Origin of the sequence: Halomonas lysinitropha, from assembly GCF_902500215.1 — a bacterium.
In the GTDB taxonomy this organism is placed as follows: Bacteria; Pseudomonadota; Gammaproteobacteria; order Pseudomonadales; family Halomonadaceae; genus Halomonas; species Halomonas lysinitropha.
The window spans coordinates 113,452-171,122 of sequence record NZ_CABVOU010000014.1 but is presented as its reverse complement, the minus strand read 5'-3'; the positions used below and the strand labels follow the sequence as shown (position 1 = coordinate 171,122).

General features: G+C 62.5%; 50 protein-coding genes and 1 tRNA gene (2 of these 51 only partly in view). 37 read left to right on the top strand and 14 right to left on the bottom strand.

Annotated elements, in window-relative coordinates; translation table 11 throughout:
* Together HALO32_RS00845 and ltrA are read left to right on the top strand one after the other, a co-directional pair.
* On the top strand, positions 1-115 hold the end of the coding sequence (locus HALO32_RS00845; protein WP_151441884.1) for a phasin family protein. The gene continues 299 nt to the left of window position 1, outside the view; the window shows 115 of its 414 coding nt (coding positions 300-414); the start codon falls outside the window, past its left edge; it ends in the stop codon at positions 113-115.
* Positions 116-656: 541 nt separating this feature from the next.
* Positions 657-2,045: a group II intron reverse transcriptase/maturase gene (ltrA, locus tag HALO32_RS00840; RefSeq protein ID WP_151441883.1), complete on the top strand. Its 1,389-nt coding sequence runs from the start codon at positions 657-659 to the stop codon at positions 2,043-2,045.
* Between the two features lie 456 nt (positions 2,046-2,501).
* Here the strand turns inward: ltrA and HALO32_RS00835 are convergent, their stop codons facing one another.
* Positions 2,502-3,365, bottom strand: a complete 864-nt coding sequence (locus tag HALO32_RS00835; protein WP_151441882.1) for a YicC/YloC family endoribonuclease — start codon at positions 3,363-3,365, stop codon at positions 2,502-2,504.
* A gap of 140 nt (positions 3,366-3,505) precedes the next feature.
* Here HALO32_RS00835 and rph point away from each other — a divergent pair, with 140 nt between their 5' ends.
* Positions 3,506-4,243, top strand: coding sequence for a ribonuclease PH (gene rph / locus HALO32_RS00830; RefSeq protein WP_151441881.1), 738 nt, complete (start codon positions 3,506-3,508; stop codon positions 4,241-4,243).
* 90 nt (positions 4,244-4,333) lie between these two features.
* Here the strand turns inward: rph and HALO32_RS00825 are convergent, their stop codons facing one another.
* Positions 4,334-5,101, bottom strand: coding sequence for an exodeoxyribonuclease III (locus tag HALO32_RS00825; RefSeq protein WP_151441880.1), 768 nt, complete (start codon positions 5,099-5,101; stop codon positions 4,334-4,336).
* A 160-nt stretch (positions 5,102-5,261) separates the two neighbouring features.
* Between HALO32_RS00825 and pyrE the strand changes: the two genes are divergently transcribed.
* The 3 genes from pyrE to rep all read left to right on the top strand — a co-directional run bounded on the left by pyrE (position 5,262) and on the right by rep (position 8,613).
* Positions 5,262-5,933 carry an orotate phosphoribosyltransferase gene (gene pyrE, locus HALO32_RS00820; protein WP_151441879.1) on the top strand — a complete coding sequence of 224 codons (672 nt, stop codon included), beginning with the start codon at positions 5,262-5,264 and terminating at the stop codon, positions 5,931-5,933.
* Positions 5,934-6,028: 95 nt separating this feature from the next.
* On the top strand, positions 6,029-6,547 hold the full coding sequence (gene trmL / locus HALO32_RS00815; protein ID WP_151441878.1) for a tRNA (uridine(34)/cytosine(34)/5-carboxymethylaminomethyluridine(34)-2'-O)-methyltransferase TrmL: 519 nt from the start codon (positions 6,029-6,031) through the stop codon (positions 6,545-6,547).
* Positions 6,547-8,613, top strand: coding sequence for a DNA helicase Rep (gene rep / locus HALO32_RS00810; protein WP_151441877.1), 2,067 nt, complete (start codon positions 6,547-6,549; stop codon positions 8,611-8,613). Before trmL ends, rep begins: the two co-directional genes overlap by 1 nt.
* 67 nt (positions 8,614-8,680) lie before the next feature.
* Here the strand turns inward: rep and HALO32_RS00805 are convergent, their stop codons facing one another.
* A complete protein-coding gene (locus HALO32_RS00805; RefSeq protein WP_225809612.1) occupies positions 8,681-9,523 on the bottom strand; it encodes a c-type cytochrome in 843 nt (280 codons plus the stop codon).
* A 221-nt stretch (positions 9,524-9,744) separates the two neighbouring features.
* Between HALO32_RS00805 and HALO32_RS00800 the strand changes: the two genes are divergently transcribed.
* From HALO32_RS00800 to putA, 17 genes are all read left to right on the top strand, one after another.
* A tRNA-Arg gene (locus HALO32_RS00800) sits at positions 9,745-9,821 on the top strand.
* A 440-nt stretch (positions 9,822-10,261) separates the two neighbouring features.
* Complete coding sequence (gene kdgD / locus HALO32_RS00795; protein WP_151441876.1) at positions 10,262-11,179, top strand: 5-dehydro-4-deoxyglucarate dehydratase; 918 nt, start codon at positions 10,262-10,264, stop codon at positions 11,177-11,179.
* A gap of 29 nt (positions 11,180-11,208) precedes the next feature.
* Positions 11,209-12,264: a type 2 periplasmic-binding domain-containing protein gene (locus HALO32_RS00790; protein ID WP_151441875.1), complete on the top strand. Its 1,056-nt coding sequence runs from the start codon at positions 11,209-11,211 to the stop codon at positions 12,262-12,264.
* 106 nt (positions 12,265-12,370) lie between these two features.
* On the top strand, positions 12,371-12,814 hold the full coding sequence (locus HALO32_RS00785; RefSeq protein WP_151441874.1) for a tripartite tricarboxylate transporter: 444 nt from the start codon (positions 12,371-12,373) through the stop codon (positions 12,812-12,814).
* On the top strand, positions 12,712-14,340 hold the full coding sequence (locus HALO32_RS00780; protein ID WP_225809610.1) for a tripartite tricarboxylate transporter permease: 1,629 nt from the start codon (positions 12,712-12,714) through the stop codon (positions 14,338-14,340). Before HALO32_RS00785 ends, HALO32_RS00780 begins: the two co-directional genes overlap by 103 nt.
* 115 nt (positions 14,341-14,455) lie before the next feature.
* Entirely contained in the window at positions 14,456-15,781 is a 1,326-nt protein-coding gene (locus HALO32_RS00775; RefSeq protein WP_151441873.1) for an enolase C-terminal domain-like protein, read from the top strand.
* Between the two features lie 34 nt (positions 15,782-15,815).
* Positions 15,816-16,589 (top strand): FadR/GntR family transcriptional regulator, encoded by a 774-nt coding sequence (locus HALO32_RS00770; RefSeq protein WP_325063446.1) that lies wholly within the window; start codon positions 15,816-15,818, stop codon positions 16,587-16,589.
* A gap of 24 nt (positions 16,590-16,613) precedes the next feature.
* On the top strand, positions 16,614-18,188 hold the full coding sequence (locus HALO32_RS00765; protein ID WP_151441872.1) for an aldehyde dehydrogenase (NADP(+)): 1,575 nt from the start codon (positions 16,614-16,616) through the stop codon (positions 18,186-18,188).
* Positions 18,189-18,382: 194 nt separating this feature from the next.
* Positions 18,383-19,120, top strand: a complete 738-nt coding sequence (locus tag HALO32_RS00760) for a GntR family transcriptional regulator (protein WP_151441871.1) — start codon at positions 18,383-18,385, stop codon at positions 19,118-19,120.
* Positions 19,117-20,328 (top strand): D-mannonate dehydratase ManD, encoded by a 1,212-nt coding sequence (gene manD / locus HALO32_RS00755; protein WP_151441870.1) that lies wholly within the window; start codon positions 19,117-19,119, stop codon positions 20,326-20,328. Before HALO32_RS00760 ends, manD begins: the two co-directional genes overlap by 4 nt.
* A 15-nt stretch (positions 20,329-20,343) precedes the next feature.
* Complete coding sequence (locus HALO32_RS00750; protein WP_151441869.1) at positions 20,344-21,366, top strand: Zn-dependent oxidoreductase; 1,023 nt, start codon at positions 20,344-20,346, stop codon at positions 21,364-21,366.
* A gap of 60 nt (positions 21,367-21,426) precedes the next feature.
* On the top strand, positions 21,427-22,395 hold the full coding sequence (locus tag HALO32_RS00745; RefSeq protein ID WP_151441868.1) for a TRAP transporter substrate-binding protein: 969 nt from the start codon (positions 21,427-21,429) through the stop codon (positions 22,393-22,395).
* Positions 22,396-22,475: 80 nt separating this feature from the next.
* On the top strand, positions 22,476-23,060 hold the full coding sequence (locus HALO32_RS00740) for a TRAP transporter small permease (RefSeq protein WP_151441867.1): 585 nt from the start codon (positions 22,476-22,478) through the stop codon (positions 23,058-23,060).
* Positions 23,061-24,341: a TRAP transporter large permease gene (locus tag HALO32_RS00735; RefSeq protein WP_151441866.1), complete on the top strand. Its 1,281-nt coding sequence runs from the start codon at positions 23,061-23,063 to the stop codon at positions 24,339-24,341. It abuts the gene before it with no gap.
* 39 nt (positions 24,342-24,380) lie between these two features.
* The gene (locus HALO32_RS00730) at positions 24,381-25,856 is read left to right on the top strand and encodes a mannitol dehydrogenase family protein (RefSeq protein WP_151441865.1); all 1,476 of its coding nucleotides are present in this window, start codon (positions 24,381-24,383) and stop codon (positions 25,854-25,856) included.
* Between the two features lie 23 nt (positions 25,857-25,879).
* A complete protein-coding gene (gene uxuA / locus HALO32_RS00725) occupies positions 25,880-27,055 on the top strand; it encodes a mannonate dehydratase (RefSeq protein WP_151441864.1) in 1,176 nt (391 codons plus the stop codon).
* Positions 27,056-27,625: 570 nt separating this feature from the next.
* Positions 27,626-31,291: a bifunctional proline dehydrogenase/L-glutamate gamma-semialdehyde dehydrogenase PutA gene (gene putA / locus HALO32_RS00720; protein WP_151441863.1), complete on the top strand. Its 3,666-nt coding sequence runs from the start codon at positions 27,626-27,628 to the stop codon at positions 31,289-31,291.
* A gap of 194 nt (positions 31,292-31,485) precedes the next feature.
* Here putA and frdD read toward each other — a convergent pair whose 3' ends face one another.
* Genes frdD through frdA form a run of 4 tightly spaced genes read right to left on the bottom strand, consistent with a single transcriptional unit; the run spans position 31,486 to position 34,768 of the window.
* Positions 31,486-31,863, bottom strand: a complete 378-nt coding sequence (gene frdD, locus HALO32_RS00715; protein ID WP_151441862.1) for a fumarate reductase subunit FrdD — start codon at positions 31,861-31,863, stop codon at positions 31,486-31,488.
* Positions 31,863-32,258 carry a fumarate reductase subunit C gene (locus tag HALO32_RS00710; RefSeq protein WP_151441861.1) on the bottom strand — a complete coding sequence of 132 codons (396 nt, stop codon included), beginning with the start codon at positions 32,256-32,258 and terminating at the stop codon, positions 31,863-31,865. Before HALO32_RS00710 ends, frdD begins: the two co-directional genes overlap by 1 nt.
* Before the next feature lie 9 nt (positions 32,259-32,267).
* Positions 32,268-32,987 carry a succinate dehydrogenase/fumarate reductase iron-sulfur subunit gene (locus HALO32_RS00705; RefSeq protein WP_151441860.1) on the bottom strand — a complete coding sequence of 240 codons (720 nt, stop codon included), beginning with the start codon at positions 32,985-32,987 and terminating at the stop codon, positions 32,268-32,270.
* Positions 32,984-34,768 (bottom strand): fumarate reductase (quinol) flavoprotein subunit, encoded by a 1,785-nt coding sequence (frdA, locus tag HALO32_RS00700; RefSeq protein WP_151441859.1) that lies wholly within the window; start codon positions 34,766-34,768, stop codon positions 32,984-32,986. The genes HALO32_RS00705 and frdA overlap by 4 nt, the downstream gene beginning before the upstream one ends.
* A gap of 187 nt (positions 34,769-34,955) precedes the next feature.
* Here frdA and HALO32_RS00695 point away from each other — a divergent pair, with 187 nt between their 5' ends.
* Complete coding sequence (locus HALO32_RS00695; protein ID WP_151441858.1) at positions 34,956-36,407, top strand: anion permease; 1,452 nt, start codon at positions 34,956-34,958, stop codon at positions 36,405-36,407.
* 255 nt (positions 36,408-36,662) lie between these two features.
* Here the strand turns inward: HALO32_RS00695 and HALO32_RS00690 are convergent, their stop codons facing one another.
* The 4 genes from HALO32_RS00690 to HALO32_RS00675 form a co-directional block, all read right to left on the bottom strand.
* Complete coding sequence (locus HALO32_RS00690) at positions 36,663-37,103, bottom strand: DUF411 domain-containing protein (RefSeq protein WP_151441857.1); 441 nt, start codon at positions 37,101-37,103, stop codon at positions 36,663-36,665.
* Entirely contained in the window at positions 37,100-37,252 is a 153-nt protein-coding gene (locus tag HALO32_RS00685; RefSeq protein WP_151441856.1) for a phosphate/phosphite/phosphonate ABC transporter substrate-binding protein, read from the bottom strand. The genes HALO32_RS00690 and HALO32_RS00685 overlap by 4 nt, the downstream gene beginning before the upstream one ends.
* A 76-nt stretch (positions 37,253-37,328) precedes the next feature.
* A complete protein-coding gene (locus tag HALO32_RS00680) occupies positions 37,329-37,634 on the bottom strand; it encodes a hypothetical protein (protein WP_151441855.1) in 306 nt (101 codons plus the stop codon).
* 136 nt (positions 37,635-37,770) lie between these two features.
* Positions 37,771-38,370, bottom strand: coding sequence for a Spy/CpxP family protein refolding chaperone (locus tag HALO32_RS00675; RefSeq protein WP_151441854.1), 600 nt, complete (start codon positions 38,368-38,370; stop codon positions 37,771-37,773).
* Between the two features lie 211 nt (positions 38,371-38,581).
* On the opposite strand from HALO32_RS00675, the gene HALO32_RS00670 reads away from it, so the two are divergent.
* From HALO32_RS00670 to HALO32_RS00635, 8 genes are all read left to right on the top strand, one after another.
* The gene (locus HALO32_RS00670; protein ID WP_151441937.1) at positions 38,582-39,076 is read left to right on the top strand and encodes a cupredoxin domain-containing protein; all 495 of its coding nucleotides are present in this window, start codon (positions 38,582-38,584) and stop codon (positions 39,074-39,076) included.
* Positions 39,077-39,085: 9 nt separating this feature from the next.
* Entirely contained in the window at positions 39,086-39,751 is a 666-nt protein-coding gene (locus tag HALO32_RS00665) for a response regulator transcription factor (RefSeq protein WP_151441853.1), read from the top strand.
* Entirely contained in the window at positions 39,732-41,066 is a 1,335-nt protein-coding gene (locus tag HALO32_RS00660) for a sensor histidine kinase (RefSeq protein ID WP_151441852.1), read from the top strand. The genes HALO32_RS00665 and HALO32_RS00660 overlap by 20 nt, the downstream gene beginning before the upstream one ends.
* 71 nt (positions 41,067-41,137) lie before the next feature.
* Positions 41,138-42,943: a copper resistance system multicopper oxidase gene (locus HALO32_RS00655; protein WP_151441851.1), complete on the top strand. Its 1,806-nt coding sequence runs from the start codon at positions 41,138-41,140 to the stop codon at positions 42,941-42,943.
* A gap of 9 nt (positions 42,944-42,952) precedes the next feature.
* Positions 42,953-43,723, top strand: a complete 771-nt coding sequence (locus HALO32_RS00650) for a copper resistance protein B (RefSeq protein WP_151441850.1) — start codon at positions 42,953-42,955, stop codon at positions 43,721-43,723.
* Positions 43,724-43,943: 220 nt separating this feature from the next.
* Positions 43,944-44,753, top strand: a complete 810-nt coding sequence (gene lgt, locus HALO32_RS00645) for a prolipoprotein diacylglyceryl transferase (protein ID WP_151441849.1) — start codon at positions 43,944-43,946, stop codon at positions 44,751-44,753.
* A gap of 122 nt (positions 44,754-44,875) precedes the next feature.
* Positions 44,876-45,157 carry a cation transporter gene (locus tag HALO32_RS00640; RefSeq protein WP_225809607.1) on the top strand — a complete coding sequence of 94 codons (282 nt, stop codon included), beginning with the start codon at positions 44,876-44,878 and terminating at the stop codon, positions 45,155-45,157.
* Between the two features lie 63 nt (positions 45,158-45,220).
* On the top strand, positions 45,221-46,549 hold the full coding sequence (locus HALO32_RS00635; protein ID WP_151441847.1) for an APC family permease: 1,329 nt from the start codon (positions 45,221-45,223) through the stop codon (positions 46,547-46,549).
* Between the two features lie 394 nt (positions 46,550-46,943).
* Here HALO32_RS00635 and HALO32_RS00630 read toward each other — a convergent pair whose 3' ends face one another.
* The 3 genes from HALO32_RS00630 to HALO32_RS00620 form a co-directional block, all read right to left on the bottom strand.
* Complete coding sequence (locus HALO32_RS00630; RefSeq protein WP_151441846.1) at positions 46,944-47,204, bottom strand: DUF2933 domain-containing protein; 261 nt, start codon at positions 47,202-47,204, stop codon at positions 46,944-46,946.
* Positions 47,201-49,753: a heavy metal translocating P-type ATPase gene (locus tag HALO32_RS00625; protein ID WP_225809606.1), complete on the bottom strand. Its 2,553-nt coding sequence runs from the start codon at positions 49,751-49,753 to the stop codon at positions 47,201-47,203. The genes HALO32_RS00630 and HALO32_RS00625 overlap by 4 nt, the downstream gene beginning before the upstream one ends.
* A 128-nt stretch (positions 49,754-49,881) precedes the next feature.
* Positions 49,882-50,340, bottom strand: coding sequence for an ATPase (locus tag HALO32_RS00620; RefSeq protein WP_151441844.1), 459 nt, complete (start codon positions 50,338-50,340; stop codon positions 49,882-49,884).
* A 313-nt stretch (positions 50,341-50,653) separates the two neighbouring features.
* Here HALO32_RS00620 and HALO32_RS00615 point away from each other — a divergent pair, with 313 nt between their 5' ends.
* From HALO32_RS00615 to dgcA, 5 genes are all read left to right on the top strand, one after another.
* Positions 50,654-52,972, top strand: a complete 2,319-nt coding sequence (locus HALO32_RS00615) for a heavy metal translocating P-type ATPase (protein WP_151441843.1) — start codon at positions 50,654-50,656, stop codon at positions 52,970-52,972.
* A gap of 250 nt (positions 52,973-53,222) precedes the next feature.
* Positions 53,223-54,362, top strand: coding sequence for a choline metabolism transcriptional regulator GbdR (gene gbdR, locus HALO32_RS00610; protein WP_151441842.1), 1,140 nt, complete (start codon positions 53,223-53,225; stop codon positions 54,360-54,362).
* 194 nt (positions 54,363-54,556) lie between these two features.
* Positions 54,557-55,534, top strand: a complete 978-nt coding sequence (locus HALO32_RS00605) for a dipeptidase (protein ID WP_151441841.1) — start codon at positions 54,557-54,559, stop codon at positions 55,532-55,534.
* 211 nt (positions 55,535-55,745) lie between these two features.
* Positions 55,746-56,291, top strand: a complete 546-nt coding sequence (locus tag HALO32_RS00600; protein WP_151441840.1) for a DUF5943 domain-containing protein — start codon at positions 55,746-55,748, stop codon at positions 56,289-56,291.
* A 12-nt stretch (positions 56,292-56,303) separates the two neighbouring features.
* Positions 56,304-57,671: the 5' portion of a dimethylglycine demethylation protein DgcA gene (gene dgcA / locus HALO32_RS00595; RefSeq protein ID WP_151441839.1), read on the top strand. 705 nt of this gene lie beyond the right edge of the window; the window shows 1,368 of its 2,073 coding nt (coding positions 1-1,368); it begins with the start codon at positions 56,304-56,306; the stop codon falls past the right edge of the window.

The following is a 57,671-nucleotide window of genomic DNA, read 5'->3' as shown; positions in this document are numbered from 1 at the left end:
CCAGAAGCTGACCGAAGAGAACGTCCAGAAGGCCCAGGAAGGCATCAAGGAAACCACCGAGACCGCCACCAAGGCCGTCAAGGAAGCGGCTCCCAAGGCTGCCAAGACCGCCTAATTAGGGCTACCCGCCGGCCTACGCCGGCAGGACGCGATACCCGAGGCCACCGATCCATGATCGGTGGCCTTTCGCATGGTGCGCCAGGCATGGCGCGCAGCGCCTGACTGGCGCTGTTCCCGAGGGTGGTGCCTCGGGATGACTTGGGGGTGAAAGTCCCCTGCACGCCCGGCAAGGGGAAGTGCTAGCCAACGGCAAGGGTGTCTCCCGCGAGGGGGAATCCGAAGGAAGCCCGAGGCAAAACGCTGGCCTGACGAACAGGAAGCGGATACGAGGCGGCATGGCGGGGTGAGATGGCCATGTTCATCGAAGCCCAATACTTGCACGGAACGCCATGACGTAGATCCGACAGGCATAAGCGGGAAGGTCGCGCGTCTTACCCTGGGAGGTCTGGTGGTCCGCCACGGTGCTACCGGCGTCGAGAGGCGACGGGATGGGCCACCAGACGTCAGCAGAGGCCATAGTAAGTGCCGGTTCACCCCGGCACCAAGGGCCGAACATGAAGAACCGCGAGTAGGCGATGACGTCTCGAGGATCGATCATGAAGACAGACCCTGACGCTAATACCGTCACTCACCCAGAGGGGCAGGGGCGGAACCCCGAGTCCCGGCCGGTGAGCGTCGAGACGGTCCCGGCGTCGTCATCGTGGACGAAAGCGGAGCCCGCCTCGCTCATGGAGGCGGTTACCGCCTCGCAGAACATGCAGCAGGCTTACCGTAAGGTGGTCGCCAACCAGGGCGCACCGGGTGCCGACGGCATGACGGTGCAACAGTTGGCGGATCACCTGAAACAGCACTGGCCGACGCTGCGCGAGCGGCTGCTGGCCGGTGAGTACCACCCCAGCCCAATCCGAGCCGTCGAGATCCCCAAGCCCAAGGGCGGGACCCGACAGCTCGGCATCCCCACGGTCACCGACCGGCTGATCCAGCAGGCGCTGCTGCAGGTGCTGACGCCGCGCTTCGATCTGGGATTCTCCGAATCAAGCTACGGCTACCGCCCGCAACGCAGTGCCCAGCAGGCCGTCTCGGCCATGAAGGCCCACGTCACTGCCGGCCACCGCTGGGTGGTCGACCTCGACCTGGAAGCCTTCTTCGACCGAGTGAACCACGACCTGCTGATGGCACGGGTCGCGCGCCGCGTCCGCGACACGCGGGTTCTGCGCCTGATCCGTCGCTATCTGGAAGCCGGTATGTTCCAGCATGGCCTGACCACGCCACGCAAGCAGGGTACGCCCCAGGGCGGGCCGTTAAGCCCGCTGCTGGCGAACATCCTGCTGGACGACGTGGACAAGGAACTGGAGCGCCGGGGCCACCGCTTCTGCCGCTATGCCGACGATGTGCAGGTGTACGTCAAGAGTCGGCGGGCGGGTGACCGCGTCATGGCCAGCCTGAGTGATTTTCTCGAGAATTCGCTCCGGCTGACGGTCAATCGCGACAAGAGTGCGGTGGATCGGCCTTGGAACCGAGGATACCTGGGCTACACGCTGACTCGGCACAAGCTGGCACGGCTGACCATCACCAAGGCCAGTATGCAGCGCATAATGCAGCGACTCCGCGAGATCCTGAAACGCGGCAGAGGGCGTAACATCCGACGCGTCATCGAAGAGCTGACCCCCGTCCTGCGGGGCTGGGCCAGCTACTTCTCCCTCGTCGATGTGAGACGCCCGCTGGAAGCGCTGGATCGATGGATACGCCGCCGACTGCGCTGCCTGATCTGGCGGCAGTGGAAACGGCCAAGGACCCGACGCCGGAAGCTTCTGGCGCTAGGTCTGAACGAGCATCGTGCCTGGAAATCAGCGGGGAATGGACGAGGCCCTTGGTGGAACGCAGGTGCTCTGCATATACGCCATGCCTTGCCCAACCGCTGGTTCGCCCAGCAGGGGATGATCTCGGTACTCGATACGGCAAGAGGGCTTAGTCGTTCTTCGTGAACCGCCGTGGTACGGAACCGTATGCCCGGTGGTGTGAGAGGACGGGGGAGGCAACTCCCCCTCCTACTCGATCAGGGATGGCAATGGCTGGATGGGGTCTGTCAGCCGTGAATCATTGGGGAGGAGCCGAGGCTCACGCTTTGGCCTCCAGACGGCGTACTTCATCGCTACACCGCATTGCAGAGATCTCGCCTGGTACTCGATCAGTAGCTGACCCAAGTTAAGGACGCGGGTTCGGCTCGCTAAGTAAACTTGCGTTTTCCATGTTACGCCAAGGATGGTGGGCCCTGTTTCTCGCTTCGCCCCGGTCTGCGCCGGGGCGATCTCTTTCCGCGTCGACACCGTCGTGCTGGTTCAGGGGCTTAAGCTAGTTTTCGTAGACATCCATAGGACAACCTATGCCACATATTTCATAGAAAACAATAAGATATGGATGATGATGGAAGTCCGTAGACATCACTCGATGTTCTGGATCTGCTCGCGCATCTGCTCGATCAGCACCTTGAGCTCCACGGCGCAGCGGGTGGTGGCGGCCACCACCGACTTGGACGACAGGGTATTGGCCTCGCGGTTGAGCTCCTGCATCAGGAAATCCAGGCGCCGCCCCACCGGGCCTGGTTGGCCGAGCTGGCGCGCCACCTCGGCGACGTGAGTGGTCAGGCGGTCGAGCTCCTCGTCGACGTCGGCCTTCTGGGCGAGCAGCACCAGCTCGGCCTCCAGCCGCTGGGGCTCCAGCTCGGCACGTATCGCTTCCATCCGCTCCAGCAGCTGAACCCGCTGGCGTTCGAGGATATGCGGCATCAGCCGGTGCACCTCGGCCACCTGGGCGTTCACTGCGATCAGCCGCTCGCGGATCAGTGCAGCGAGCTTCTCGCCCTCCCGGGCACGGCCGGCGACAAGGTCGTCCAGGGCAGCCTGAAACAGCGCCAGCGCCTCCTGCTTGACGGCCGCCATGTCGGGACCTCGACGGTCCAGCACGCCGGGGTGGTCGAGCAGGCTCAGGGCATCGGGCATGGTGGCCTCCGGCACGCTTTCGCGGACCTCCCCCAGGGCCGTGGCCAGCGCGGCAAGGCGTCGACGGTCGACGCTCAGTGCCGCCTCGTTGCCGGTGGGCTCGAAGCGCAGCGTGCATTCGACCTTGCCCCGGGCCAGGCGATTGCGCAGGGCCTCGCGGAACATCGGCTCCAGGTCGCGCAGCGCCTCCGGCAGGCGGAAGTGGGGTTCGAGGTAGCGCTGATTCACCGAGCGCAGCTCGATCTGCAGGCTGCCGGCCGCGGTGTCGCTATCCTGGCGTGAAAAGGCGGTCATGCTGTGGGCCATGGTGCCTCCCGTTGCGCCGTGATCTCTCTGGGCCGGCAGTGTAACCGATTCCCCGCCCAGACCGTGTAGATCAGAGCGTGTAGAATGGCCCCCTTCCATCACGTGACGTCCCGTCACCATCCCGATTCAAGAGAGGTGCCATGTCTTCGGAGATCCGGCGTCCCAGCGGACGCGCCCCCGACCAGTCCCGCGAGATTCGTCTCACCCGCGACTATACCCGCCATGCCGAGGGCTCGGTGCTGGTGGAGTTCGGCGATACCAAGGTGCTGTGCAACGCCAGCGTCGAGGTTGGCGTGCCCCGCTGGCTGCGCGGCAAGAAGCAGGGCTGGGTGACCGCCGAGTACGGCATGCTGCCCCGGGCCACCCACACCCGCGGCAGCCGCGAGGCCACCCGCGGCAAGCAGGGCGGCCGCACCCTGGAGATCCAGCGGCTGATCGGTCGCTCGCTGCGAGCGGCGGTGAACCTCAAGAAGCTTGGCGAGTTCACCATCACCGTGGACTGCGACGTCATCCAGGCCGATGGCGGCACCCGCACCGCCTCCATCACTGGCGGCTGCGTGGCGCTGATCGATGCCATCCGCCACCTGCAGCGCGAGAAGCTGATCAAGGGCGATCCCTTCTACCAGCTGGTGAGTTCGGTCTCGGTGGGGCTGTTCAAGGGGTTGCCGGTCGTCGACCTGGACTACCCCGAGGACTCCAGCGCCGATACCGACATGAACGTGGTGATGGCCGAGGGGGGTGGACTGATCGAGGTGCAGGGCACCGCCGAAGCCGGCACCTTCAGCCGAGCCCAGCTTGACGCCATGCTCGACCTGGCCGAGAAGGCCGGCTACGAGCTGTTCGAGCACCAGCGCGAGGCGTTGGGCATCCCTCGCTGATCCTGCGTATCCTCCTTAACGCACCGCGCCGGCCCAAGTGGCCGGCACGGTGCGTTCCGGCGGACCGGAACGGCGACGAAGGGAGCGGACTCAGAGCGTCAGGTCATACTCGACGATCAGCGGGGCAAACTCCGAGAAGGTGGCATCGTAGTCGATCCAGGCATCCACCACATGGCGGCGGAACTCGGGGCCCACGACCTGATAGTCGATGCGCCAGCCTTCCTGGCGGGAACGCGGCACCTCCTGGTCGAGTTTGGGCCACCAGGTGTACTCGCCGGCGTCGCGGTTGATCTCGCGGAAGGTGTCGATGAAGCCGGTGGGGCCGAACACCTGGTCCATCCAGGCGCGCTCCTCGGGCTTGAAGCCGGGCGTGGTCTGGTTGTCGGCCCAGTTCTCCAGGTCGAGGGTCTTGTGGGCAATGTGCCAGGTGCCACAGATGATGTACTCGCGGCGCTTGCGGGCCATCTTCGACAGGTACTCCTGATACTGAGCCATGAAGGCCTGCTTGGCGGCAACGTCGCTGCCGTCGGGCATCAGGAAGCTGGCGACGCTGAAGCGGTCATAGTCGGCCTGCAGGAAACGTGCCTCGTGATCGCACTGGGGAAATCCCAGGCCGTACATGATCGCCTTGGGGATCTTGCGGCAGTAGAGGCCGACCCCAGAGAAGCCGTCCTGCTCGGCATCGAGGAAGTAGCCCTCGTAGCCTTCCGGATAGAGGATGCTGTCGTCCAGCTCGAAGCTCTTGGCCTTGAGGTTCTGCACGCAGACGACATCGGCGTCCTGGCCGGCGAGCCAGTCGAGGAAGCCTCGACCGACGGCTTCGCGGATGCCGTTGACATTGATGGTGGCGATTTTCATACATGGTCCCTTTTGCGTCGCGCGTGTATGATACCCGACGTTTCGACGTTTGGGTAAATGGCCCCGGTCGATAGACGTGATATTGGCCCTTGATCGAGAAATACTGGGTCCTTGACCGTGAAGAGGAGGCTCTGTGGCGGACCAGCCGGGCGCACAGCGCATGCAAGACTACCAGCGGGAGTTCATCGAGTTCGCCATCGAACAGGGCGTGTTGAGCTTCGGCGAATTCACCCTGAAGTCCGGCCGGGTCAGCCCTTACTTCTTCAACGCCGGCCTGTTCCGTAGCGGTGGCGCCCTGGCGCGACTGGGGCGTTTCTATGCCCGGGCCATCCAGGCCAGTGGCCTCGAGATCGACGTACTGTTCGGTCCGGCCTACAAGGGCATCCCGCTGGCGGCCACCACCGCCGTGGCGCTGGCCGACCACCACGATCGTGACCTGCCCTATGCCTTCAACCGCAAGGAGGCCAAGGACCACGGCGAGGGGGGCAACATCGTCGGTGCCGCACTCGAGGGGCGGGTCCTGATCATCGACGACGTGATCACCGCCGGCACCGCCATTCGCGAGGTGATGGGTCTGATCGAGGGCGCGGGTGCCCGGGCGGCCGGTGTGCTGATCGCCCTGGATCGCCAGGAGTGCGGGCAGGCCGAGGGTAGAACCAAGCGTCAAAGTGCCATCCAGGAGGTCGAGGCCGCCTATGACATGCCGGTGGTCAGCATCGTGACCCTGGACCTGGTGCTCGAGTACCTCGAAGCGCACGCCGGTGAGGCGATGCAGCCTCATGCCGAGGCGATCCGCACCTACCGCGCCCACTATGGGGTGGCAGGCGACTGAGCGTCACGTGGCGCGCTGCCGGTGCTTGCCGATCGTCCCTCGGGCCCCGCACGGGGCCCGAGTGCGTTACGGGCCTTTCATATCAGGAGTCGTTGATGCTCGACGTGGTGCTCTATCAGCCCGAAATTCCCCCCAACACCGGCAACCTGATCCGCCTCTGCGCGAACACCGGCTTTCGCCTGCACCTGATCGAACCGCTGGGCTTCGTGCTGGACGACAAGCGCCTGCGCCGCGCAGGGCTCGACTACCACGAGTGGGCGCGAGTCCGGGTCCATGCCGACTGGGCGGCCTTCCAGGCGGCCGTGGCCCCCGAGCGGGTCTTCGCCGTCTCGACCCGCGGGCGCACCGGCTATCATGAACCCGCCTACCGCGAGGGTGATGCCCTGGTGTTCGGCCCCGAGACTCGCGGCCTGCCCCAGGCGATGCTCGATGCCCTGCCCGAATCGCGACGCCTGCGCATTCCCATGTTGGCGGAGAGCCGCAGCCTGAACCTCTCCAACGCCTGCGCGGCGGTGGTCTTCGAGGCCTGGCGCCAGCTGGGCTTCGTAGGCGCCGGCCTCCCGGGGGCCGACCTTCCGTCGCGCGACGCCCCCGAGTCTGCGAGGAACCGCTGATGTCACCGACTATCGCCAGCCGGCTCGCCGGGCTCAACCCCCGCCAGCAGGAGGCGGTGCGCTACATCGACGGCCCCTGCCTGGTGCTGGCCGGTGCGGGTTCCGGCAAGACCAGCGTGATCACCACCAAGATCGCCTACCTGGTGCAGGAGTGCGGCATGAGTGCTCGGCGCATTGCCGCGGTGACCTTCACCAACAAGGCGGCCCGGGAGATGAAGGAGCGCGTGGGGAGCATGCTCAAGGGCAAGGAAGGACACGGGTTGACCGTCTCCACCTTTCACACCCTGGGGCTCAATATCATCCGTAGCGAGCTCAAGGTGCTGGGCTACCGGCCGGGCTTCTCACTGTTCGATCCGGAGGATGCCAAGGCGCTGCTCCGCGACCTGATGAACAAGGACGCCCAGGTCGATGCGGACCAGATCAACGCCGTGCAGCACCAGATCTCTCAGTGGAAGAATGACCTGGTGCTGCCCGGTCAGGCCCTCTCGCATGCCGCGGACGACGACGAGCAGTACGCCGCTCGGGTCTACGAAGCCTATGTGCGCCACCTCAAGGCCTACAACGCCGTGGACTTCGACGACCTGATTCTGCTGCCGGTGGTACTGCTGCGCGACGATTCCGAGGCGCTGGCCCGCTGGCGGCGCAAGATCCACTACATGCTGGTGGACGAGTACCAGGACACCAACATCAGTCAATATCTGCTGGTCCGGCTGCTGATGGGGGAGCGGTCGACTTTCACCGTGGTGGGCGACGACGACCAGTCGATCTATGCCTGGCGCGGGGCGCGCCCCGAGAACCTGGTGACCCTGGGCGAGGACTTTCCGCGCCTCAAGGTGATCAAGCTGGAGCAGAACTACCGCTCCACCGGTACCATCCTGCGCACCGCCAATGCACTGATCAGTCACAATCCCCACGTCTACGACAAGACCCTGTGGTCGGAGATGGGCGAGGGCGCGGCGATTCGCGTGGTGGTCAATCGCCACGAGGAGGCCGAGGCCGAGCGCGTGGCCAGCGAAATCCTGACTCGGCGCATCAAGGAGAGGGCCGAATGGCGCGATTTTGCGGTGCTCTATCGCGGCAATTTCCAGGCCCGGCTGCTGGAGCTCAAGCTGCAGCACTACCAGATTCCCTACAAGCTCTCCGGGGGCACCTCCTTCTTCTCGCGCAACGAGATCAAGGATGCCATGGCCTACCTGCGGCTGCTGATCAACCCGGCGGACGATAATGCCTTCCTGCGCATCGTCAATGTGCCGCGCCGCGAGATCGGCCCCGGCACCCTGGAGAAGCTCGCCAACTACGCCAACGACCCGGCAACCGGGCGCGGCATCTCGCTATTCGCCGCCTGCCACGAGCTGGGCCTGGAGCAGCAGCTGTCGGTCAAAGCCGTCGAGAGGTTGGGGAGGTTTACCCACTTCATCGATGGCGTTCGGCGGCGCATGGACGAGGGCGACGCCATCGAAGCCATCCGCGGCATGTTGCACGAGATGGACTACGAGGCCTGGCTCTACCAGAACGCCAGCGCGCCAACCATCGCCGAGCGGCGCATGGCCAACGTCTGGGTACTGGTCGACCAGCTGGAGAAGTCCATGAACCGTGATCCCGAGGACACGGCAAGCACGGAGACCGAGACTGATGACGTGGAGTCGGCCATCTCCCGGTTGGTACTGCGCGACATTCTCGAGCAGCAGGCCGAGGAGGATGACTCCGACCGGGTCCAGCTGCTGACCATGCACGCCTCCAAGGGATTGGAGTTTCCCCACGTTTACCTGATGGGCCTGGAGGAAGAGCTGTTGCCCCATCGCAACGCCATCGAAGCGGGCACGGTGGAGGAGGAGCGTCGCCTGGCCTATGTGGGCATCACCCGGGCGCGACGCACCCTGACCCTTACACTGGCACGCCAGCGCAAGACCTATGGCGAATTGATGGACTGCACGCCGAGTCGCTTTCTCGACGAGCTGCCAGAGAGGGATCTGGAGTGGGAGGGGCGCGCGGATCGCGAAGACCCCGAGAAAAAGCAGGCGCGTGGGCAGGATGCTATCGCCGGGCTGCGGTCTTTGCTCGGCTGAGCGTTTCCTGCCCAGACGCAAGCGGGGCGCCCTGAGGCGCCCCGCACCCTTTCCCGCTGGCGGGAACTTACTGCACCGGCTCAACCAGGTAGTCGGTGGCGGCCTTCACCTCGTCATCGGAGAGGTTGGGGTTTCCACCCTTGGCCGGCATGGCGTTGAAGCCGTTGATCGAGTGGTCATAGAGAGTCTCCATGCCCTTGGACATGCGGTCCGTCCACTGATCGGCATTGCTACGAACCGGGGCGCCAGCAGCGCCGGTCTCGTGGCAGGCCATGCACACCTGGTTGTAGATCGCCTCGCCATCGATGCCGGCATGTGACGGTTCGTCGCCGGAAGCGGCTTCCTCACTGGAGTCGGTGGCTTGTTCTTCGCCCGAAGCAGCAGTGTCCTCTTCGCCCGAGGCCGTGTCTTCTTCGGCGGAAGTCGCTTCCTCGGCCGGTGCCTCATCGCCACCCTGTTCCGGGACGTCCATTACCGGTTCAACCAGATAGGCGGTTGCCGCTTCTACCTCTGCATCGGAGAGGTTGGGGTTGCCACCCTTGGCCGGCATGGCGTTGAAGCCGTTGATGGAATGGCTCAGCAGGGTCTCGAAGCCCTTGCCGGTACGCTCGCTCCAGGCGGCCTCGTCGCCGCGTACGGGGGCCCCGGCGGCACCCGTTTCGTGGCAGGCCATGCAAACGTTGTTATAGACGCTTTCGCCATCCACGCTGCCGCCATCACTCGTGGTGTCATCGCCACCGTTGCTGGATGCCATGGCGGTGCCACAGTCCTCGCCTTGCAGACAGAGTTCCCCGACCGGCTTCAGGCGTTCCGCGATGGCCTCACGTTGCGCGTCGTCCTGTGCAACGGCGCTACCTGCGGTCAGGCCCAGGGTGGCCAGACACCCCATTATCAGCTTGCTGGATTTCACTCTCACCACCTCTCGACGGTCCTGTCATCGGAATCACGCTCGGCATCACGTCAGTCGGTGGACACCATGGCGCGCACTAACTGCTCGCAGTATACCGGCATCACCAACGCCTGGAAAATGTCCCGGTTCATACCACGGCCGGGGCGAGCGTGATGGCTGCTAGACAGCAGCAGGGCTGGCGGGTACGATGTCGACCGCCTGGCACCCAACGCCTGGCATGTGCGCCCGTAGCTCAGCTGGATAGAGTATCGGCCTCCGAAGCCGAGGGTCGCAGGTTCGAATCCTGCCGGGCGCACCACGAATTCAAGGGCTTACGATAATCTCGTAGGCCCTTTTCTCTTAGTGCGCCAAACATGGCGCACAGCGGTCTGACTGGCCCCTATCAAGCCGTGGGTGTAGCGCGTCAATCTGGATGAGAAATCGGTCTCGCGGCCCTTTTTATGCTCCCTCACCTGGTAGACACGCTGTGTCACTCGTGTCCGTCTCGCTGGGCGACATAGCATGGCGGGTCTTGAGTGTCGTGCGCGTTGCCGGCCGCCAGAGACAGGCCCCCTGCTCTCTAGCCTTGGCTCAACCTCCCTGCTCTTAAACTTTGGTCGCAATTTGATCAGTCGCCCTTGCTGAGCCGGATTCGAGCGATTAGCTTACGAGTTGTATGATGTATGACAACAACGCTGTTGTCGTTACCCCCGAGGCGGTCGGGGAGTCCCTGGCCCCGGTAAGCATGAGGACGGTTGCGTGAAGTTTTCCAGAGAAGAAGTGGTGCAAGCCATCGGCGATGGTCTGCTGTCGTTTCCCATCACGGACTTCGACCAGGAAGGCCGTTTCGATGCCGAGAGCTATCGCAAGCGGCTGGAATGGTTCATCAGCCACGACATCTCGGCCGTATTCGTGGCCGGTGGTACCGGTGAGTTCTTCAACCTGACACTCGACGAATTTCGCGATGTGGTGCGGGTCGCCGTGGAGACGGTAGACGGCAAGCTGCCGGTGATCGCCAGCGCCGGGCTGAGCGTCGAGAGCGGCAAGGCTTTCGCACAGGCGGCTGAGGAGGTCGGTGCCGACGGCATCCTGCTGATGCCGCCCTATCTGACCGAGTGTCCCCAGGATGGACTGGTGGAGTACGCCCGCCAGATCTGTGTTTCGACCCGGCTCAACGTCATCTACTACAACCGTGGCAATGGCATCCTGGACGCCGGGTCCGTGACGGCTCTGGCCGAGGCCTGCCCCAACCTGGTCGGTCTCAAGGACGGCAAGGGCGATATTCAGGCACTGAACAAGATCGTCAAGACCGTGGGTGACCGCCTGGTCTACATCGGCGGCGTGCCGACGGCAGAGATCTTTGCCGAGGCCTATCTCTCCATTGGTGTCAATACCTACTCATCGGCCGTGTTCAATTTCGTACCCGACATGGCCGTGACCTTCTACAAGGAACTGCGCAAGGGTAACAGCGAAGTCGTGAAGCAGATCACCAACGACTTCTTTATTCCCTTCGTGGACCTCAGGGATCGGAAGAAAGGGTATGCCGTCAGCCTGATCAAGGCCGGCGCCGAGATCATCGGTCGTCCGGCGGGTAGCGTTCGCGCGCCCCTGACCATGCCCACTTCCGAGGAGCGTCAGCAACTCGAGACGCTGGTGGAAATCGCCAAGCAACTATAAAACCGACAACGACTGAAAGAGGTGAAAGCATGACCGTATCCAAGAAACAGCTCGTAGGGCTGGGTTCCGCCGCCGTCATGGCGTCGATGACCTTCGGTGCCGGTGTCGCCATGGCCCAGGATGGAGAGCTACGTGGCAACATTCGTGTCGTCATCGGCTCCACATCGACGGGTGGCGATACCTATCAGAATTCGAGCATCGTGGTGGACAAGCTGGCCGAACAGCTCGATCTCAACATGAAGGTCGATGCCGTCGGTGCGAGTTCCGCTTTCCGTACGCTGGATCGCGATCCGCGCGGCAATACCCTGATGATCTTCCACGATCAGTCCTACCTGGGCTTCCTCTATGGTGTTCAGGGTTACGAGAACATTTTCGAGAAATACACCATCGGGCCGACCGTGGCGATCAACCCGGGCAACGCCTACCTGGTGCCCAAGGACTCGCCGTACGAGAACCTCGACGAGATTATCGCGGCAGTCGGTGAGGGCAAAGAGGTGCGCGTGGCAATCCAGCCGGGCGGCGTGTCCGAGATCGGCTTCAGTGCCTTGAAGAATGCCGTTGCCATCGAGTATCCGGGCCAGGAAGACAATCTGGTCGCCGTGAATACTGGCTCCCAGGCGGACAAGAACCAGCAGCTCTACGATGACCAGGTCGACATGATCCATGGGTCCGTGCAGGCCAACGAGCAGTTCACTCGCCTGCCGGAAGACGATCAGAAGGCTATGCGCTTCGTATGGCTGACGGCTCGTCAGGACACCATCGAGCAGGCGCCGGAAGACGGCATGGGGCAGACCAGCCGCGAGCAGCTGCTGGAGTATGTCGAGCCCAACGTCACTGTCACCATGGGTGACGATGAGAACTTTACCTTCGACAAGGAATTCTTCTTCCTCTACAACAAGGAGATGGATTCCGGCATCGTCGATCAGATTGATGAGGCTCTGGCAGAGGTCTATGCCGAGGGCGAGATTCAGGAAGTTCAGAAGAACTCTTTCTTCATTCCGAATTTCAAACCGTCCGATGAAGCTTCTGAGTACCTGAAAAACAAGATGTCGCGTTACGAAGAGATTATCGAAAACATCCAGTAAGCACTCCGAGCATCGGCGGCAGTGAGCCGCCGATGCTCTTGCTGTCTGGCATTTATCGACATAGAAAATTGACGGGAAGGGCTGCCTTCCCGTCGTCGGAGCCGCTATGGAATCAGGTCTGTCCAGTCTGCTCAGTGTCTCGATTGATTTCGAGACCTCTCACCTGGTTTTCCCGACAATAATTCACTGGATTCTGGCGGTACTTTTCGCCATTATTCTGGTAACCAAGGTGATTCCCTTTTTGGCTGCGGTGAAGCGAGGAGAGCGTACTTTACCCATTGTGGGCGAATCCATGGATGGCTTTCGTTTCTTCGGCACCCTCGCCCTTATCATCGCGTATTTTTACCTCATGGCGGTGGTGGGCAATATGTTTCCCTATACGGGATATGGCTTCTTGTTCGTCTCGATGCCCTTCGTCTTTTTGATGGCGCTCATGTATCTGCATGAGTGGACGAAGAAAGCTGTGGTCATCGTGTTGATCAACGCCATCATCGCCCCCAGTCTGGTCTGGTTTGTCCTGGCCAAGCTGTTCAGAATCACCCTGCCGTGACTGAGGTGAATGTCATGATGGAATTCGTGTCACTTCTCGATGTAACGTTTTTTCTGCTAGCCGGCTTTGGCGCGTTGGTGGGCATCATTTTCGGTGCGATTCCCGGTATGACGGCCACAATGGCCGTGGCCGTCTGCTTGCCGCTGACTTATGCTCTGGGCCTGAATAATGGCCTTGCTCTGTTGCTGGGGCTTTATGTTGGCGGAATATCGGGCGGGATGGTGCCGGCCGTTCTGCTCAATATACCGGGAACGCCATCCTCGATCACGACCACGTTCGATGGCTATCCCATGGCCCAGAAGGGTGAAGGTGAGAAGGCCCTGAGAGTCTGTGTCGTTGCCTCCGTCATTGGTGGCTTGATCAGTGCTGCCGTGCTTTTCCTGTTCGCGCCCATGCTGGCGGACTTCTCCATCAAGTTCTCCTATGTGGAGAAGTTCCTGATCATCCTTCTGGCGCTGTCCGTGATCGCCTCTCTCTCCAGCAACATGTTGGTAGGTATCTTTAGCGGCGTGATCGGCATCTGGCTGAGCCTGGTGGGTGTCTACAGCATCTCTGATGGCGGCAATGGCAAGACCCGGCTGATGGCCGACTTCATGGAGCCCTACCTTTATGAAGGCTTTTCCTTGCTGCCCGTGTTGATCGGTATCTTTGGTATCTCGACCATCCTCCTCGAGGCCGAAAAAGGCGTGAAAAGCGAACTCACCAGCGATCGGCTGAAACTTGGCAAGGGAGGAGTGTTTGCCTTCTCCATCTTCAAAGGCCGTTTTACCAACCTGGTGCGCTCCTCCTTCATCGGTACCTTCGTGGGCATGCTGCCCGGCGTGGGTGGCAGTGCTGCTTCGGTGCTCGCCTACACTCAGGAGAAGAACCTGTCGCGGGATTCCTCGGAGATGGGCAAGGGGGCGCCCCAAGGACTCATGGCCTCGGAGTCGGCCAACAACGCCTTGACCGGCGGTGCCCTGATTCCGCTGCTTTCTCTGGGTATCCCCGGTGATTCCACCACTGCCGTGCTGATCGGTGCTTTCACGCTCCAGGGCATCCAGGTCGGGCCGCTGTTCATCCCCGAAAATGCCAATACCTGGTACATCATGATGACGGCGCTGGTGTTTGCCAACATCGTGATGTTCTTCCTGATGTTCTTCGCCATCAAGCATATCGCCAAGGTAGTGATGGTGCCCAAGCATATCCTCTATCCGTTGATCACCATGATGTGTGTGGTGGGAGCCTATGCGATCAACTACGGCATCATGTTCGACGTCTGGACGCTGCTGATCTTCGGTGTTCTCGGTTACCTGATCCAGAAGATCGGTCTTGAGGTGGCGCCCCTGATCATCGGCTTCATCCTGGGCGGCCAGGCGGAGATCTACTTCGTCAAGAGCCTCGAGTCATTCGGGACCCTGTCGATCTTCTTTACCAAGAGCCCTATCGCCGTGGTGCTGTGGCTGCTGATTCTGGCGTCGGTGGTGTTCTCGATCGTGATGAGCCTGAAGAGCCGTGCCAAGGGGCGTCAGGATGTGCTCAGTTGAGCAACATCGTCGGTAAGACGTTGAGCTCGGTCACCAACGTTCATCCGGCACCCAAGACCTTTCTCCGGCAGGGAGCTGTCCCTCCTGGGTGGATAATTCAAGAGGCAAGAGACTGATGTTTCCGAAAATCAAAAGCATGCGTGTAGTTCCCGTCGCCGGCTATGACGGTTTCCTGTTGAACCTCAGCGGTGGCCACGCCCCCTGGTTCATCCGCTGTGTGCTGATTCTCGAAGATGATGCCGGCAACCAGGGGGTCGGGGAGATCCCCTCTAGTGACGGTATCCTCAAGGGACTCGAGCAGTGTCGGTCTCTGGTCGAAGGCTCGCGGGTCAACGACGTTAAGCAGACCCTGAACCAGGCACGCCAGGTTCTGGCCCGTAACGGGCGGGAAGAGCGCGGTCGTCAGACTTTCGACCTCCGCGTGGCGGTTCACGTCATCACTGCCATCGAGTCGGCACTGTTTGACCTCTTCGGTCAGGCGTTGCAGATGCCGGTGGCCGACCTGCTGGGACAGTATGGCCGACAGCGCGACGAGGTAGAGGCGCTGGGCTATCTGTTCCTGCTGGGGGACCCTGGCAAGACGGATCTGCCCTATCCCAGGGCAACTGATCCCCAGGATGCCTGGGACGAGGTGCGTTACCAGGAGGCACTGACGCCGGAGGCGGTGGCCAACCTGGCCAAGGCGGCCTATGACCGCTACGGCTTCAAGGACTTCAAGCTCAAGGGCGGGGTGCTGCGCGGCGAGGAGGAGGCCGACTGTATCCGTGCGCTGTACGAGGCCTTCCCGGAAGCCCGTTTGACCCTCGATCCCAACGGCGCCTGGAAGCTCGACGAGGCGGTGCGGGTGCTGGAGCCGATCAAGGACCTGCTGAGCTACGCCGAAGATCCCTGCGGTCAGGAGGAGAGCTACTCGGGCCGCGAGACCATGGCGGAGTTCAAGAAGCGTACCGGACTGCCCACCGCAACCAACATGATCGCGACAGATTTCAAGCAGTTGCAGTACGCTGTGCAGCTCAATTCGGTGGATATCCCGCTGGCGGACTGCCACTTCTGGACCATGCAGGGTGCCGTCATGGTCGGTGAGCTGTGCAATGAGTGGGGCATGACCTGGGGCTCGCACAGCAATAACCATTACGATATCTCGCTGGCGATGATGACCCATGTGGCGGCGGCCTGCCCGGGCGAGATCACCGCCATCGACACTCACTGGATCTGGCAGGACGGCCAGCGCATCACCAAGAACCCGTTCCCGATCCGTGACGGCAAGCTGACGGTACCCAAGACGCCGGGCCTGGGTGTCGAGCTGGACGAGGAGAAGCTGATGGAAGCCCATCGCCTCTATCAGAGCCTTGACGTAACGCAACGCAATGACGCCCTGGCCATGCAGTATCTCATTGCCGGTTGGGAATTCGATCCCAAGCGGCCGGCACTGGTGCGCTAAGTCTCTCTTGGCTGTTAGACTAAAAGTCATACTTTTGGTCGAGGGCTTTTTTATGGCAAAGAGTACGGAAATGCCAGCTGAAATCGCGCGACTGGATCTGCATAAGGTGGCGAAACAGGGGCCTCTATCTACCCATGTTGCCGATCAGCTCGAAGGGTTGATACTTCAGGGGAAAATCAAGGTTGGCAAAAAGCTTCCCACTGAAAGTCAGCTATGCGATTCCTTTGGCGTCAGCCGCACGGTCATCCGCGAAGCGATTACTCACCTCAAGTCACTGGGACTGGTCGCCACACGGCGTGGCGTGGGCACCACGGTCCTGCATTCGACCCCTGTCGAGGCGCGGCCGGCGGAGCGGATCAACCCGACCACCGTCGAGGATATCCTGCATGTTCTCGAGTTTCGCCTGGCCCTGGAGCCGGTAGCGGCGGAACTCGCTGCCCTGCGGCACGACGCCGAGGATCGGCGCCTTATCGAGGCGAAGCATGCTGCGTTCATCAAGGCCCACGCCGAGAACAGCCTGGCTCGGGTGGAGGATTACGAGTTCCATCTTGCCATCGCTTCGGCCACCCACAACCCTGTCTTCGAGCAGTTCTACGAGCAGCTCAGCTCCAGCAGCATCCCTCGCGCCAAGTTGTTGAGCATCGATATCAATCCGGCTGCTGCGGTGCGCTATCTGGAGCGCGTCCAGGAAGAGCACGCCTTTGTTCTTGAGGCCATTCTTTCCCGTGACCCCGAGGCGGCCAGAGAGACCATGTACCAGCACCTCAATCGTTCTCGAAACCTGTACCTGCAGTATCAGGAAAATTGAAGCAAGCAAACACAAGGAGGCATCATGACCCCACAAGGCACATCCCTGATCGGCCAGCAGGCCGTCACCGGTGACCAGGCCGTCATTCGCGCCATCGATCCAGCCCGTGGCGAGACACTCGCGCCCGATTACCCGGGGCTCGGCCGTGACGAAGTGGTCCGCGCCTGTCAACTCGCCGAGACTGCCTTCGCCTCCTATCGCGAGAGCTCATTGGAGGACCGTGCGGCCTTTCTCGAGACAGTGGCCAGTGAGATAGAGGCGCTGGGCGATGCCCTGGTCGAGCGTGCCATGGCCGAGACCGGCCTGCCACGGGCGCGCATCGAGGGCGAGCGCGGCCGCACCTGTGGCCAGCTGCGCCTGTTCGCCTCGGTGGTTCGCGCCGGCGAATGGCTTGATGTGCGCATCGATCCGGCGCTCCCAGAGCGTGAGCCCATGCCTCGCGTTGACCTGCGCCAGCGCCACTTGGCGCTGGGTCCGGTGGCCGTGTTCGGCGCCTCGAACTTCCCACTGGCCTTCAGCGTGGCCGGTGGCGACACGGCCTCGGCGCTGGCCGCCGGCTGCCCGGTAGTGGTCAAGGCGCATTCCGCCCATCCAGGCACCTCCGAGCTGGTGGGCCGCGCCGTGCAGGCTGCCGTCGCCAAATGCCAGCTCCCCGAAGGGGTCTTCTCTGTGCTGTTCGGTTCGGGCAAGGAGATCGGCCAGGCGCTGGTCGCCGACCCCCGTATCCAGGCGGTGGGCTTCACCGGCTCGCGCTCGGGTGGGTTGGCGCTGCAGCAAACGGCACAGAACCGCCCCCAGCCGATCCCGGTCTACGCCGAGATGAGCTCGATCAACCCGGTGTTCCTGCTGCCCGAAGCGCTTCAGTCACGTGGCAAGGAGATCGCCGAGGGCTTCGTCGGCTCGCTCAACATGGGTGCCGGCCAGTTCTGCACCAACCCCGGCCTGGTGATCGGCATCAAGGGTGAGGGGCTGGATACCTTCCTTTCGACGGCTGGTCAGGGTATCCATGGCAGCGCCGCCCAGACCATGCTCACGCCGGGCATTCATGCCGCCTATCAGGACGGTGTCGGTTCACTGGCCGGCAATTCCAGTGTCCGCGAGGTCGCCCGAGGGCAGGCCGGAGAGGGGCCTCATCAGTGCCAGCCTGCACTCTTTGTCGCCAGTGCCTCCGACTTCCTGGCCGATGAGGCCATGCAGGCCGAGGTGTTCGGTGCTGGCGGCCTGGTAGTGGAGTGCGCCGACGTCGAGGAAATGCGGCGTGTGGCCGAGGCCCTGGAAGGCCAGCTCACCGCCACCCTGCAGATGGACGACGGCGATCTGGCCACCTCCCGGCAGTTGCTGCCGCTGCTGGAGCGCAAGGCCGGTCGTATCCTGGCCAATGGCTGGCCCACCGGGGTCGAGGTATGCCACGCCATGGTCCACGGTGGCCCCTTCCCGGCCACCTCGGACAGCCGCACCACGTCGGTGGGCAGTGCGGCCATCCACCGTTTCCTGCGCCCAGTGTGCTACCAGAACCTGCCCGAGGGCTTGCTGCCTGAAGCCCTCAAGGATGACAACCCACTGAAAATCAGTCGATTGGTGGACGGCAAGCGGGATTGATTCTCGGAAACGGCAAGTGGTGAGAATTTTATGGCGGCCTTCGGGTCGCCTTTTTTCTCTGCGCTCGACCTCTCGAGCCTCTCGTCTGCTTTCAGACTAAAGTCTAGGCGCGGACGGTTGGTTTCCATACTACCATACTAGTCATATCAGTTACGGGGCCTGGCCTCACTGTTCACCGAAATGGGGCAAGCATCATGAACATGACCTTGCAGGCGCTATGGCAGGAGACACCCGAAGACGGCTCGGTTCGTGAGCGGCTCTATCAGGTGCTGCGACAGTCGATCATCCGGCTGGTGCTGGTGCCGGGGCAGGCCCTGTCAGAGAAGGAGATCGCCGAGACCGTCTCGGTGAGCCGCCAGCCGGTGCGCGAGGCCTTCATCCGGCTCTCTGGGGCGGGGTTGATCGAAGTACGGCCTCAGCGGGGGACCTATGTGGTGAGGATTTCGCAGCAGGCCGTGCTCCAGGCGCGCTTCGTGCGCGAGGCGATCGAAGTGGCCGTTGCCCACGCCGCGGCGGAGGAGGGATTGGATGCCCGCCTCCTGCACGAACTGCACGAGCTGATCGAGCGCCAGCGACGCTGCACCGAGACGGACGACTACGACCGTTTCTTCCAGCTCGACGAGGCCTTCCATCGCGCCTTGTCGCTGGGGGTCGGCCAGTCCGCCGCCTGGCGGGTCACCGAGGAGGTCAAGGCGCAGCTCGATCGGGTGCGTTATCTGAGCATTCCTGAGTCGACGCCTATTCCCAGGCTGGCGGATCAACACCAGGCGATCGTCGATGCCATCGCCGACCGGGATACCGCGGCTGCGTCGCGTGCCATGGGCGTTCACCAACGGGAAATTCTACACTCACTACCAGAGCTCATGCGCCGCTTCCCCGAGATGTTCGAGACCCAGCAGTCACCCGCCCGAACCATGGAGCTTAGCCAGTGAAGATCGAACAGGCCTACACCATCGTTACCTCCCCGGGGCGCAACTTCGTGACCCTCAAGGTCGTCACCGACGAGGGCGTCTACGGCATCGGTGACGCCACCCTCAACGGTCGTGAGATGGCGGTGGTGGCCTATCTCGAGGAACACGTGATCCCGGCGCTGATCGGGCGCGACCCGCAGCGTATCGAGGATATCTGGCACTACCTCTACCGGGGGGCCTACTGGCGCCGCGGTCCGGTGACCATGAGCGCCATCGCCGCGGTGGACCTGGCGCTCTGGGACATCAAGGCCAAGCTGGCCGGCATGCCGCTCTACCAGCTGCTGGGTGGCAAGAGCCGCGAGCGGGTGATGACCTATGCCCACTGCACCGGCAAGGACATCGACGCCTGCCTCGAGGAGGTCAAGGCGCACGTCGCGCTCGGCTATCGGGCGGTGCGTGTCCAGGCCGGCATCCCCGGCATCCCCACCATCTACGGAGTCGCCAAGCGCGAGGGCGAGCGCTACGAGCCGGCGGATGCCGAGCTGCCCGCCGAGCACGTCTGGAGCACCGAGAAATACCTCAACCACGTGCCCAAGCTGTTCGCCGCGGTGCGCGAGCACTTCGGCGACGATCTGCACGTGCTGCATGACGTCCATCATCGGCTGACACCCATCGAGGCGGCGCGCCTGGGCAAGGCGGTCGAGCCCTACCACCTGTTCTGGCTGGAGGATTGCGTGCCGGCCGAGAACCAGGAGGGCTTCCGGCTGATTCGCCAGCACACCACCACGCCGCTGGCGGTGGGCGAGGTGTTCAACTCGATCCATGATTACCGGGAACTGCTCGAGAACCAGTGGATCGACTACATTCGCATGCCGCTCTCCCATGGTGGCGGCATCACCCACATGCGGCGGGTCGCCGACCTGGCGGGTCTCTATCACGTGCGCACCGGCTTCCATGGTCCCACCGACCTGTCGCCGGTGTGCCTCGGGGCAGCCGTTCACTTCGATACCTGGGTGCCCAACTTCGGCATCCAGGAGCATATGCCCCATACCGAGGAGACCGATGCGGTCTTCCCCCACGACTACTGCTTCGAGGATGGCCACTTCATCGTCGGGGAGGCGCCGGGACATGGCGTCGACATCGATGAAGCGCTGGCGAAGCAGTATCCCTACAAGCGTGCCAGCCTGCCGGTCAACCGGCTGGAAGACGGCACCCTTTGGCACTGGTAACAAGGTGAAGCGACGATGAAAGCCTTTCAGGTAAGTGCACCGCTGGATTATCGGATCGCCGAGGTGGAGGTTCCCAAAGCGGCCCCCGGGGAAGCACTGGTGCGTGTCGCCTTCGCCGGCATCTGCGGCTCGGACATGCACATCATCCACGGCGACAACGCCTTCGTGCGCTTCCCCCGCATCACTGGGCACGAGTTTGCCGGCGTGATCGAGGCCGTGGGCGAGGGGGTCGAGGACATCGCCGTGGGTGATCGTGTCTGCATCGACCCGGTGATCAGCTGCGGCCACTGCTACCCCTGTCGCATCGGACGGCCCAACGTCTGCACCACTCTGGAGGTGATCGGCGTGCATCGCAACGGCGGCTTCGAGGAGCACGTCGCCGTGCCGGCGGCCAACCTGCATCACCTGCCGGAGCACCTGGGGCTCGACGCAGCGGCCCTGGTGGAACCCTACACGATCGCTGCCAATGTCCTCGATCGCATGCAACCCCACCCGGGCGACCGGTTGCTGGTGTTCGGCGCCGGAGTGATCGGCCTGACCATCCTGCAGATGGCCCGGGCCAAGGGCATCGAGGAAGTGATCGTCACCGACGTCATCGACGAGCGACTGGCGGTGGCGCAGGAACTCGGCGCCCGTCATGTCCTCCATGGCCGCGATCAGGACGTTGAACAGACGGTCCTCGAGCTGACCGAGGGGGAAGGTGTCCCGCTGATCGCCGATGCCGCCTGCGTACCATCGCTGCTGCCGCAGATGCTGCGCGTGGCCTCGCCGGCCGGTCGTATCGGTCTGCTGGGCTTCAGCCCCACGCCCAGTGACCTGGTGCAGCTCGAGGTGATCAAGAAGGAGCTGACTCTGGTGGGGTCGCGACTCAACAACCGCAAGTTTCCGGAGGTGCTCGAGCTGATGGCCACCGGCCGTCTCGATCCCCTGGCGCTGGTAAGCCACCGGCTGCCATTCGACGAGATGCCAGATGGCATCGAGATGCTCGATCACCATCCCGAGAAGGCCCGCAAGGTGCTGATCCAGATCGGCGCCTGACGGGGTACGCCAACCCAGGCACTACCACAACGCACAACAGCAACGTGCAGGAGTTAACCCATGATCAAACAATTCTTCACCGGCGCCATCCTCGGGGCGGCCCTGATCGGTGGTCAGGCGGCCCTGGCCGCGGATTTCACGCTGAAATTTGGCCACCTGGCCAATGAAGAGAATATCTGGCACCAGGCCGCCGAGAAGTTCAAGGACGAGGTCGAGGCCAACTCCGACGGACGCATCGAGGTGCAACTCTATCCCAACGAGCAGCTCGGCGCCGAGATGGACGTGATCAATAGCATCCAGCTGGGCACCGCGGACATGACCATCACCGGCGAAAGCCTGCAGAACTGGGCGCCCAAGGCGGCCATGATGGCCGTGCCCTACGCCTTCCGCGATTCCGAGCATCTGCATGCCGCGGTCAGTGGCGAGATCGGTGAGGAGATCGAGGCGCAGATCACCGAGCGCGCCAACCTGGTGCCCTTGGCCTGGTTCGAGCGCGGTCCGCGGCACCTGACCTCCAACCGTCCGATCAAGCATCCCGATGACCTCGACGGCATCCGCCTGCGCGTACCCAATGTGCCGCTGTTCGTGGATACCTGGGAGGCGCTGGGTGCCCGCCCTACCCCCATGGCCTTCAGTGAGGTCTTCACCTCCTTGCAACAGGGCACCATCGAGGGTCAGGAGAACCCGCTTAGCCTGATCGAGAGCGCCAGCTTCGATGAGGTCCAGGACTACGTGAACCTCACCGGCCACGTGCGCAGCTGGATCTACGTCGTGATCGGCAAGAACCGGCTTGACGAGATGCCCGAGGAGCTGCAGGAGGTGATCTTCGACGCCGCCGAAACCATGCAGGCATACGAGGCCGACCTCTTCGCCGAGGACGAACAGCGCCTTCAGCAGGATCTTGAGGAGCGCGGCATGGAGTTCGTCGAGGTGGATATCGATGCCTTCACCGAGAAGGCACGGCCGGCAGTGCTCGACGCCCTTAACGAAGAGCAACGCGAACTGTTCGAGGCCATCCAGGATCTGTGACATCGCAGCGGACGAGCTCATGTTTGGCATGGGCTCGTCTCCCCGAACCAGGGTGCCCGCTGGCACCATGAGGAATGCGTATGGATTCCGACTACAAGGCAGCTGAGCAGGAAGTGCTCGAGCAGCTGGACGCCCTCTCGTCCGTGCCCACCTTCCAGGGCGCACTGGGGCGCCTCATCGGCTGGGTCGACACCCTGTTTACCTTCCTCGCCGTCCTGGCACTCTTGGGCATCGCCGGCACGGTGCTGCTGCAGATTTCGGCGCGCCTCTTCCTGCCGTTCTCGCTGGCCTGGACCGAGGAGCTGTCGCGTTACCTGTTCATCTACATGGTGGCTCTCGCGGCGGGAGTGGTGCTGCGCCAGCATCGCAATGTCAGCGTGGAGCTCTTCCACCACCACCTGGGGCCTCGCGCGCGGGCCGCCTACCAGGTGCTGATATGCTTGATGGTTGCCGGCTTTGCCGGACTAGTGCTGCCCTACGCCTGGCAGTACGCCCAGAATGGCGCCTGGCAGACCTCGCCGACGCTCAAGGTTCCTATGCTCTACATCTTCTTCTCCACGGTGGTGATGTTCGCGCTGTTGCTGGTCTACGGCGTCATCGGCTTCCTGGAGGGGCTTGTCGCTATCTTTCGTTCGCCTGAGCGCACCTCAGCGGAGACGCCGTAAATGGAAGTGATCATCCTGTTCAGCAGCTTTCTCGTGCTGCTGTTGATCGGCATGCCCATCGCCTTCGCCCTGGGCATCGCCTCACTGGCCTACCTGCTGCTGGAAGGCATCTCGCTGACCATCGTGCCGCAGCGCCTTTATGCCGGCATCGACACCTTCGTGCTGCTGTGCATTCCCGGTTTCGTGCTAGCCGGCAATCTGATGAACGTCGGCAATATCACCGAGCACATCGTGCGCTTCTCCAACGCGCTGCTGGGCCATATCCGTGGGGGTCTTGGTCTGGCCAACGTGGGGGGCTCGATGATCTTCGGCGGCATCTCCGGCACCGCCGTGGCCGACTCGGCCAGCATCGGTTCGGTGATGATTCCCGGCATGGCGAAGTCCGGCTATGACAAGCCCTTCGCCGCGGCGGTCACTGCCGCCTCCTCTACCGTGGGGCCGATCATTCCGCCAAGCGTGCCGATGATCATCGCCGGTTCGCTCTCCGGGGTCTCGGTGGGACGCATGTTCCTGGCCGGCGCCATCCCCGGCCTGCTGCTGGGCCTGGCGATGATGGTGACGGTGTATATCCTTGCCGTGCGGCGTGGCTATCCCAGGGGCGAGCGGGCCACCTTCATGGAGCTGCTTCGCGAGGGGCGCACCGCCTTCTGGGCGCTGCTGATGACGGCCATCATCCTCTACGGCATCATCGGTGGCCTCTTTACGCCCACCGAGGCCTCCATCGTCGCCAGTCTCTATGCCCTGGTGGTGGGCATGTACGTCTACAAGGGGCTCACCTGGCGCAAGCTGCCGGGGATTCTCACCGATACCGTCTTCACCTCCGCGGCGCTGCTGCTGATGGTAGGATTGGCCAACCTCTTCGGCTGGATCCTGACCAGCGAGCAGATCCCTCAGATGGTCGCCGGCCTGATCCTGGCCATCAGTGAGAACCCTCTCGTCGTCATCCTGATCCTCAACCTGATCCTCCTATTCGTCGGCGCCTTCATGGAGACCATTGCGGCGCTGATCATCCTCTTCCCGGCGCTGCTGGGGGTGGCTACTGGCGTGGGCATGGACCCGGTACATTTCGCTGTGATGGCGGTGCTCAACCTCATGATCGGCCTCACCACCCCGCCGGTAGGGGTCTGCCTGTTCGTGGTCGCGGGGATCGGTAAGCTGCCCATGTTGACCGTGGCGCGAGCCATCTTGCCCTTCCTGATCTGCAACCTTGCCGTACTGATGCTGGTTGCCTATGTTCCGGCGGTTTCCATGTGGTTACCGACGCTACTGATGGGAGAGTGACTGAGAATGGGCGTGAAACGACAGAGAAATGGAGGGGCAATGTCCATCACCCGAGTGCAGGCAGCCCCGCGACAGGGCCGCATCGCTATCGTTCACCTCGGCCTCGGTGCTTTCCACCGCGCCCACCAGGCGGTCTACCTGGAGCGCTATCGTCGGCGCACGGGGGACGTCGACTGGGGTGTGAGTAGCGCCAACCTGCGCGCCAGTGTGGACCTGGTGGATGCCCTGCGCGACGCTGGCTACCGCTATCACGTGGCCGAGTATGCCGATAGCAAGACCCTGACCCTGCGTGAGATCGGGGTAATCGAAGAGTCCCTGTTCAGCGGCCGTGATGCCGAGGGGGACTGGGGGCGTGATCTCGAGGCCCTGCTGGCGCGGATGGTCGTGCCCGAGACGCGTATCGTTACCCTCACCGTTACCGAGAAGGGCTACTTCCTCAACCCGGCCAGCGGCGAGCTGCTTGTCGATGACCCCATGATCGCCGCTGATATTGCTGATCCTTCGAGACCCCGGACGGCACCAGGAATCCTGGTGGAGGCATTGGCGCGGCGTCGCGAGGCAGGCGTGCCACCCTTCACGGTGCTCTCCTGCGATAATATGCCGGACAACGGCAAGCGCACCCGTAATGCCGTGATCAAGTTGGCCGAGCGGCGCGACACCGTCCTGTCTAATTGGATCGAGCACGAGGTGGCCTTTCCCTGCAGCATGGTCGACCGCATCGTTCCGGCGATGACCAAGGCCGATTTCGCGAGGCTGGCCGAACTGGGTATCGAGGATCCCAATGCCGTGATCGGCGAGGCCTTCGCCCAGTGGGTGGTGGAGGATCACTTCCCCCAGGGGCGGCCGGACTGGGCGGCCGATGGCGTGGAAATGGTCGCCGACGTGGCGCCCTTCGAGACCATGAAGCTGCGCATGCTCAACGGCAGCCACTCGCTGCTGGCCTACCTGGGCGCGCCGCAGGGCATCGAGACGGTATTCGAGGCGGTGAGTCGCGACGACCTCACGGCCCTGCTGCGTCGCTATATGCTCGAGGAGGCGGCGCCGACCCTGGCCATGCCCGAGGGCACCGATCTCGCCGCCTACGCCGATTCGCTGCTGGGGCGTTTCGCCAACGATAGCCTGCGTCACCGCCTGCACCAGATCGCCATGGACGGCAGCCAGAAGCTGCCCCAGCGCTGGTTGTCGGGCGCCCTGGCCCGTCGCGAGGCGGGGCAGGCGTCCCCCTGCGCCGCCCTGGGCCTGGCCGCCTGGATTCGCTACACCGCCGGCCGGGATCATGCGGGCACCGCCTACGAGGTGGACGACCCCCTGGCGCCACGCTTCGCCGAGTGTCATGCGCGGCACGGCCGGGACCCCGAGGCGCTGGTGTCGGCCTTCCTGGCCATGGACGATGTGGTGCCACCGGCCCTGGCGGCCGACGCCGTCTTCGCCGAAGCGGTACTCACGGCCTATCGTTCCCTGACCGAAGAGGGCCTCGACGGAGCGCTCGCCACCCTGGCAGGCCGTAGCGCATAAAGAGGCCCGAGAGGAGATGCCCCATGGAACACACCTGGCGCTGGTTCGGCTCCCAGGACCCCATCCGCCTGGACGAAATTCGCCAGACCGGGGCCACCGGCATCGTCACGGCGCTGCACGAGGTGCCCAACGATCGCGTCTGGTCGCTGGAAGCGATCGGCGAGCGCAAGGCGCTGATCGAGGCGGCCGGTCTTTCCTGGTCGGTGGTGGAGAGCGTGCCGGTGCCCGAAGCGATCAAGCAGGGCCGGCCCGAGCGCGATGGCCTGATCGCCACCTACTGCCAGACCCTGCGGAACCTGGCGGCCTGCGGCATCGACACCGTCTGCTACAACTTCATGCCGGTGCTCGACTGGACCCGCACCGACCTCAGCTGGTCGCTGCCGGAAGGCGGCTGGGCGCTGCGCTTCGACCAAGTCGCTTTCGCCGCCTTCGACCTCTACTTGCTGCAGCGCCCCGGCGCCGAGGAGGAGTATGACAAGGACGAGCAGGCCGAGGCCAGGCATTACCTCGACGGCCTCGATGCGGCCGGCCGCGACGCTCTGGTCGATACCCTGATCGCCGGCCTCCCGGGGGCCGAGGAGCACTACACCCTGGCGCAGTTCCGTCAGGCCCTGGCCGCCTACGACGACATCGATGCCGCGCAGCTGCGAGAGAATCTTCGCTATTTTCTGGCCGCGGTGATCCCGGTGGCCGAGGAGGTCGGTATCCGCATGGCAATCCACCCCGACGACCCGCCTCGGCCGATGCTGGGGCTCCCGCGGGTGGTTTCCACGCCGGACGATGCCCAGTGGCTGCTCGACGCCGTGCCCAGCCCGGCCAACGGCCTGACGCTGTGCACCGGTTCCTACGGGGTGCGCGCCGACGTCGACCTCGCCGACATGGCGCGGCGGTTCGCGCCGAAGATTTACTTCGCCCACCTGCGCTCGACGAAGCGCGAGGCGCCGGATCCGCGCTCCTTCCACGAGGCCGCGCATCTTGACGGCGATGTGGACATGGTGGCGGTGATCGCTGCGCTGGTGGCCGAGGAGCGCCGCCGCGAGATGTCGGGTGGCCCGCGCCTGCCGCTGCGGCCCGACCATGGCCATCATATCCTCGACGACCGGCACCGCGACACCGCGCCGGGTTATCCGCTCTATGGTCGACTACGCGGCTTGGCCGAACTGCGTGGGGTTGAGCTGGCCGTGCGCCAATTGACCTGATCACCCTGCCTCGACCATATCCCGGACGGTGGCGTGGATGCACGTCTCCCTGGGTCAGGCTCGTTCGAGGCGATGGGCAGGCTGTCTTGGGCAGGTAGCTCGGCTTCAAGCGCCGTGCGACGGGCGCGACGGGGTAAGCCTTCCATAGCGCCCACTATCGGCACCGCCAGTGAGTCGATCAGGTTATCGAGTAGTTTCGCGGAGTCTCGAGCAACGGTTCAGGAGTCTGAGACAAGAGTCCGTTCGGTGCCCTACTTAGACTGATGTATGAAATCGTTGAAACGAGGTTGACATGAAGCTCGAGTCTGAACAAGTCAGCCAGGCGCTACACTGAGAGGATTGGGCTGACATCCGTGCACCCAGCCATCGGTGATATTACCCTTTCTCAGGGCATGGCCACTGCCACCGAGGTCCTTGCCGTCACCGCGCCGCCATCCTGTGGCTGGAGACATTGGCCCTAACCCGGGCCGGGACGCATCAGCCATCCACTTGTAATGGCCCTTCGACAATAACGACGACATCCCCCTGGCGCATTGCCGCTGTGTGTCGGGCAGTGAGGAGAGATCGACCATGAACGAAGCAAACCTTCATCTAGAGAGTGACGTCAAAGATCTGCGCTATCGCATCCGCGACAACTATGACGCCGATGAGGCAGATGTGCTGCGCAGCCTCGTCGAACGACTCAAGCTGTCCGAGGACGACCGCCGCAAGGTGGCCGAGGTCGGCGCCAACTACGTGGATCGTGTGCGCAAGGAAAAGTCGCCCTCGATGATGGAGGCCTTCCTGGCCGAGTACGGGCTCTCGACCGCCGAAGGTGTCGGCCTCATGTGCCTGGCAGAAGCCCTGCTGCGCGTGCCCGATGCGGAAACCATCGACGACCTCATCCACGACAAGATCGAGCCGTCCGACTGGGGTGCGCACCTGGGCAAGTCATCATCGTCGATGGTCAACGCCTCGACCTGGGCGCTGATGCTGACCGGCAAGGTGCTGGACGACGACCCCAAGGGCCCGGCGCGTGCGCTGCGCGGCCTGGTGCGCCGCATGGGCGAGCCAGTGGTGCGCACGGCGGTCGGCCAGTCGATGAAGATACTGGGACGTCAGTTCGTGCTTGGCCAGACCATCGAAGAGGGCATGAAGAATGCCCGTGATCTCGAGAAGCAGGGCTATACCTATTCCTACGACATGCTCGGCGAGGCGGCGCGTACCGACGAGGATGCCGTTCGCTATCACGAGGCCTACGCCAAGGCGATCACGGCGATCGCCAAGCAGGCCAAGGGTGACGTGCGCGGAAGCCCCGGCATCTCGGTAAAACTCTCGGCATTGCACCCGCGCTATGAATATACCCATCACGATACGGTGATGGCGGAACTCGTTCCGCGAGCCAAGGAGTTGGTGCAGCAGGCGGCCAAGGCCAATATCGGTTTCAACATCGATGCCGAGGAGCAGGACCGGCTGGATATCTCGCTCGATGTGATCGAGGAGCTGATGTCAGACCCCAGCCTCGACGGATGGGACGGCTTCGGGGTCGTGGTGCAGGCCTACGGGCGCCGCGCCGCGCCGATGATCGAGACACTCTACGAGCTTGCCGAGCGCTACGACCGCAAGATCATGGTACGGCTGGTGAAGGGCGCCTACTGGGATACCGAGATCAAGCTGTCCCAGGAGATGGGGGTCAAGACCTTCCCGGTCTTCACTCGCAAGGTCAATACCGATGTCAGTTACATGGCGTGCGCGCAGCTGCTGCTCGACCGGCGCGACCGCATCTATCCGCAGTTCGCGACCCATAACGCCCACACCTGTGCCGCCGTTGTCGCCATGGCGGGCGACGACAAGGACAGCTACGAGTTCCAGCGCCTGCATGGCATGGGCGAATCCCTGCATCAGATCGTCAAGCAGTCGGAGGGCACGCACTGCCGTATCTATGCCCCGGTGGGTGCGCACCGTGACCTGCTGGCCTACCTGGTGCGGCGCCTTCTGGAGAATGGCGCGAACTCTTCGTTCGTGAACCAGGTGGTGGACGACTCGATTCCCCCGAGCGAGGTCTCGAAGGACCCGGTGGAGGGGTTTCAGCAACTCGGCGACGCCATCGCCAGCCCGTTGATCCGCCAGCCTGGCGAGCTGTTCGCGCCCGAGCGCAAGAACTCCCGCGGCTACCGGATCAACGAACCCGCCTCGATCCTGCCGCTGCTGAAGGCGCGAGAGGAATTTGCCGACACCACCTGGACCGCGGGTCCCATGCTGGCGGGACGTCCGGCACCCCAGGGGCCTGCTCGCGATGCCGTGTCTCCCGCCGATGGCTCGCGAGTGGTTGGCAAGGTGCACGAGGCCACCCCGGACGAGGTGGCGGCCGCGCTCGACGCCGCCGAGGAGGGCTACCGTAACTGGTCGGCGCGACCGGCCGCGGAGCGAGCCGAGGTGTTGCGCCGCACCGCCGATCTCTACGAGCAACACATTGCCGAGCTGACGGTGATCTGTACCCGTGAAGCCGGCAAGATGATGTTCGATGGCATCGCCGAGGTGCGTGAGGCAGTGGATTTCCTGCGTTTCTACGCCAACGAGGGCGAGCGGCTGGAAGCGGAAGAGCCCGGCAGTGCCCGCGGTATCTTCGTCTGCATCAGCCCGTGGAACTTCCCCCTGGCTATTACCACCGGCCAGATTGCCGCGGCGCTGGTGGCCGGCAACGCCGTGCTCGCCAAGCCCGCCGAGCAGACGCCCCTGATCGCCGCCCGTGCCGTCGAGCTGATGCGCGAGGCCGGCCTGCCCGAGGCGGCGCTGCAGCTGCTGCCCGGCGACGGGCCGACGGTGGGCGGCCCGCTGACCAGTGATCCGCGGATCGCCGGCGTCTGCTTTACCGGCTCGACCCCGGTGGCGCAGATCATCCACAAGGCCCTGGCACAGAACGCGGGCCCGGATGCGGTGCTGATCGCCGAGACCGGCGGACTGAATTCCATGATCGTGGACTCCACGGCGCTGACCGAGCAGGCGGTGCGCGACATCCTGATCTCCTCCTTCCAGTCGGCCGGCCAGCGCTGCTCGGCGCTGCGGATGCTGTATGTCCAGGAAGAGGCCCGCGACCGGCTGCTCAACATGCTCGATGGCGCCATGGACGCCCTTACCATTGGCGACCCCTGGAATACCGACACCGACGTGTCGCCGGTGATCGACGCCGACGCCCAGGCAGAGATCAACGAATATGTGGCGGCGCATGAGAAGGCCGGCAAGGTGCTCAAGAAACTGCCCGCGCCCGAGGTGGGTACCTTCGTCACCCCGGCCGTGGTCGAGGTCGGAGGCATCGAGGATCTGGAGCGCGAGATCTTCGGCCCGGTCCTGCACGTGGCCACCTTCAAGGCGCGAGATATCGACAAGGTGGTCGATGACATCAATGGCAAGGGATACGGGCTGACCTTCGGCCTGCATACCCGGATCGATGACCGGGTGCAGCAGATCGTCGAGCGTATTCATGTCGGCAACGTCTACGTCAACCGCAACCAGATAGGCGCCATCGTCGGCTCCCAGCCCTTCGGCGGCGAGGGCCTTTCGGGTACCGGGCCCAAGGCCGGGGGTCCGCTCTATGTCTCCCGTTTCCGCCGTACCGCAAGCGCGGAGAGCCATGAGGCGCCGAAAGGGAAATCCATGACACAAAAGGATGTCCAGTCGACTCTCGACGGCTTGGATGCCCGCAACTGGGCGGCGCGTCGCGATCGGGTCGAGGTGCTGCGCAAGGCGCTCTCCGGCAAGGGCGGTTTGGTCCGCAAGGCGCTCGCCGAGACCGCGGCCCTGGACATGACGCCGCAGACGCTGCCGGGGCCGACAGGGGAAAGCAACCGCCTGGCGATGTATCCGAAGGGAGCGGCACTCTGCCTGGGCCCGACCCTGGATATCGCCGTCGCCCAGGCGGTGCAGGCGCTCGGTGCGGGCTCTCCGGCGCTGATCGTCGCCCCTGGTGCCGTTGAGGCTGTGAAGCCGTTGATCGATGCCGGGGCGCCGGTGTCCGGGCTCGACGGCAGTATCGAAGCCGACACCCTGACCACGCTCAAGGGTATCGAAACCGTCGCCGCGGCCGGCGACAGCGACTGGACCCGCGAGTTGCGCATCGCGCTCGCCAAGCGCGACGGCGCCATCGTGGCGCTCGAGACTCAGACTATTTGGCCGGAACGTTACGTGGTGGAACGCCACCTGTGCATCGACACTACCGCCGCGGGCGGCAACGCCAGCCTGCTGGCAACGGCCGAATAGAGTCGCCAACTTTTTGCGGCAATCTTTCACGGCAATGAAAACGCCCCCTACCTAGGGGGCGTTTTACGTCTGCTGGTTGAGTAATCCGTGGAAACAGCCTCTATCAGAGCGTCATGAAGTCGGATTCCTGCCGGTCGGTGAACTGATAGACCCCGTTGGGTGCCTGCTTCGGTCGTCGGCTGGGAAGCGATTGGCTACAGGGCCCCGATAACGAACCCGACAAGTGCCAGAGCGCTGATCAGGGCGGCACATCCATACGTGACTATCTTATTCTGACGTTCCTTTCCCAGCTTCAAATCATGCAGGCCATGGCGAATCCGGTGGGCTGCATGGAACAGTGGCAGGCAGATAACCACGCCGATAAAGATCAGACCTGGCAGGCTGAATACCATGGATTGGGCACGCTCGAAACTCACGGCGCCCGTCGAAATGATTCCGGCCGGAATGAGCAGGGCGATAAACAGGATCGCCGCCGGAACGAATACCGCAAAGCAGACGCCCCCGGCGCTGAACAGACCCCACCAGATGGGCTCGTCGCTTCGTTTCATCTTGTCAGATGTATTGTTGCTCATCACAGCCCCCTCAAGAATATCCAGGTCGCCAGGACCATCACCGCTACCACGCCAAGCCATTGACCCAGCACCATCAGGTTCGGCGGTAGGGTGCGACCCGCGACACGTAATGGCATGACGCGCGGGAACAGTTGGAAGAACGTCCAGGCATGAAACAGGCTGGCGATAAACGCTAGCGCATTAAGCGCGATGACCATAGGATGTTGCATGAATTGCAGCCATCCTTGCCAGCTTTCCATTCCCTGAAGCAGGCTATACAACCCGGCCAGCAGGCAGGCAACAAAGAACACCAGCGGAAGTACGGTGGCTTCCCGGGCCATGTACTTCTTGAAGTAGGAGTGTTTCAACCACCAGTCACGCTTCAGTTCGGGAAAATAGCTCGTTGGCTTCGCCATGACGCACTCCTAGCTCTTGAATATTCCGATCAGCATGTCTTTCGCTGACTCCACCTTGCCCTGATTCACTGCGGCTGCCGGGTCGACATTCTTTGGACAGACTTCCGAACAGAAACCTACGAAGGTACAACTCCAGACCCCTTCCTCGCGGTTCATTTGCGGCATGCGCTGCTTCTTGCCCTGATCACGGCTATCCAGGTTATATCGATGTGCAAGCGTGAGGGCGGCAGGCCCCAGGAATTCCGGGTTCAGGCCAAACTGCGGGCAGGCCGAGTAACACAGTCCGCAATTGATACAGCCGGAAAACTGCTTGTACTTTTCCATCTGCGCCGGAGTCTGCTTGAAGGTGTCGGAGCCTTCCCCGCTATCGTTGATGAGATAGGGCTGTACCGCCGCAAGATGATCGAGGAACAGCGTCATATCGATGATCAGGTCCTTCTCGACCGGGAAGTGCGCGAGCGGTGCTATCTTCACCGGTCCTTGGTACTCGCGCAGAAAGCTGTTGCAGCCCAGTTTGGGGGTATTGTTCACCATCACGCCGCAGGAACCGCAAATCGCCATACGGCACGACCAGCGGTAGCTCAGGCTGCCGTCCAGCTCCTCCTTGACGTAGTTCAACGCGTCGAGAATGGAGGTACTGTCGTCGAAGGGAACATCGAACTCCTGCCAGTAAGGGGCGCTGCCCTGCTCCGGCAGATAGCGTTGGATACTAATCTGTTTGATGGTCATTGCTTGACTCCTTTGCCGGCATCGCCATAGGCGCGTTCAGCGGGAGCGGAAAGGTGAGTATCCACCTCCTGCCAGCACAACCGGGCTGGCCCTTCAGCGTTGAAGAAGACTTGGCTGTGCTTCAGATAATTGGCATCATCACGTTGCTGAAGACCGTCGTCGAGCCGCTTGTGGGCGCCGCGCGACTCCTTGCGCTCGAGTGCCCCCAGGCAAGTCGCCTCGGCAATATCCAGGCTGTAGCCCAGTTCGAGGCACTGCATCAGTTCGGTGTTATAGGCACGGCTTTTGTCCTGCAGTCGAATATTCCGATAGCGCGCCTGCAGCTCGTGAATCTTCTCCAGAGTGGCCTGCATGCCCTTAGCTTCCCGGTAGATCCCGCAACCGGTCTCCATGCTCAGCACGAGCTCACGCTTGAGCTCTACCCAGCTTTCTTCACCTTCGGCGTCGTAAAGCTGCGTGATTCGGGTCTTCTGGGCTTGCGCCTGCTCCTTCAGGTCACGGCTATTGGTGAAGGGAACCGTTGGCACGCGCTGACTGGCCTGCTCCCCCGCCAGGCGCCCGAAGACCAGCAGCTCGGAGAGGGAGTTCGAGCCCAGACGGTTGGCACCATGAAGCCCTACGGAGGCGCACTCACCCGCGGCATACAACCCCTTGATGCGGGTCTCGCAATGGGCGTCGGTTTCTATCCCGCCCATGGTGTAATGCACCGCGGGGCGAATCGGGATGGGCTCCTTCACCGGGTCGACATTGATGAAGACGTTGGCCAGCTCACAGATGAAGGGAAGGCGTTCATGCAGGTATTCCTTGCCCAGGTGACGCAGGTCCAGATAGACCACGTCACTGTCGCCGAACTTGCCGGTTCGCCCCGCCTGCTGTTCCTGCCAGAAAGCTTGGGATAACTTGTCACGCGGACCCAACTCCATGTATTTATTCTGCGGCTGGCCAAGCGGGGTTTCCGGCCCCAGGCCGTAATCCTGCAGATAGCGGTAGCCGTTCTTGTTCACCAGAATGCCGCCCTCGCCACGGCAGGCTTCGGTAATCAATACACCGGAGCCCGGCAGCCCGGTCGGGTGGTACTGAACGAACTCCATATCCCGCAGGGCAACACCATGACGAAAGGCCATCGCCATTCCATCGCCGGTGACGATCCCGGCATTGGTATTGAAGCGAAACAGTCGCCCAGCCCCGCCTGTCGCCAGGATCACAGACTTTGCGCGTAGCAGGGTCAGTTCCCCCGTAGCAATCTCCAGCACCATCACCCCGGCCACCGTACCGTCGGCGACCGCGATATCCAGCACGAAATACTCATCCAACCGTTCGATTTCCGGATACTTCAGCGAGGTCTGAAACAGCGTATGCAGCATGTGGAAGCCGGTCTTGTCGGCGGCGAACCAGGTGCGAGCCGTTTTCATGCCGCCGAAGCGCCGTACCTGCACGGAACCATCCGATTTTCGACTCCAGGGGCAGCCCCAGCGCTCCATCTGCACCAGTTCCTGATGAGCATGGCGAATGAAATAGTCGACGACACCTTGTTCGGCCAGCCAATCGCCACCGGCCACCGTGTCGTCAAAGTGCGCCTGCAGGCTATCTTCGGCACTGGTCACGGCCGCAGCGCCACCTTCTGCCGCGACTGTATGCGATCGCATTGGATAGACTTTCGAGAGCATCACGATGCGTTGCTCACGGTTCTCTTTCCTGGCGCTCTCGGCGGCCGCAATTGCGGCACGCAAACCGGCGCCGCCTCCGCCCACGATAACGATGTCAATATGTCGTTCTTGCATGGCTCCCCCATGACCGGCGCCGGCCAGACTTGATCAACTGAATTCTAGGCCTTCCTGAGCAGGATAAGGCTTTGCCTGAAATATTAGTTGGAAAGAGCAGCATAGCTTGACCAAGATCAACTAGAGTTTTCAGATGACCACCTACTATCAATTTTTTTACCAGCGCTAAAAACTGGAAAAATTTGCCATGTCCTCTCGAATGAAGCTGTTTTTACCGCTCCTCGTGGCCATCATCGTGGCACTGTTGCCAGTACCCGACGGGCTGCAACCCCATGCCTGGTACTTCTTTGCCATTTTTCTCGGCGTTGTCGTCGGGTTGATTTTCGAACCCTTGCCAGGGGCGGTAATCGGTCTGATCGGTATTGCCGTCGCAGCCTTGTTGGCGCCTTGGGTGCTGTTCACCCCCGAGCAACTTGCCGATCCAGGGTTCAGTTCTTCCGGGCGCGCCTTCTCATGGGCGGTGTCCGGCTTCACCAACTCTACGGTATGGCTGATCTTCGGTGCCTTCATGTTCGCCCTCGGTTACGAGAAGACCGGGCTGGGTCGTAGGATAGCGCTCTGGCTGGTCAAGACCATGGGGCGGAGGACCCTTACGCTGGGGTATGCGGTGATGCTTGCCGATGTGTCGCTGGCTCCCTTTACGCCATCCAATACGGCGCGTAGTGGGGGCACCATCTACCCGGTGGTACGCAACCTTCCCGACCTCTATGACTCGCATCCGAACGAGGCGAGCAGCAAGCGCATCGGCAGTTTCTTGATGTGGACAGCGATTGCTTCGACCTGCGTGACGAGCTCACTCTTCTTGACCGCATTGGCGCCCAATCTGCTGGCCGTGGCCCTCACCGAAACCGCCACGGGTATCCGCATCGGCTGGGGGGAGTGGTTCATGGCAGTGGCGCCGGTCGGTATCCTGCTGCTGCTGGTGACGCCGCTATTGTGCTACTGGCTATGTCCGCCGGACGTCAAGTCGGGGAATGCAATACCTGATTGGGCGGCCGGGGAACTCAAGAAACTCGGTGGCCTGACCCGTAACGAAATCATTCTGCTCTGCCTGGTGGTCATGGCATTGGCACTGTGGATCTTTGCCAGCGCCGTGGTGTCGTCGGCCCTGGTAGGGATTCTCGTTATCTGCGCCATGCTGATTCTGGGTATCCTCAAGTGGGATGACATCCTCGCCAACAAGGCGGCATGGAATACCTTCTTCTGGTTTGCCACTCTGGTGGCTCTGGCTGGAGGGCTCAATCAGGTAGGATTCGTGGAGTGGTTCGGCCTCCTGGTCGGCGCTCGCATCAACCACTTCGATCCCACGATGGCGATGATCGCGCTGACCGTGATCTTCTATCTGTTACATTACTTCTTCGCCAGCGTCACTGCCCATACCACTGCCTTACTGCCGGTCATGCTGGCGGCGGCGTCAGGCATCCCAGGCATCGACATGCACATGTTCGTGCTCATGCTGCTGCCGACGCTTGGCATAATGGGTATTCTCACGCCGTACGCCACTGGTCCTAGCCCCGTCTACTACGGCAGTGGCTATATCCCCGGCCCATTGTATTGGCGTCTCGGGGCGATTTTCGGGCTGGTGTTCCTCCTGGCGTGGCTGGCAATTGGTGTGCCCTGGCTGTCGCTGATCCGATGAGACATCGAGGGTAAGGTTGTCGAACTTCTCGATCGGGAACGGCACTAAACGAAGTTCACTGATATCCCGAGGCAAACAGGCGCCTCCTACCTCTTCGATAACGTGAACTGCCCCCTTCGAGGAAGGGCGCGGTAACGCCAGCCTGCTGGCCACGGCCGAATAGCGTCGCCAACTCCTTTCACGGCAATGAAAACGCCCCCTACCTTGGGGGCGTTTTAGGTCTGCTGGTTGAGTAAGCCGTGGAAACAGCCTCTATCAGAGCGTCATGAAGTCGGATTCCTGCCGGTCGGTGAACTGATAGACTTCATAGGGCGACTGCTGCGAACCGGGCATGCCGGGGGTGCCGATGGGCATCCCGGCCAGGCCGATGCCATCGATATCCGGCTGTTCCTCGAACAGCTTCTCCACCGCCGCCAGTGGTACATGGCCCTCGATCACGTAGCCACCCATCTCGATGGTGTGGCAGGAGCCGAGTCCGTAGGGGAGGCCAGAGGCTTCCTTGATCTGGCCGAGATCCCTGTCGTCGATGACGGTTACCTCGATGCCCATCTCCTCGAGATGGTCGGCATAGCCATCGCAGCAGCCGCACTGGGGGTTCTTGTAGAGGGTGGCTTCCGCCGGCAGGGCAGCCTGGGCAGTACCGGCACCCAGCAGCAGTGCGGCGGAGAAGAGCAGGGTGGGAGTGAAGCGGTTCATGAGCGGTCCTCCTTGGTGTGCCGGGAAACGAACAGGTATTTGAAGAGGGCGGCGATGCCCAGGCCTATGAGCAGCAGGAAGGCGAGCGGCATCAGCCAACCCATCCAGCCCATCGAGCCCATGAGGGCAAAACAATCGGTGGTCATCATGGTGTGACTCCTGACGAGGGTGCAGGGAAATCCGGTGGCGGGCAGAGGGCCAGCGTCACCGTGGAATCGCAAGTCGTCAGGATCTTGGAGGCTGGTGCGGGGGTGGGAAGAAATACTCGACCACGGCCGGGGTGGCTGTGCCGGCCTGGGTGTCAGGGTGCTCGCTGGTAGCGAGGGACGATGCCGCAACGGCCGCACAGGTCCCGCACTCCGGATCGGTGTTATCCACCATCTCGACCTGGGCCGTCGTGCAATCGGAAGCACAGGCGTCCATGGCCGCATGGCCGGCCAGGCTGGTCAGCGACAACAGCATCGCGAGCAGCAACGCCAGCAGGCGTCCTCCTCGGGTGCGATGCAGCGGTCTGGCCTGAAAGCCGGTCATGGCGAATTCCTCATCGAGACTCTGTCATTCTGCGCTGACCTGGCTGGATCCGACATTGATCCAGCGCAAGGAGTCTGCATCTGTTTGCCCTGGCGAGAGCGCCCGCCTGGTAGCAGGCGTCCTCACCAGGGAGCCATCAGGGAGCATTGCGGCGATTGGGCATTCCCTGCTGCAATTGTTGGCGCTGCTCGTCGGTCAGCAGGTCCTGCATCCGATTATGCATGCGTACCCTGTCCGCCATCATCTCGCCGTGGAGAGCGGCCATTTGACCATGCAGTGCCTGGATCTCCTCGGGATCCGGTCGCTCTGCCTGCATCAACTGCATCATGTCGTCACGCAGGTTCATCATTTCGCCCATGCGCTCGAAGTGGGCAGAACGGAACTCCCTGCGCATCTGTTGCAGAGAATTTTGCTGCTCCTCATCGAGGATGCCGGCCATACCGCCTTGGCCTCCCATCATCATGCCGGGCCCCATGCCGGGCCCCATGCCGCCTTGGCCGCCCATCATCATGCCGGGGCCCATGCCGCCTTGGCCGCCCATCATCATGCCGGGGCCCATGCCGCCTTGGCCGCCCATCATCATGCCGGGGCCCATGCCGCCCTGGCCGCCGCCCATCATGCCGCCCTGCTGCATGCCCTGCCCTTGTTGCATACCTTGAGCAGAAGCGGCACCGCTGACGGCGATCCCCATGCTGGCGGCCAGAACGATGGCGAGAAACTGCTTGTGATTAACCATGATATTTCCTCTCATCTTGCTGATGGTAGAGACGCTATCTTCCCCGATGGGGGAAGACGAGACTATCTTCAGCTATTAGCTTACAACCTATGGGTAACACTCAGGTCAAGGCGTTTGATCCCGCGAAACCCTTTTGACCAGGTTCAGTCTCATTTCAGGTTGTTGCGGTACAACCGTGTTTACCCTGATACGACACAAAGAGGTACCCTTGATGCGCAAGACCCTATTGGCTCTGGCACTGGGCCTGACCACGACGGCTGCTTTCGCTGCCCCCGGGCACGGTGGCTCTCAACCTTCGGTGAGCGATGCCGACATCGATCGCACCATTCGCTTCGAGGCGGGTGATATGTGGTTCGATCCCGAGGGGATCGAGGTGGAACCGGGCGAGACCATTCGCTTCGAGGTCATCAACACCGGTAATATCGAACACGAATTCGTCATCGGCGATGCCCAGGCCCAGGAGGTGCATCGCGAGATGATGCAGGCGATGAGCGGCAGCCACGGCGACGCTCATGCAGGACATGGCGGTCACGACATGGCTGAAGGGGAGCATGGCGGCGAGATGCCTGCCGTGACCATTGCCCCCGGTGAAACCGCCGATCTCGTCTGGACCGCTCCCCGCAACGTGGGACGCCTCGAATACGCCTGCAATATTCCCGGGCATTACGAGTCAGGCATGTCGGGGAAGATCGACTTCCAGGGGTGAAGCGCCTTCATGAAACTGTTGCTGCTCGAGGATGACGACCTTCTCGCCGAGAGCCTGGACGAGTGTCTGAAGGACAACGGTTACCGTGTCGACCTGGCCACATCATTGAGCGTGGCCAGGTCGCTCATGGCAACCGAGCGCTACGAACTCGCGATCCTCGATCTCGGCCTTCCCGATGGTTCCGGGCTGGATCTCCTCAAGCAGTGGCGCAAGGACGGCCATGACCTGCCTGTACTGATCCTCACTGCCCGCGACACCTGGGAAGACAAGGTGGTCGGCCTAGAAGGCGGTGCCGATGACTACCTGACCAAGCCTTTCCACGAAGCCGAGCTCATTGCCAGGGTGATGGCACTGCTGCGCCGAAAGTCCGGACACCTGACCGCGGAGCTGACGCTCAATGGCGTCTCGCTGGATGAGGCGAATCAGTGTGTCCGCGTCGATGGCGGCACCTGGCACACCCTCACCGGTACTGAATTCCTTCTGCTGCGCTACTTCATGCACCACCCTGGACATGTCCTCTCCAAGGACCAGCTGCTCAACCAGCTTTACGCCCTGGATCAGGATGCTGCGGCCTCCAACCTCATCGAGGTATATATCGCGCGACTGAGGCGCCATGTGGGCAAGTCGATCATCCAGACGCGGCGCGGTCAGGGCTATGTCTTCGATGCAGGTTGATCGGCGCAGCCTGCGTATACGCCTGCTGGCCTGGCTATCCGGTATTGCCCTGGTCGTGACCGTGATCACATGGCTGCTGCACGGCATTCTGCTCAAGGATCTGGCGCGCGAGTTCCTCGGTGCGCGTCTCGAGCGTGAAGCCGACCATGCTGTCGAACAGCTTCGATACGATTACCTTTCCACCGCCGCGGTGCTGAAATCAGCCAGCCGGGGCTTCCAGATCTTTCATCACCTCTATGTGTTGCGGATCGGTGATGACATCTCGGCCTCTGACTCGCGCTGGCAGGAGGAACTGCAGTTCCTGCTCGACGAGTCGAACGAAGTGCTCGTCGAAGTGCGGCAAGGACAGCAGCATCTGCTGCTCTACCGGCGGCCCTTCTCGCTTGATGGTGAGGAGGGGGTGCTGCTGATTGGAGAGGATTTCTCGCAAGTGGAAGCCGGGCTCCACCGATTGCACTGGTGGGTCGGTGGTATCGCCGCAACCCTGCTCGTCCTGCTGGTGGCTCTCAATCTGCTGGCGGTCAACCGCGGCCTGGTGCCGCTGTCTCGGTTGCGCGACCAGTTGGGTGAGCTGCGTACGGGTGAACGTGAACGCCTCTCGCTGGACGTGCCCTCAGAACTGGACAGCCTGGTCGTGCAGCTCAATCGTTTCATGGATGAGATCGACACCCGATTGCAGCGCTCCCGCGACTCGGTAGCCAACCTTTCCCACTCCTTGAAGACGCCGCTGGCGGCGGTAACCCAGGTACTGCGTGGCTCTCGCCCCATCGATACCACGCGCCGGCAGCGATTGGTGGCGCGTCTTGAAGAGGTCCATGCGCAGTTGGATGCCGAGCTGCGATATTCGAGAATCGCCGGTCCTCACGCAGGCCGTATCTCCGAGTTGAGCCGCGACGGCTCTCGGCTGGTCGAGATGTTCCGCGCTCTCTACCCCGATAAGCGCTTCCACCTGATCCTGCCGGACCGCCAGGACCAGCGTATTCCTGTCGAATCGCAGGACCTCTCCGAGATGCTCGGTATCGTGCTGGACAACGCTGGCAAGTGGGCCGCCCGGGAGGTTCGCTGCCGGATGTGCCTGGATGATCGTCTCACCCTCGTCGTTGATGATGACGGGCCGGGGGTGCCCGAAGCGGAGCTTCCCCGTCTCGGCCAGCACGGTCGGCGGCTGGACGAGGGGAGACCCGGCTACGGCCTGGGCCTGTCGATTCTCGATCAGCTGTTGACGCGATATGCCGGGCGGGTTCGGTATTCGCCGAGCCCGCTCGGTGGCCTGCGCGTGGAGATCACGCTACCGCTAGGTGAATGCGTGCCATGAGTACCCGTGTTCAGCCGTGATTCAGCTTACCCCGTCAAGATGCTGTGACCAGACATTGACGGGAATCACACATGGCAAGATCCAGAGTCATCACGCATCCGCTGTCGCGCCGGCAGATATTGAAAGGTGGAGCGGCGCTGGGGCTGGGATCAGCGGCCGCGCTTGGCCTGCGTCCTAGCTGGGCCAACCCCTGGGGCCAGACCAATGTCTATTCCAAGGGAGTCGAAGATGGCCCGGAGGTGGCGCTTGCCATCCGTCGTGAGTCGATTCCGATCGCTGGCCAGCAAGCCCGTCCGATCAGCATCAACGGCACCAGTCCCGGGCCGATGATCCGCCTCAAGGAGGGCCACGATGCCGTGCTGCGGGTCACCAACCTGCTCGACGAACCCACCTCCATCCACTGGCATGGCCTGATCCTGCCGCCGGGAATGGACGGCGTACCGGGGGTGAGTTTTCCCGGCATCGCGCCGGGCGAGACCTTCACCTACCGCTTCCCGGTGCGCCAGAACGGTACCTACTGGTATCACAGTCACTCCGGCCTTCAGGAGCAGCTCGGTCATGCCGGCCCGCTGATCATCGATGCTGCCGAGCGTGAGCCGTTCCGCTATGACCGTGAGCACGTGTTGCTGCTCACTGACTGGACCTTCGAGGAGCCGACGTCGGTCTTCCGCAACCTGAAGACCGCCGAGGGCTACTACAACTTCCAGGAACGCACCATCGCCGACTTCTTCGCCGACGTGCGTGAGAAGGGCGTTGCCGCTACCGCCGAGATGCGCGGGATGTGGGCGAAGATGCGCATGAGTTCCCGCGACATTGCCGATGTCACCGGCAGCACCTACCGCTACCTGCTCAACGGCCACTCGCCCGAGGAGAACTGGACGGCCCTGTTCAAGGCCGGTGAGCGGGTTCGCTTAAGGGTGATCAATGGCTCGGCCATGTCCTACTTCGACGTGCGTATTCCCGGGTTGAAGATGACCGTGGTGGCGGCCGACGGCCAGCCGGTGCAGCCGGTGCCCGTCGATGAGTTTCGCATCGGAGTGGCCGAGACCTACGACGTCCTGATCACGCCCGAGGACGACTCTGCCTATACCCTCTTCGCCGAAGCCATGGATCGAAGCGGCTATGCCCGCGCCACGCTCGCGCCACGCGAAGGGATGGCCGCCGAGATTCCCGAGCGTCGCCAGATCGCCGATCGTGGCATGGAGGCCATGGCAGCCCATGGGATGGAAGGCATGGATCACGCCAGCATGCCGGGCATGGATGACGCGGGCATGGCAGGCATGGACCACTCCAGCATGCAGGGCATGGATCATTCCAACATGGCGGGCATGGACCAAGCCGATGCGCAGGGCATGTCGGCGGAGCGCGGCAGGATGAATGCCAACGGCATGCTGGCGGCGGGCGCGGCGCAGCCCGGGTCTCGCTACGATCAGGCCGGCATCGGCATCGATTCCGGGGAGCATCGGATGCTGGTTTACCGCGATCTCAAGGCCTTTACGCCCTGGCCGGATCGCCGTGAGCCGGAGCGTGAACTGGAGTTGCACCTTACCGGCAACATGGAGCGCTATATCTGGTCCTTCGACGACAAGAAATTCAGCGAGGTGAGCGGACCCCTTCACTTCAACAAGGACGAGCGACTACGCCTGATCCTGATCAACGACACCATGATGGAACATCCCATTCACCTCCACGGCATGTGGATGGAGCTCGAGAACGGCCAGGGCGAGCTGATTCCGCGCAAGCACACCCTGAATGTCAAACCGGGTGAGCGCGTCTCGGCGCTGATCACTGCCGACGCCGAGGGCAGCTGGGCGTTCCACTGTCATCTGCTCTACCACATGGATGCCGGCATGTTCCGGGTCGTCAAGGTCTCGTAAGGAGAAGGCATGAATACCAGAATAGCCATGACCGTTGCCGGTGTCCTGCTGGCCACAGTCACGTTTTCCGTTGCCCAGGCAGAGGATGGCTACGATGCCCCGGCCGGCTGGCCGTCACCGGTCGTGGAACACAGCATGGGTATGGCGCTGTTCGACCGTCTCGAGTACGCCGTGCCCGACAAGGGGCACGATGAACTGGTCTGGGACTTCCAGGCCTGGTACGGCGGTGACGTCAACCGGGTCTACCTAAAGTCCGAGGGCGAGAACGTCCAGGGCGACGGCGAGAGTGCCGAGTTCGAGTCACTGGAGTTGCTCTACAGCCGGTCGGTCGCCGACTTCTGGGAGCTCCAGGGAGGCATCGGCTACCAGGGCGGCGTGTTCTCGGGTGACCATGCCGAACGCACCTATGGGGTGATCGGCCTGCAGGGAGTGGTGCCATACGGCATCGAGACAGATGCGGCGATGCAGGTCAGCGATGAAGGCGATGTCTCGGCGAGCGTCGAGGGAGAGTATGACCTGCGACTGACGCAACGCTTCTACCTTCAGCCACGTACCGAAATTTCCGTCGCGGCCAGTCAAGTCGAGGAATTTGGCATCGGCAAGGGACTCAATTCTGTTCGTCTCGGGATGTGCCTGGGCTACGAGATGACCCGCCGCTTCGCGCCCTACATCGGTGCTTATTGGCAAAAACAGTACGGCGATACCGCCGATCTTTCGCGTGCCGATGGTGATGCCACCGAAGATACCGGGGTCGTGGCGGGAGTGAAGCTGTTGTTCTGACAGCCAACCTACCCGCTTGATGCGGGCGGCGGAAGGTAGTGATTCCTGATGGTCACCCCTTTGCATGGCGTTGATCTGCATCAGAATTTGATCGGTCTGGATTCAGGATGTTTTCAGGTAGTGGTTCCAGACTGGCAGTGACCTGGAGCCCTTGCGGTCGTTTACATCGACGTTGGCAGGGTCAGGAGCATCGGCGACCAGCGGTCACGAGGAGCGTGTCATGATGCCATATCCCCAAATCGATCCCGTGGCATTCTCCCTCGGACCGGTGCAGCTTCATTGGTATGGCCTGATGTATGTAGTGGGGCTGACAGCCGCCTGGTGGCTGGGGCGACGGCGGGCACATCGCCTCGGCCTGACCCACGACGATATCGATGACCTGATCTTTTATGGCGCCCTGGGTGTCGTCATCGGCGGTCGCCTGGGCTATGCCCTCTTCTACGACAGCGACGCGTGGCTGACCGATCCCTGGTGGCTGCTCAAGGTCTGGGAAGGAGGCATGAGTTTCCATGGGGGCCTTGCCGGCGTTCTAGTGGCCGCGTGGCTGTTCGCTCGGCGTCACCGTCTGGTCTACCTTCAACTGACCGATTTCATTGCGCCGCTGGTGCCGATCGGCCTGGGTACCGGACGTCTCGGTAACTTTATCAACCACGAGTTGCCGGGGAGGGTCAGCGATTTGCCCTGGGCGATGGTCTTTCCCCCCATGATGGGGTTGGGATCGGAACCCCGCCACCCCTCGGCGCTTTACGAGTTTGCCCTGGAGGGCGTGGTGCTGTTTGCCCTTCTGTGGTGGCTCTCACGGCGACCGCAGCAGCAAGGCATGATTTCCGGGCTTTTTCTACTTCTGTATGGCGCTTTCCGCTTCACCGTCGAATTCGTGCGCCTGCCCGATCCTCAGCTGGGCTTCATCGCCTTTGACTGGCTGACCATGGGGCAGCTGTTGACATTGCCGATGATGGCAGCAGGAGCGCTCCTGGTCATCAGTGGGCATCGTCGCCAGCGAGCCATGGTTGTTTCATCGGAGCACTGAGCCAGGTAATTGCCATGGGGGACATGGGAAAACATTAGCGATATTGCATTTTTGGGAGAATTCTCATTGCACACAGAGAGCATCGCTTGGGAGTGTCTGAAACTACCTTGGTGAAACGTCACTTGAAGCTTGATTCCAGTGACATCGATGCGATTAAATCGGCCGTTGCGGATATTGATGAGCTCTACGGGATCGATAGTGTTTCGTATGATGATCAGAAGCGAAAGCTGCACTTGGCCTATGATGCCTTACGCCTCTGTCTCGATTGTGTTGAAGAAATTCTGGAGAAACATGCTGTCAAAACCAGTCATGATTGGTGGAATCGCTTCAAGGAAGAGCATTACCGATTTGTCGATCAGAATGTGAAGGAAAATGCCAAGAAGGAACCTTGGAGCTGTCACTGATATGCATTGCCAAGAATCTTGACGTATTGGGGGCGAAATTCACCCCAGGGAGCGAGAAAGTCAATGGATAGAACGCCACAGTATAAACAGAACAGCCTTTCCCTGATTGGCGCAATTGCCCTGGGCACCGGCGTCATGATTGGCGCTGGTATCTTTGCCTTGACCGGACAGATGGCTGAAATGACGGGAGAGTTTTTCCCCTTGGCCTTCTTGTCAGCGGCGCTCATCGTCTCCTTCAGTGCTTACTCCTATGTGAAGATGTCCAATGCATTTCCCTCGGCCGGCGGCATCGGCATGTACCTCCAAAAGGCGTACGGGTCGACACTTACCACCGCTTTTCATGCGCTCTTGATGTACTTTTCCATGGTCATCGCCCAGAGCTTCCTGGCGAGAACCTTTGGCTCCTACACACTAGAGCTTTTCGATGTAGAAAACAGGTCACTGCTCGTTCCACTATTGGGCGTTGCCCTGCTGATATCCGCTTTCTTGATCAACCTCTCTGCCAACAAGTTGATCCAGGGCGTTGCGTCAGCACTCGGGTTCGTCAAGATTGGCGGGATAATCCTGTTTGGGGTCGTTGGTGTCATGGTGGCGGACTCCGTCGGCATGGAAACCTCTGCGTCGGCCCCGGAGGGGTCGCTCTCGGACTTCCTGGGCGCGACCGCCTTGGGAATTCTGGCCTTCAAGGGGTTCACGACGATTACCAACAGTGGTTCGGAGATAAAAGACCCCCATCGCAACGTCGGCAGGGCAATCATGATATCGATCGCGCTTTGTGTCGTGATCTATGCGGTGGTGGGATTTGCCGTGGCGAGCAACTTGTCTCTGACAGAAATCATTGAAACACAGGATTATTCCCTTGCGGCGGCTGCGCGGCCGGCTCTTGGAGAGGCCGCTGTCTGGTTCACCGTCATTCTTGCCATGCTGGCCACCGCGGGGGGTATCATAGCCAGTATATTTGCGGTCTCACGCATGCTGGCCATGCTGACGGAAATGAAGCTGGTACCACATCGTCACTTTCATATGCCAGGCAGCATCCAAAAGCATACCCTGGTCTATACGGTCGTGCTTGGCCTGATCTTGACGGCATTCTTTGACCTTGGTCGTATCGCGGCGCTTGGTATCATTTTCTATTTGATTATGGATATAGGTATCCATTGGGGGGTGTTGCGTCATCTGCGTAAGGCAGTTGATGCAAGTGCAACGGTGTTAGTGATTGCTATTTTCCTGGATGTAGTCGTGCTGGCAGGCTTCCTTTGGGTGAAGGCTACGACAGATTCTTTGGTATTAATTGTTGCTCTTGTTGTGATGGTGGCAATCTTGATTGCCGAGCGATTCTTTCTGTCTCAGAAAGGGAGTTCTGACTTAACCGAGAACACGCATTCTCATTGATTTTTAAGGATAGGGGTCTTAGCGATACGGACCCTTGGTGATCTGATTGACTGGACACGGCAAGGAGATCTTCCGGGGGAGTTTTCGATTTCCATGATCAGGTGACGAACCTCAATTCATAACCCGGTTGGAAAGGCGGAAATCCCTGAAGCAAGGGAGCTACTTGAATTCCTTTTTGAGCTGGATCAGCACGCAGTGATGCGCCTTGTTCGTCAGGCAGGGTGATTGAATAATCTGTAAGAAAATGATGTCTGAATCTGCTAGAGCTGCCTGATCGCCACCGTCGGCATAAAAACCGTCCGTCCTGACTATGCCTGATTGAAATGCCAGTATGGCATCGGCGCTGCATGTCTGGCACCGATATCGTTTGGGCCTTTTTAGCTTTTAGCTTTTCTTATACATCCTGGTCACGTTGATGATGCCCGGTATGACGGTGCATCAGGAAGTGCATGCCGAGACAGAGGGCCAGGGGCAGCACCAGCCAGGCGCCGCTGCTCAGTGATTGACCGCGCCACATGAAAAGCAGCACGGCGCCACCCATCAGCACCATGCACCCGGTCATCATCCATTTATGGAGCGCCCCGGCATGGGGTAACGGCTGACCCTGTGATTCGGCCTCTTCCGAGGATTGTTTGGTGGAATCTGGCTGTGTCATGAGTGGCCCCCTTTGGCTTGGGACTGGGTCGATTGGGCCGGAGTGGATTGCTCACCTCCGGGTTGCTCGCGAGCATAACGCCGCTTGAGCAGCAGCGAGTTGCCGATCACCGAGAGGGAACTGGTGGTCATGGCGATGACGCCGATCATCGGGTGCAACAGGCCGATGGCAGCGATGGGGATGGCCGCCACGTTATAGGCGCTGGCCCAGATCAGGTTCTGGACGATCTTGCCGAAGGTGGCGCGGCTGAGGTGCATGGCATCCACCACAGCGGTGAGCTCGCCGCGCACCAGAGTCACATCCGCCGCCTCGATGGCCACGTCGGCCCCGGCGCCGATGGCGATGCCCACGTTGGCCTGGGTGAGGGCGGCGGCGTCGTTGATGCCGTCGCCGACCATGGCCACATGGTTGCCGTGCTTCTCCTGCAGCGCGCGGATGGCATCGACCTTGCCTTCCGGCAACACGCCGGCCTGGACCTCGTCGATGCCCACCTCGTCAGCCACGGCGCGGGCGGCACGTTCGTTGTCGCCGGTGATCATCACCACGTGCAGGCCGAGGTCATGCATACCGCGAATCGCCTCGATCGACTCCTGCTTGAGGGTATCGGCCACGGCGACCAGGCCCACGGCCTTGCCGTCGGCGGCGACGATGACGACGGTGCGACCCTTGTTCTCCAGCGCCTGCATGTCATCGGCCAGGGCGTCGAGGCCGGTTACGCCTTCTTCTTCGAGTAGACGGCGATTACCGATCAGCACCGTTTCGTCGCCCACCTTGCCCGAGACACCGCGCGCGCCGGTGGAGCGGAATTCGCTGACCTCACCGGGTTTCACGTCGCGCTCCCGGGCCCCGTCGACGATGGCCCGGGCGATGGGGTGCTCCGAGGCGTTCTCCACGCTCGCCGCCAGGGTCAGAAGGTGTGACTCATCGACGCCTTCGGCGGCGACGGCCTCGGTGAGCTTGGGCTCGCCGCGAGTAATGGTGCCGGTCTTGTCGAGCACTATCACCTTGACGTCCTTGAAGGTCTGGATCGCCTCGCCGGAGCGAATCAGGATGCCGCGCTCGGCACCGATGCCAGAACCGACCATCAGTGCCGTGGGCGTGGCCAACCCCAGGGCACAGGGGCAGGCGATGACCAGCACGGCGATGGCGGCAAGGATCGCCAGCACCGGCGTGGAGGCATCGGGGTTCACCCAGGGCAGGAAGGTGGCGCCCCACTCGAGGATCGGCCGCAGGGCGTCAGGAAATACTGCCCAGGCAATCAGGCTGGCCAGGGCAATGCCCAGCACCGCCGGCACGAAGCGTCCGGTCATGCGATCGGCGAACTCCTGAATCGGCACGCGCGAACCCTGAGCCTGGTCGATCAGGCGCACTACCTGGGAGAGGAAGGTATCGCCCCCGACCCGCGTGGCTTTCACGCGCAGCCGTCCTTCCTTGTTGATGGTGGCACCGATCACGCTGTCGCCGGTGCTCTTGTAGACCGGTATCGACTCGCCGGTGGCGATGGATTCGTCGAGATGGCTCTCGCCCTCGACGACCTCGCCGTCGGTGGGGATCTTGTCGCCGGGCCGCACGATCATGATGTCGCCGGGAGCCAGTTCCTTCACCGGTACCTCGACCTCCTCGCCGTCGCGCTCCACGCGCGCCGTCTTGGCGCCCAGGGTCATCAGGCGGCGGATGGCCTGGGAGGCACGCCCCTTGGCCAGCGCCTCCAGATAACGTCCCAGCAGGTGGAAGGTCATGATGGTGGCGGCCATCTCGATGAACGAGGTCATGGGATAGACGAAGCCGACCAGGCCGATCAGGTAGGGCGGCAGGCTGCCCATGGAGATCAGCACATCCATGTTGAAGGTGCCGTTCTTCAGCGAGCGCCAGGTCGACTTGTGAGTGGCGATGCCGCCGTAGAGGAACACCACCGGAAAGGCCAGCACGGCGATGATGGCCAGGTAGCCGGGGATCGGCTGCCAGAACATGTGCGGCATCATCAGCAGCATGATCAGGGTGGTGGGAACCGCGGCGATGATCAGCCGCTTGCGGGCTTGGCTGAGGTAGGCCTCCTCGATCTCGGCGTCGCTGTCGGCGTCCTCCGCCTCGTCGGCCTGCACGGCGGCCACATCGTAGCCGGCCCCCTCCACGGCGCTCTTGAGCGCGTCGCCATCAGGACCATCACTGGCGACGGTCACCGATACTCGGTGGCTGGCGATATTGGTGTCGATCGATTCGACACCCTCGAGCCGCTCCAGGGTACTGCGGATGATGCCGGCACAGTGATCCGAGCCCATGCCCGGTACCGTCAGGCGAATCTGTTGCTTGGTATTACCGCCACTGACGGCGGCCACGTCATAGCCGGCACCCTCCACGGCTTCCTTCAGGGTCTCGCCGTCAGGCCCACCTTCTTCGATGCTCACGCTGACATGATGGTTGGCGATATTGGTCTGGATATTGCCCACGCCATCGAGGCGTTCGAGCGTCTTGCGCACGATACCGGCACAGTGGTCACTGCCCATACCGGGGACCGTCAGGGTGATCGTTTTCGGGGTCGAGTCGGTCAAATGATACCTCCTGTGGACGGAACCAAAGGGGCTGCCACACTGTGGTCGCCCAGACATCCTGGTGCTTCTATCGAAGCGGTTCAGTGATGGGCCTCCCCGGAGGCGGATGGTGCCTGTTGACCGCCCGGCTAAAGGTCCCGGGCCCGATTGGTCTGCTGGGACAGGCGCATCGCCTCGTGTTCCTCCAGCTTCAAGAGTTCGCGAACCAGGTCGCGAGCTTCAGGGATCTCGGCGCGTCCTTCCAGGTAGCGGTACAGCTCGAGGACCTGATCATGCAGCGCGAAAATTTCCCGGCAGATGTCTTCGAAGCTCATCGCGGCATAGGGGGAGCGACATGCCTCATGCGGGGCGATAGGGGCATGGGACAGGTAATCGTAGACCCAGGTATGCAGGGCCTTCGGGTCGGCCTGTTTCTCGAAGCCGGCTACGGCCTGTTCCAGGGTCGCTTCGTGATCCGCAAGGTACTCCAGCAACCACTTGGCCCGGGTTTCCTCCTGCCGGGTAGCACAGTGCTTCAGGCACTCTGCCAGATGGGCATGCAGCTGCCGGGTCCAGTCGATCAGGTCATGAAAAGTCTCGATCTTCATCCAACGCTCTCCCTTGAAGGGGTGTTCTATCGTCCTCACTCGACAGCCCCCGGCCGGAGAGGAAGTCGAGGGTCAGCGGAAAGGACCTGAAAGCCCAGCGTATCGCTACTCATCATTAAGGTCTTGACTACCCTCAACATAGGCGTAAAAGCTGAAATGAATCTGAATAGGCTGCTCAATCATGGCATTGGTCTCGACTATGTGCAGGGAGAGGCGCAGTGAGCACGGGTCTGGCATCGTTGCCGCAACGCTTGACCCTTGGGTAACCCAAGGGTTGTAGGCTGATACCCTCAATCGCGTTCAGGATGTCCCTATGTCTCAGCATGCTCATGCCAGCCATACGGTGAAGGATCCGGTCTGCGGGATGGATGTCGATCCGCACGAGACGGAGCACCGTGCCACCCACGCGGACACGACCTGGTATTTCTGTTCCGCGAAGTGCCAGGATAAGTTCGAGAGGGACCCCGAGGGGTATCTCGATGGCACGGCGTCAGCATCCGAGTCGGCACCGCCGGGCACCATCTACACCTGCCCCATGCATCCCGAGATTCGCCAGGAAGGTCCCGGTGACTGCCCGATCTGCGGCATGGCGCTGGAGCCCGAGACGGTCTCCGCCGATACCGGGCCCTCCGAAGAGCTGAAGGACATGACGCGGCGCTTCTGGATCGGGCTGGCCCTGGCTCTGCCGGTGCTGGTGCTGGAAATGGGCGGACATCTCTTCAGGCTCGATCACCTGATCGCCCCCCAGGTCTCGAACTGGATCCAACTGCTACTGGCCACGCCGGTAGTCGTCTGGGCCGGTAGGCCTTTCTTCGTGCGCGGCTGGCGCTCCATCGTGCAGCGCAGCCTCAACATGTTCACCCTGATCGCCATCGGTACCGGGGCGGCGCTGGTCTACAGCCTGCTGGCGACGATCGTGCCGGGCATCTTCCCCGACACTTTCCGTCAGGCCGATGGCTCGGTGGCCGTCTACTTCGAGGCGGCGGCAGTGATCGTGGTGCTCGTGCTGCTGGGGCAGGTCCTGGAGCTCAGGGCTCGGGAAAAGACCTCCGGGGCAATTCGCGCGCTCCTCGACCTGGCGCCAGCCACCGCTCGGCGTATCGGCGATGACGGTCAGGAGGAGGAGGTCTCCCTCGACAAGGTCGAAGTCGGCGATCGCCTGCGCGTGCGTCCTGGCGACAAGGTGCCCCTGGATGGCGAGCTGCTGGAAGGGCGCTCCAACATCGACGAGTCGATGGTCACCGGCGAGCCGCTGGCGGTTCGCAAGGAAGCCGGCGATGGCGTGATCGGTGGCAGCATCAACGGCCAGGGCTCGTTCATCATGCGTGCCGACAAGGTGGGCCGCGACACCATGCTGTCGCAAATCGTGCAGATGGTGGCCAGCGCCCAGCGCAGCCGGGCGCCCATCCAGGGGCTCGCCGACAAGGTAGCCGGCATCTTCGTGCCGGCCGTGATCCTGGTGGCCGTGGTGGCTTTCGTCGTCTGGTCGCTGTGGGGGCCGGCACCGCCCATGGCCTTCGGCCTGATTGCTGCGGTCAGTGTGCTGATCATCGCCTGTCCCTGTGCGCTGGGTCTGGCCACGCCGATGTCGATCATGGTCGGCGTGGGCCGCGGTGCCCAGGCCGGTGTATTGATCCGCGACGCCGAGGCCTTGGAGCGACTGGAGAAGGTCGATACCGTGGTCGTCGACAAGACAGGCACCCTGACGGAGGGCAAGCCTCGTGTGACCGAGATGGTAGCGGCGGAGGGTTTCGACGAGCAGTCGCTGTTGCGCTTGGCCGCGGGGTTGGAGCGCGGTAGCGAGCATCCCCTGGCGCAGGCCATCGTCGACAAGGCCAAGGAAGAGGAACTGACGCTGTCGGAGGCTACCGAGTTCGATTCTCCCAACGGCAAGGGCGTGACGGGGCATATCGACGGCCAGCGAGTTGCCCTGGGCAACCGCCTTCTGATGGAGAGCGAGAAAGTGGATCTGGCCGAGCAGGAAGAGGAGGCCGAGCGACTACGCGGCGACGGCGCTACCGTGATCTTCGCCGCGGTGGACGGGCGCCTGGCGGGGCTGCTGGCCATCGCCGATCCGGTCAAGGAGACCACCGAAGACGCCATCCGCTCCCTGCAGGCGGATGGCATCCGGGTCGTCATGCTCACTGGCGACAACCGCACCTCCGCAGAGGCCGTGGCGCGTCGTCTGGGTATCGATGAGGTGGAGGCCGAGGTGCTTCCCGAGGACAAGGGGCGAGTGGTACAACGCCTGCGCGACGAGGGACGCGTGGTGGTGATGGCCGGCGACGGCGTCAATGACGCCCCCGCCCTGGCGACTGCCGACGTGGGCATCGCCATGGGCACCGGCACCGACGTGGCGATCGAGAGCGCCGGCGTGACCCTGCTGCGTGGCGACCTGACGGGCATCGTCGAGGCACATCGCCTGTCGCGGGCCACCATGCGCAACATCCGCCAGAACCTCTTCTTCGCTTTCGTCTATAACGCCGCCGGGGTGCCGATTGCCGCCGGCATCCTCTATCCCTTCACCGGCATGCTGCTGTCGCCGATCATCGCCGCGGCGGCCATGTCGCTCTCCTCGGTTAGCGTGATCACCAATGCTCTGCGCCTGAGAATGGTGGCTCTGAAAACGTGATAAGGCCTGACGTCGAATCCGTACCGGGTATGGCCATGTCTGGGAGCGACTTCCAACCTCCCTGAACGCGACATCATTGTCGCTATCGACTGGCGAATCCCCGGCGGATAGGCAATTGTGACATGCCAGATCACGACGCCTTGCGGTATCTTCAGGAGTGGACTTGCCTGATAGCGACAGCCAGACCCCGGCGGGCGTCCGGATACGGACACAACAACAACCTGTGTACGACCCCGTACAGGAGTCCCCCATGACGTTCCCTCCCCAGGCGCCCAAGAAGCCGGCCGCCACCCAGGCCATCGGCTTCCTGCTGTTGGAAAACTTCACCCTCTTTTCCCTGGCCTCGGCCATCGAACCCTTGCGCATGGCCAACCAGCTGGCGGGTCGGGAGCTTTATCGCTGGTTCACACTGAGCCTCGATGGCGAACCGATCTCCGCCAGCGACGGCCTCAAGGTCACGCCGGATGCGGCGATCACGGTGCCGCTGGCGCTGGACATGGTGGTGGTCTGTGGCGGGGTGGGACCGGCGCGCGCAGTGCAGCGCGAGCATGTCACCTGGCTTCAGGGTCAGGCGCGCCTTTCCCGTCGGCTGGGGGGGATCTGTACCGGTAGCTGGGCGCTGGCCAAGGCGGGGCTGCTGGACGGCTACGAGACCAGCGTCCACTGGGAATGCCTGGCCGCCATGCGGGAGTCTTTTCCCCGCGCGCTGCTGACGACCCGGCTGTTCTCCATCGACCGCGAAAGGGCCACTGCCTCGGGCGGAACGGCCCCCCTGGACATGATGCTCACGCTGATCGGGCGGGATCATGGCCGCGAACTCGCGGCGGGCATCTCCGAGATGTTCATCTGTGATCGAGTTCGCGGGGAGCAGGACCAGCAGCGCGTCCCACTCAAGCATATTCTCGGTACGACCCAGCCCAAGCTGCTGGAAATCGTGGCGTTGATGGAGTCCAACCTCGAGGAGCCCATCGGGCTCGAGGAACTGGCGGCCTATGTCGGCGTGTCGCGTCGCCAGCTGGAGCGGCTTTTCCAGAAGTACCTGCTCTGCTCGCCGTCGCGTTACTACCTCAAGCTGCGCTTGACCCGCGCGCGACAGCTGCTCAAGCAGACCTCGATATCGATCATCGAGGTGGCATCTGCCTGCGGCTTCGTCTCCACGCCGCACTTCTCGAAATGCTACCGGGAGTTCTTCGGCCAGCCCCCTCGAGACGAACGGCTGGGCGCGAGTCCCGTCAGGTTGCCTATACCGGCGCCATGCGACCAGGTGGGCGCCAACCTGGAACTGCTGTCTTTCGAGGTTTATCCGGCCGAGCCGGTCTCCACGGCAGTCAAGGCTCTCGATCAGGCGCGTGGCGAGCCGACCTACGCCAGCGTACTGCTGCGCTCCTGACCGCTACCTTCCTCGCTTCTTCTGCACCACCCCTCACCATGCCGCCCCGTCACGGGGCGGCATGGTTTCGCTGTGCGTCGTGCCCGCGACAGTCATGACGTTTTTGGAATTCTCGTCGTCGTTTCCAGGCGCCGAGCCCCCGGGGGCTGGCGCTATGCTGCCGTCAAGTCGAATACACCCCCGGAGCGGCACACATGACCCCAAGAGAGCTGCACGACGACGCCATCGTCATCGATGGCCTGATCATCGCCAAATGGAACCGTGAACTGTTCGAGGACATGCGGCGTGGCGGCCTGACGGCGGCCAATTGCACGGTGTCCGTCTGGGAAGGATTCCAGGCCACGGTCGACAACATTGTCAGATCCAACGCGTTGATGGCCGAGTGCAGCGACCTCGTCCGCCCCGTGCGCACGACTGCCGACATCACTCGAGCCAAGGAAGAAGGCAAGACCGGTATCCTCTATGGCTTCCAGAACGCCCACGCCTTCGAGGACCAGATTGGCTACGTGGAGGTCTTCAAGCAGCTTGGCGTAGGCATCGTGCAGATGTGCTACAACACCCAGAATCTGGTGGGTACCGGCTGCTACGAGCGCGATGGTGGACTTTCCGGTTTCGGTCGCGAAATCGTTGCCGAGATGAATCGCGTCGGCATCATGTGTGACCTCTCCCATGTCGGCGAGACCACCTCGAGGGAAGTCATTGAGGCCTCCGAGAAGCCGGTCTGCTATTCCCACTGCCTGCCGTCCGGGCTCAAGGAACATCCGCGCAACAAGTCCGATGCCGAACTCAAGTTCATTGCCGATCGCGGCGGCTTTGTTGGCGTGACCATGTTCACCCCCTTCCTGCGCGCCGGCATCGACGCCACCGTGGATGACTATGTCGAGGCCATCGAATACGTGATGAACATTGTCGGCGAGGATGCCATCGGCATCGGTACCGACTTTACCCAGGGCCATGACCAGGACTTCTTCGAGTGGCTCACCCATGACAAGGGCTACGCCCGCCGCCTGACCCGCTTCGGCAAGATCATCAATCCCGAGGGCATCCGCACCATCGGCGAGTTCCCCAACCTCACCGAGGCGCTGCTGCGCCGCGGCTTCAGCGAGCCGCAGGTGCGCAAGATCATGGGCGAAAACTGGGTGCGCGTACTGAAAGACGTCTGGGGCGCCTGACGATACCTCCTTAGCGAGGGGCGCCGGGGGCAGGCCGAAGAGGAGGTCCGATTCCATGGAAGGAATCGGTAGCGTACAGGGAAGTATTCACAGCGCCTCCTCGATGGTCCAGCACCCCGGGGCCTGCCGCCGGATCAGCCTCGAGCGATGCCGGCAAAGGCGATGGCTTCGCAACTCCATAACAATCAGCAAGATTTCGAGGAACACGACCGTGACACAGATGGCCCCTGAACTGCCCATCGAGGTGGACGCCGAGACCGGCGTCTGGACCACCGACGCCCTGCCCATGCTCTACGTACCCCGGCACTTCTTTATCAACAACCATCTGGCCGTGGAGGACGCGCTGGGTGCCGAGAAGTACGCCGAGATCCTCTACCACGCCGGCTACAAGAGCGCCTGGCACTGGTGTGAGAAGGAGGCCGAACTGCATGGGCTCGAGGGCGTGGATGTCTTCGAACATTACATGCGGCGTCTCTCCCAGCGCGGCTGGGGGCACTTCATCGTTGAAGCCATCGATCTGGAGGCCGGCACCTGCCAGGTGCGCCTCGAACATAGCGCCTTCGTCTATCAGCTGGGCAAGGTCGGGCGGAAGCTCGAGTACATGTTCACCGGCTGGTTCGCCGGTGCCATGGATCAGATTCTCGCTGCGCGGGGAAGCACGCTGCGCACCGTCGCCGAGCAGACCCAGAGCGCCGCCGAGGAAGGCTGCGACGTGGGTCGCTTCGTCACCCGTCCGCTCGACACCCCCCGGGGCTGAGGAGTCATCACCATGGCATTCGATGCGATCTTCCAGCCGATCGAGATCGGCAAGCTCACCATCCGTAATCGGGTCGTCAGCACCGCCCACGCCGAGGTGCATGCCACCGACGGGGGCATGACCACTGAGCGCTACGTCAGGTACTACGAGGAGAAGGCCAAAGGCGGCTGTGGCCTCTGTATCTGTGGGGGGTCCTCGGTGGTTTCCATCGACAGCCCACAGGGCTGGTGGAGCTCGGTCAATCTCGCCACCGACCGCATCATCCCGCACTTCCAGAACCTGGCGGATGCCGTCCACAAGCACGGCGGCAAGATCATGATCCAGATTACCCACATGGGGCGCCGTTCACGGTGGGATGGCTTCGACTGGACGACCTTGCTGTCGCCCTCGGGCATCCGCGAGCCTGTGCACCGCTCCACCTGCAAGACCATCGAAGAGGAGGAGATCTGGCGCATCATCGGTGACTTTGCCCAGGCCGCGCGTCGGGCCAAGGAGGGGGGCCTCGACGGTGTCGAACTCTCCGCCGTGCATCAGCACCTGATCGACCAGTTCTGGAGTCCGCGGGTCAACAAGCGCGAGGATCAGTGGGGCGGAAGCTTCGAGAACCGCATGCGTTTCGGCATGGAAGTGCTCAAGGCGGTGCGTGCCGAAGTGGGTGACGACTTCGCGGTCGGCATGCGCATCTGTGGCGACGAATTCCACCCGGACGGCCTTTCTCACGATGACATGAAGCAGATCGCCGCCTACTACGATGCCACCGGTCAGGTGGACTTCTTCGGTGTGGTCGGCTCCGGCTGCGATACCCACAACACGCTGGCCAACGTCATCCCCAACATGTCCTACCCGCCGGAGCCCTTCCTGCATCTGGCGGCGGGCATCAAGGAAATGGTCAGCGTGCCGGTGATCCACGCTCAGAACATCAAAGATCCCAACCAGGCCCAGCGTATCCTCGAGGGCGGCTACGTGGACCTGGTCGGCATGACCCGGGCGCAGATTGCCGACCCCCACCTGATCGCCAAGATCAAGATGGGCCAGGTCGATCAGATCAAGCAGTGCGTCGGCGCCAACTACTGCATCGACCGCCAGTACCAGGGCCTGGACGTGCTGTGCATCCAGAACGCCGCCACCTCTCGGGAGTACATGGGCCTGCCCCATATCATCGAGAAGAGCGAAGGCCTCAAGCGCAAGGTGGTGGTGGTCGGCGGTGGCCCCGGCGGCATGGAGGCGGCTCGCGTTGCTGCCGAGCGTGGCCATGACGTCACCCTGTTCGAGGCCGCGGAGGCGCTGGGCGGCCAGATCACCATCGCCGCCCAGGCCCCGCAGCGCGACCAGATCGCCGGTATCACCCGCTGGTACCAGCTGGAACTGGCACGGTTGAAT

Excerpts from the sequence above, each read along its gene's own strand:
- HALO32_RS00675 (WP_151441854.1), bottom strand. The coding sequence starts at position 38,370 with ATGGTTAATCACAAGCAGTTTCTCGCCATCGTTCTGGCCGCCAGCATG.
- HALO32_RS00660 (WP_151441852.1), top strand. The coding sequence starts at position 39,732 with ATGTCTTCGATGCAGGTTGATCGGCGCAGCCTGCGTATACGCCTGCTG.
- HALO32_RS00775 (WP_151441873.1), top strand. The coding sequence starts at position 14,456 with ATGTTTCCGAAAATCAAAAGCATGCGTGTAGTTCCCGTCGCCGGCTAT.
- HALO32_RS00680 (WP_151441855.1), bottom strand. The coding sequence starts at position 37,634 with ATGACCGGCTTTCAGGCCAGACCGCTGCATCGCACCCGAGGAGGACGC.
- HALO32_RS00665 (WP_151441853.1), top strand. The coding sequence starts at position 39,086 with ATGAAACTGTTGCTGCTCGAGGATGACGACCTTCTCGCCGAGAGCCTG.
- putA (WP_151441863.1), top strand. The coding sequence starts at position 27,626 with ATGAACGAAGCAAACCTTCATCTAGAGAGTGACGTCAAAGATCTGCGC.
- trmL (WP_151441878.1), top strand. The coding sequence starts at position 6,029 with ATGCTCGACGTGGTGCTCTATCAGCCCGAAATTCCCCCCAACACCGGC.
- HALO32_RS00605 (WP_151441841.1), top strand. The coding sequence starts at position 54,557 with ATGACCCCAAGAGAGCTGCACGACGACGCCATCGTCATCGATGGCCTG.
- HALO32_RS00735 (WP_151441866.1), top strand. The coding sequence starts at position 23,061 with ATGGAAGTGATCATCCTGTTCAGCAGCTTTCTCGTGCTGCTGTTGATC.
- HALO32_RS00630 (WP_151441846.1), bottom strand. The coding sequence starts at position 47,204 with ATGACACAGCCAGATTCCACCAAACAATCCTCGGAAGAGGCCGAATCA.
- HALO32_RS00705 (WP_151441860.1), bottom strand. The coding sequence starts at position 32,987 with ATGACCATCAAACAGATTAGTATCCAACGCTATCTGCCGGAGCAGGGC.
- HALO32_RS00760 (WP_151441871.1), top strand. The coding sequence starts at position 18,383 with ATGAACATGACCTTGCAGGCGCTATGGCAGGAGACACCCGAAGACGGC.
- HALO32_RS00790 (WP_151441875.1), top strand. The coding sequence starts at position 11,209 with ATGACCGTATCCAAGAAACAGCTCGTAGGGCTGGGTTCCGCCGCCGTC.
- HALO32_RS00670 (WP_151441937.1), top strand. The coding sequence starts at position 38,582 with ATGCGCAAGACCCTATTGGCTCTGGCACTGGGCCTGACCACGACGGCT.
- uxuA (WP_151441864.1), top strand. The coding sequence starts at position 25,880 with ATGGAACACACCTGGCGCTGGTTCGGCTCCCAGGACCCCATCCGCCTG.
- gbdR (WP_151441842.1), top strand. The coding sequence starts at position 53,223 with ATGACGTTCCCTCCCCAGGCGCCCAAGAAGCCGGCCGCCACCCAGGCC.
- HALO32_RS00835 (WP_151441882.1), bottom strand. The coding sequence starts at position 3,365 with ATGGCCCACAGCATGACCGCCTTTTCACGCCAGGATAGCGACACCGCG.
- HALO32_RS00620 (WP_151441844.1), bottom strand. The coding sequence starts at position 50,340 with ATGAAGATCGAGACTTTTCATGACCTGATCGACTGGACCCGGCAGCTG.
- HALO32_RS00765 (WP_151441872.1), top strand. The coding sequence starts at position 16,614 with ATGACCCCACAAGGCACATCCCTGATCGGCCAGCAGGCCGTCACCGGT.
- HALO32_RS00730 (WP_151441865.1), top strand. The coding sequence starts at position 24,381 with ATGTCCATCACCCGAGTGCAGGCAGCCCCGCGACAGGGCCGCATCGCT.
- HALO32_RS00745 (WP_151441868.1), top strand. The coding sequence starts at position 21,427 with ATGATCAAACAATTCTTCACCGGCGCCATCCTCGGGGCGGCCCTGATC.
- HALO32_RS00690 (WP_151441857.1), bottom strand. The coding sequence starts at position 37,103 with ATGAACCGCTTCACTCCCACCCTGCTCTTCTCCGCCGCACTGCTGCTG.
- HALO32_RS00695 (WP_151441858.1), top strand. The coding sequence starts at position 34,956 with ATGTCCTCTCGAATGAAGCTGTTTTTACCGCTCCTCGTGGCCATCATC.
- HALO32_RS00825 (WP_151441880.1), bottom strand. The coding sequence starts at position 5,101 with ATGAAAATCGCCACCATCAATGTCAACGGCATCCGCGAAGCCGTCGGT.
- HALO32_RS00650 (WP_151441850.1), top strand. The coding sequence starts at position 42,953 with ATGAATACCAGAATAGCCATGACCGTTGCCGGTGTCCTGCTGGCCACA.
- frdA (WP_151441859.1), bottom strand. The coding sequence starts at position 34,768 with ATGCAAGAACGACATATTGACATCGTTATCGTGGGCGGAGGCGGCGCC.
- HALO32_RS00710 (WP_151441861.1), bottom strand. The coding sequence starts at position 32,258 with ATGGCGAAGCCAACGAGCTATTTTCCCGAACTGAAGCGTGACTGGTGG.
- rep (WP_151441877.1), top strand. The coding sequence starts at position 6,547 with ATGTCACCGACTATCGCCAGCCGGCTCGCCGGGCTCAACCCCCGCCAG.
- HALO32_RS00785 (WP_151441874.1), top strand. The coding sequence starts at position 12,371 with ATGGAATCAGGTCTGTCCAGTCTGCTCAGTGTCTCGATTGATTTCGAG.
- lgt (WP_151441849.1), top strand. The coding sequence starts at position 43,944 with ATGATGCCATATCCCCAAATCGATCCCGTGGCATTCTCCCTCGGACCG.
- ltrA (WP_151441883.1), top strand. The coding sequence starts at position 657 with ATGAAGACAGACCCTGACGCTAATACCGTCACTCACCCAGAGGGGCAG.
- rph (WP_151441881.1), top strand. The coding sequence starts at position 3,506 with ATGTCTTCGGAGATCCGGCGTCCCAGCGGACGCGCCCCCGACCAGTCC.
- HALO32_RS00635 (WP_151441847.1), top strand. The coding sequence starts at position 45,221 with ATGGATAGAACGCCACAGTATAAACAGAACAGCCTTTCCCTGATTGGC.
- frdD (WP_151441862.1), bottom strand. The coding sequence starts at position 31,863 with ATGAGCAACAATACATCTGACAAGATGAAACGAAGCGACGAGCCCATC.
- HALO32_RS00685 (WP_151441856.1), bottom strand. The coding sequence starts at position 37,252 with ATGATGACCACCGATTGTTTTGCCCTCATGGGCTCGATGGGCTGGATG.
- pyrE (WP_151441879.1), top strand. The coding sequence starts at position 5,262 with ATGCAAGACTACCAGCGGGAGTTCATCGAGTTCGCCATCGAACAGGGC.
- HALO32_RS00615 (WP_151441843.1), top strand. The coding sequence starts at position 50,654 with ATGTCTCAGCATGCTCATGCCAGCCATACGGTGAAGGATCCGGTCTGC.
- HALO32_RS00740 (WP_151441867.1), top strand. The coding sequence starts at position 22,476 with ATGGATTCCGACTACAAGGCAGCTGAGCAGGAAGTGCTCGAGCAGCTG.
- HALO32_RS00655 (WP_151441851.1), top strand. The coding sequence starts at position 41,138 with ATGGCAAGATCCAGAGTCATCACGCATCCGCTGTCGCGCCGGCAGATA.
- HALO32_RS00750 (WP_151441869.1), top strand. The coding sequence starts at position 20,344 with ATGAAAGCCTTTCAGGTAAGTGCACCGCTGGATTATCGGATCGCCGAG.